Origin of the sequence: Pontibacter lucknowensis (assembly GCF_900156415.1) — a bacterium.
GTDB lineage: Bacteria > Bacteroidota > Bacteroidia > Cytophagales > Hymenobacteraceae > Pontibacter > Pontibacter lucknowensis.
This window is the reverse complement of the sequence record NZ_FTNM01000001.1, coordinates 1,152,866-1,210,536: the sequence shown is the minus strand read 5'-3', so window position 1 is coordinate 1,210,536 and position 57,671 is coordinate 1,152,866. Positions and strand designations below refer to the sequence as shown.

The following is a 57,671-nucleotide window of genomic DNA, read 5'->3' as shown; positions in this document are numbered from 1 at the left end:
CTATACCTGCCGAAGTAGAAGAGCTTACTTTGGCAGACCAGGCCAACGACTTCCTGCTTACCACACTCCGCACTATCTGGGGTTGCGACCTGAAAGTGATGCGCGACAGGTATGGCTACGACCTGCAGTCACAACACCAGCTATACCTGCAGCAGCTTCACAATAAAGGCCTGGCCTGGATCGAAGCGGATGTGCTATACCTAACTGATCAGGGCAAGCTGCTTGCCGACCAGATCACCCTGGACCTGATGGTGGAATAGCTTTCGCTTTTATTTCAGATTTATTCGTAGATTTGGTATCAGGCGGATATAGCCCCGCACCCCACCACCATGCAGCTACTGGAAACACTTTACTTGAATGACATCAGCCGGATTGCAACAGACCGCCAACACGGTATTCTGGCCAATACCTGGCTACGCCCTGTGGAGCACAGCGAGATGCTTGAGACAGCGGAAAGGATAAGCCAGCTGCTGCAGGAGTCTAACATTGATAAGTTGCTCCTGAATGCCATGGCCATCGGCAAGTTACTGCCCTACACCAAAGAGTGGCTGTCTACAACTTACTACAAGTCGCTTTCGGACCTGGGCCTGAAAAAACTGGCCCGTGTGCTGCCCGAAAATGTGTTTAACAGACTTTCGTTTGAAGCTGTTGTTACAAGAGCTGAAGCCTTGGGCTGCGTGAATTTTGAAGTCAAAAACTTTACCAGCGACGAAGCTGCCTTGCGGTGGCTTCGGGATTAAAAGCCTCAGTTCCATGGAAGCCTCCATCACTTACCGCGACCAGCCCTATACCTTCGACCCGATACAGCCGCTCGACATTTCGATGCCCCTGCACAACGGTCAGCTACAACCCGAGTGCTTTTGGGCTGAGCCGGTGGCTTTTGATGTGATCCGGGTCGGGGATTTTGTGGGAAGCGTAGCAGAAGGGGGCAGCACCAATTACAAGCGCATACATGTGACACCACACGGCAACGGCACTCACACCGAGTGCTACGGTCACATATCGGCTGATGAAAACGCCACTATTCACAACTGCCTGAAACGTTTCCTGTTTGTAGCACAGCTTATAACCGTACAGCCACAGAAGCAGGAAAACGGTGATGAAGTGGTAATGCTGGAGGATGTGAAGGAGAAGCTGCAAGGTATAAAATGCGAAGCGCTCATCATCCGCACCCTGCCCAACACAGACGAGAAGCTCACCCGCCATTACTCCGGCACCAATCCACCCTACCTGGAGCACACCATCGGGCAATACCTGGCTGAGAAAGGTATACAGCACTTGCTCCTCGACCTGCCCTCCGTAGACCGTGAGCTGGACGAAGGCAAACTGCTTTGCCACCATGCTTTCTGGCAGTACCCAAAGAATACCCGTTGTGGCGCCACCATCACGGAGCTGATCTATGTACCGAATCAGGTAGACGATGGGCTATACCTGCTCAATCTTCAAATTGCTAGCCTGCAACTCGATGCCAGCCCCAGCAAACCAGTGCTGTACAAGCTGTCACCCGTCTTTCCAACTTTGTAATAACTCACATTTTGTGTCAGCTCTCGTGAGCGCCTGAAACTTGTTTCATAGCCGGCTAGACGCTCACGGTCTGGGAGACACTGTGAGGTCGGGTATACCTATAAAAAAAAGCTGGCGCCAAAAGCCCCAGCCTTAAGGTTAGGTTTAGTTTAGTTGAGGATTCTTTAAAATAAGGCTTCAGCGACTTTCCGCACCGACTCTGACTTACCCATAGAGTAGTAGTGCAGACAAGGCACACCAAATTCCATCAGCTCTTTCGATTGCTGTATTGCCCACTCCACACCCACCTGTGCGGCAGCCTTGTTGTCCGGACAGACCTCGATGGCATCCGCTAGTGCGCAAGGAATTTCGATGTGAAACAGGCTCGGCAATAGTGTCAGCTGCGTCTTGGTAGTCATCGGTTTCAGACCCGGAATGATCGGCACGTTTATACCTTCTTCACGGCAGCGCTTCACAAAGTCGAAGTATTTCTGGTTATCGAAGAACATTTGCGTTACAATGTACTCTGCCCCCAGCTCCACTTTCTTTTTAAGCCATCGCAAATCTGACGTTATGTTAGGCGCCTCGAAGTGCTTTTCCGGATAGCCCGCCACACCGATGCAGAAATCAGTGCCATTGTGGTATGCCTGCTCATCATCCAGGTAACAGCCCTTGTTCATGTTCACGACCTGCCCAATCAGCTCTGTTGCATAGGTATGACCATCCGGCTCAGGCACAAAGCGCTGCTCGCTCTTCACGCAGTCGCCACGCAATACCAGCACATTGTCTATACCTAAAAAGTGCAGGTCGATCAGGGCATTTTCTGTTTCCTCTTTACTGAAGCCACCGCAGATCAGGTGCGGCACCGTATCTACCTTATAGTGGTTCTGGATGGCCGCACAAATACCTACCGTGCCCGGTCGCTTGCGCGTGCTGCGCTTCTCTAACAGCCCATTTTCCCGCTGCTTGTACACGTACTCTTCGCGGTGGTAGGTTACGTCGATAAAGGGTGGCTTAAACTCCATTAGCGGATCGATGTGGCTGAATAGGGTTTTCATGTTCTCGCCCTTGAGTGGCGGCAAGATTTCAAAGGTGAACAGCGTCTTGCCATTGGCGTTCTGGAAGTGCTCGGTTACTTTCAAGGTATAGTTGGTGGTTAAATTGCTTTATTCAAAAAATGCTGGCTGACTAGACTGCCTGTTGCGCCATGACCTTTGGTTCGTAGTTCAGGTTTGGCGAGAGCCAGCGCTCCAGCTCCTCTTTGGCCATTCCTTTGCGCTGGGCAAGATCAGCTACCTGGTCTTCGCCTATCTTGCCAAGGCCAAAGTAGCGGGAATCCGGATGAGAGAAGTAAAGTCCGCTCACGGACGATGCCGGATGCATGGCCAGGTTCTCCGTCAGGATTACACCCGTTTCTTCTGCCTTGAGTAAGTTGAACAACGTGATCTTTTCAGTATGGTCTGGACAGCCGGGGTAGCCTGGGGCAGGGCGTATACCTTTGTATTGCTCCTTGATCAGGCCCTCATTGTCCAGCTGCTCGTCCGGTGCGTAACCCCAGAGCTCTTTTCGTACCTGCTCGTGCATGTGCTCAGCAAAAGCCTCAGCCAGACGGTCAGCCAGCGCCTTGACCATAATAGATTTATAATCGTCGTGCTCGGCCTCGTACTGTTCCAACAGCTTCTCGATGCCAAAACCCGCTGACACCACAAAGCCACCGATGTAGTCTGCTATACCTGTTTCTTTCGGTGCCAGGAAATCGGAGAAAGCAAGGTTCGGCACATTAGCTCCTTTCTTACCCTGTTGGCGCAAGGTATGAAACTCTGTGAGCACGTTTTCACGTGAATCATCGGTGTATACCTCGATGGTATCATCCGCCACCACGTTGGCCGGGTAGAAACCTACCACGGCACGAGCCTCGAGCAATTGCTTTTCTACGATCTCCTGCAGTATGGCCTGTGCATCAGCAAACAGCTTGGTGGCTTCCGCTCCCAATTCCGGGTCGTTCAGTATTTTCGGGTACTGCCGCTTGAGCTCCCAGGTATGGAAGAAAGGCGTCCAGTCGATGTACGGTATGATCTCCTGCAGGGGGTAATTGGTGTATACCTTGTTGCCGGTAAAGCTCGGCGTGGTTACTTCTGTCGAACCCCAGTCTACCTGGTACTTGTTGGCGCGGGCCTCTTCTATGCTGGCAAAAGCGCGGTCTTTGGTGCGGCTCAGGTGGTCTTCGCGCAGCTTCTCGTACTCGGCCTTGATCCCGGCAATGTAGCTGTCGCGGTTGCTGCCCAACAGATTACTCACCACCGTCACGCTGCGGGAGGCGTCGTGCACATGCACCACGGGGCCGCTGTACTGCGGCGCAATTTTCACGGCGGTGTGTACCCGTGAGGTAGTCGCGCCACCGATCAGCAACGGAATTTTCATGCCACGTCGCTCCATCTCCTGCGCCACGTATACCATTTCGTCCAGAGACGGGGTGATCAGGCCGCTCAGGCCCAGCACGTCTACCTGCTGCGCTTCGGCTTCGGCCAGGATCTTGTCCAGCTGCACCATCACGCCCAGGTCTATCACTTCGTAGTTGTTGCAGGCCAGCACCACACCCACAATGTTTTTGCCGATGTCGTGTACGTCACCTTTCACGGTGGCCATCAATATCTTGCCCTGAGCGGAGGAGGAAGAACCCGCTTTCTCAGCTTCCATGAACGGCAACAGGTAGGCAACGGACTTCTTCATCACGCGGGCGCTCTTCACGACCTGTGGCAGGAACATCTTACCAGCTCCGAACAGGTCACCCACTACCTGCATACCTGCCATTAGCGGCCCTTCAATTACGTCCAAGGTTTTAGTGGCTTTCTGTCGTGCCTCTTCGGTATCTTCTTCTATATAATCGACGATGCCTTTTACCAGCGCATGCTTCAGACGTTCCTCTACCGGAGCCTCACGCCAGGCATTGTCAGCGGCAGTAGCTGTTTTGCCCTTGCCCTTGATGGTCTCGGCATAGTTCACGAGCTTCTCAGTAGCGTCTGGGTGTTGGTTGAAAATCACATCTTCGATCAGGTTGCGGAGCTCTAGCGGCACCTCTTCGTAAATCCCCAGCATACCCGCATTCACGATGCCCATATCCATACCTGCCTGCACGGCGTGGTATAGGAATATTGTATGCATGGCCTCACGCACCAAATCGTTACCCCTGAAAGAGAAGGACAAATTGCTCACGCCGCCGCTAACCTGCGCATGCGGCAGATTGGCCTTGATCCACTTCACCGCCTCGATGTAGTCGACGGCGTAGTTGTTATGCTCCTCTATACCTGTGGCAATGGCCAGTATGTTCGGGTCGAAAATGATGTCCTGTGGCGGGAAGCCTACTTCGTCAACCAAGATGCGGTAGGAGCGCTCACAGATCTCGATGCGACGAGGCAAGGTGTCAGCCTGCCCCTGTTCGTCAAAGGCCATCACAACTACAGCCGCACCATACTGGCGTACTTTGCGGGCCAGTTTCTTAAAGGCTTCTTCGCCTTCCTTCAGTGAGATGGAGTTCACAATGGATTTGCCCTGCACGCATTTCAAGCCGGCTTCAATCACACTCCACTTGGAAGAGTCAATCATAATGGGCAGCTTGGCGATATCGGGCTCAGAGGCGATCAGGTGGAGGAAGTCCGTCATGGCCTGCTCCGAGTCGAGCATGCCTTCGTCCATGTTCACGTCTATGATCTGAGCACCGCCTTCTACCTGCTGTCGGGCAACGGAAAGGGCCTCTTCAAACTTGCCATCGACGATGAGGCGGGAGAATTTCTTGGAGCCGGTGACGTTTGTGCGCTCGCCGACATTCACAAAAAGGGTATCGGAGGTGATGGTGAGGGGCTCGAGGCCGCTGTAGCGTGGAAGGGGAACTACGGGAGTGGGAGTGTGCGGTTTATACCTGCGTACCAGGTCTGCGATTACTTTGGTGTGTACTGGCGTCGTGCCACAACAACCACCCAACACATTCACTAAGCCTTCCTTCAGATACTCCTCCACAATGGCTCCCATCTGCTGGGCTGTTTCGTCGTAGCCGCCAAAGGCATTCGGCAGACCGGCATTCGGGTAAGCGCTGATGTAACAGTTGGAAATGCGCGACAGCTCCTGTATGTGCGTCTTCAACTGACGGGCGCCCAAGGCACAGTTAAAGCCCACACTCAGGATCGGCGCATGCGAGATCGAATTCCAGAAAGCCTCTACCGTCTGCCCTGACAAGGTACGGCCGCTGGCGTCGGTGATCGTGCCGGACACCATGATTGGCAGTTCTTTGCCACCATCGTTCACGTGCTGCTGTATGGCAAAGAGGGCTGCTTTACAGTTAAGGGTATCAAACACGGTTTCCACTAACAGCAAATCAGCTCCGCCATCTACCAGGCCACGCACCTGTTCGTAATAAGCCTCCACCAACTGGTCGAAGGTGATGGCTCGAAAGCCTGGGTTGTTTACATCGGGGGATAGAGAAGCCGTGCGGTTCGTCGGGCCGATGGCACCTGCCACGAAGCGTTTATGGGTAGGATCGTTGGCCTCGGCTTCGTCCGCTGCTTCACGTGCGATCCTTGCCGACTCGTAGTTGAGTTCATACACGATATGCTCCAGCTTGTAATCCGCCATAGCGATAGTAGTACCGCTGAAGGTATTGGTTTCGATGATATCGGCGCCGGCCTCTAGGTACTCGGTATGAATCGCCTTGATGATATCCGGACGCGTGATGGAGAGTAGGTCGTTGTTGCCTTTCAGGTCGGACGGATGATCTTTGAAACGCTCGCCACGGAAATCGGCTTCGGAGAGCTGGTAGCGCTGGATCATGGTGCCCATGGCGCCATCGAGCACGAGTACGCGCTCCTGCAGCAAGGTATGGATCGGATGATGTGGTGTGGTCATGTTTGGTGTTCCCCCTCTTGGTTAAGTCTACATACGCGCTTATCAAGAAGGACACCCAAGGAAGGTATACTCTCTTATCTTTTCCCAGCCAAGATATGGCTGAGAAGGGAATTAGCACCAAGCTGGTACAAGGTTGCTAAGACGTCATCGGGCCCTGTCCCTCGGTCTTTCTTGATAAGAATGCTGTAAAGATACACACTTATCCGCAAAAGGCGAATTTTTGTTGCACCTGGATAGGAAGATAACAGGAGGAGTTGTCGAATTTCGGCCTACAGCGGCTTGCAAAAGGTATAAAAACAGAAAGGGACACTAAAAGTGTCCCTTTCCTAAAAGAGTTTAATTGTTTTCACTCTATAACTCTTTATACCTTCTTATACGGGAGCAAAATCTGATTGTTCTTCCCACAGGTAAGTATTTTCGCTAGGGCAAAACAAAAAGGGACCACCTTGCTGGTGGTCCCTTTTTGTTTAAAAGCCCAGGGGCCTTTTGTATCGGTCAGAATTAAGCTTCTGCTTCTACTTTAGGTACTACAGAAACGAATGAACGGTTCTTAACACCTTTCTTGAATTGAACTACACCGTCAACCATAGCGAACAGTGTGTGGTCTTTACCCATACCCACGTTCTTACCTGGGTGGTGTGCAGTACCTCTTTGTCTTACAATGATGTTACCAGCGATGATATCCTGGCCACCGTAAATCTTAACGCCAAGTCGTTTAGAATGCGACTCACGACCGTTGTTAGAACTACCAGCTCCTTTTTTGTGTGCCATTTTGTTTAACTATTTACTCAGGGCGATGAAACACCTGAAAAATTCAACGTTTAATTTCTTCTTACTGCTTATCCAATGCTCTCGATCAGGACCTTCGTGAAGTGCTGGCGGTGACCATTCTTCTTGCGGTATCCTTTTCTTCTCTTCTTTTTGAAAACGATTACTTTATCGCCTTTCACGTTGCCAAGGATCTTTCCAACCACTTTAACACCGCTAACGAAAGGAGCACCTAAAGTAACAGTGCCGTTATCATCAGTAAGAAGAACATTGGTGAACTCCACGGCGTCACCATCATTGCCGGAAAGCTTGTTAGCGTAGATGAACCTTCCGGCCTCTACTTTGGTCTGTTGACCTGCGATTTCTACAATTGCGTACATCAGCTTCAATGTATGATTTAAAAATTTTAAGTCTGCAAAATTAGCAGTCTAAAAATTAATATGCAAATCATTGTTCCTTAATTCCTTCTGTTTTTCCAGGCCTTATGCACAACTATGTGGATAACGATGTTGAAATCCACACTCCGTAATTTTACACCCCTTAAAAACCCCCATAACACACTAGCCTATAAACCCTTACAAGCAACCCTTCCGTTCCACGTTTTCCACAAACTGCAAAACTCTCCATTACTGAACATCATATTTAGGCTGAACGCACGCCCTGATTTTGGATTTTACACTCTCAAGAATACACCCACTGTCTCTTAATCCGGCCATCGCTTGCACTTTGCAGCACTATGCAACGATTTAATATTGAATTATATATATTTTGTCAAACATATATATTAACAAACGCATGTTGATAAGCCTGTTGATTTAAAGTCAAATTTCAGACAATCAAACACTTAACAAAGTGTGCATAAATTGAACAACTTTAGCCCTTCAATTCAAGTTCTTATCACTATATTTGAAGACCTGTTACCTGTTTATCAGGCGGCAGAGAGACGACTTAATAAACAGGTCTGACATCATCAAAGAGCTTTACATTAGCCCAACATGCTGTCATTCTGAATTTTAGATATCATTTAATGTTTACGCGTATGGAGCCAATACTACAAGAAAACCCGAATCGCTTTGTTTTATTCCCAATACAGCACGACGAGGTGTGGCAGATGTATAAGAAGGCAGAAGCCAGCTTCTGGACTGCCGAGGAGATCGACCTGTCGCAGGACCAGAAAGACTGGGAAAACCTGAACGACGGCGAACGCCACTTCATCAGCCACGTACTGGCATTCTTCGCCGCCTCTGATGGCATCGTAAACGAGAACCTCGCCATCAACTTCATGCAGGAGGTACAGTTACCGGAAGCCCGCTGCTTCTATGGCTTCCAGATCATGATGGAGAACATCCACTCCGAGACTTACTCACTCCTTATAGATACTTATATAAAGAAGCAGTCCGAGAAAGACTACCTCTTTAATGCGCTCGAGACTGTGCCTTGCGTGAAGAAAAAAGGTGAGTGGGCGCTTAAGTGGATCAACAGCGAGAAATTCGTGGAAAGACTGATCGCTTTTGCGGCTGTGGAGGGCATCTTCTTCTCCGGCTCTTTCTGCTCTATCTTCTGGCTCAAGAAGCGTGGCCTGATGCCAGGCCTGACTTTCTCAAACGAACTGATCAGCCGCGACGAAGGCCTGCACTGCGATTTCGCCTGCCTGCTTTACTCTATGCTGAACAATAAACTGCCGGAGAGCCGTGTGCACGAGATCATCCGCGATGCGGTTGAAATTGAGCAGGAGTTTGTGACAGATGCGCTGCCAGTGGACCTGATCGGCATGAACGCCAAACTGATGAGCCAGTACATCGAGTTTGTGGCTGACCGCCTGCTCGTCTCACTTGGTTGCAGCAAAATTTATAACGCCACCAATCCATTCGACTTCATGGAAATGATCTCTCTGCAGGGCAAGACCAACTTCTTTGAGAAGCGCGTGGGTGAGTACCAGAAAGCTGGCGTGATGGGCGACAAAGACAAAAACGTTTTTTCGCTCGACGAAGATTTTTAGCAAACAAAATTTGTCGTAAGTTTAGGAGATAAAGGGCGCCGGGCTTTTGTCCGGCCGCTTCCTGAATTACCTTATATCATCCGGATGCAGGTATAGCCAACCGCGCCAGCACTCGCAACACCGGACCTTATACCTGGCAATGATCGCCAGACGGAGCATCCGCCTCCGAATTTGTGAAAGCAATTGGCTTTAGCTGTTAAACTATAGTATTTCAACGGATTACGTCTATATACACGTATTTCCTTATGAAAATATTAGCATGTATCAAACCGCTGCATTGGTAGCGGCTCTCTTATACCTATACCTTATAATTAACCCGGGCTTTTGACTCCCGCTAAATGTATACGCTATGTTAGTAGTTAAACGAGACGGCAGACGCGAATCCGTCAAATTCGACAAAATTACCGCACGCATCGAGAAGCTGTGCTATGGTCTGAACATGGACTATGTGTCGCCGATTGAGGTGGCCAAAAAAGTAATTGACGGCATTTACGACGGCGTAAGCACCATAGAGTTGGACAACCTGGCGGCAGAAACAGCTGCTTCGCTCACGACCAAGCACCCGGACTACGCGGTGCTGGCGGCACGTGTGGCGATCTCCAGCCTGCACAAGGTGACGAGCAAGTCGTTCTCCAACACCATGAAGCGCCTCTATACCTACGAGGACCCGAAAACGGGTGAGAACGCGTCACTGCTGGCCAAGGATGTGTACGAGATTATCCGCAAGCACGCCGCTACGCTGGACTCGACCATCATCTACGACCGGGATTACAACTACGATTATTTTGGATACAAAACGCTGGAGCGCTCATACCTGCTTCGCCTGGATGGCAAGATCGTGGAGCGCCCACAGCATATGTTGATGCGTGTGGCCGTGGGTATCCATAAGGAGGACATCGAATCTGCCATCGAGACTTATAATCTCATGTCTGAGAAGTGGTTTACGCACGCCACACCAACATTATTCAATGCCGGCACGCCAAAGCCGCAGCTATCTTCGTGCTTCCTGCTCACCATGCAGGACGATAGCATACCTGGCATCTACGACACCCTGAAGCAATGCGCCCAGATCTCGCAGAGCGCCGGAGGTATTGGCCTGAGCATCCACAATGTGCGTGCGACAGGCTCTTACATCAAAGGCACGAACGGCACCTCTAACGGTATCATCCCGATGCTTAAGGTGTTCAACGACACGGCCCGCTACGTGGACCAGGGTGGTGGCAAGCGCAAAGGTGCTTTCGCGATTTACCTGGAGCCATGGCATGCCGACATCTTCGAGTTCCTGGACCTGAAGAAGAACCACGGCAAGGAAGAAAACCGTGCCCGTGACCTGTTCTACGCCCTCTGGACGCCAGACTTGTTCATGAAGCGTGTGGAGCAAAACGGCGACTGGAGCCTGTTCTGCCCGAACGAAGCACCTGGACTGGGTGATAGCTGGGGCCAGGACTTTGAGCGTCTGTACGAGAAGTACGAGCGTGAAGGCCGTGCCCGCAAAACAGTGAAGGCACAAGACCTGTGGTTTGCCGTGCTGGAGTCTCAGATTGAGACAGGTACGCCTTACATGCTTTATAAGGATGCTGCCAACAGCAAGAGCAATCAGCAAAACCTGGGTACGATCAAGAGCTCCAATCTCTGCACTGAGATCATGGAGTACACCAGCCAGGACGAGGTAGCGGTATGTAACCTGGCATCGCTTGCATTGCCACGCTATATCAAAGAAGAAGGCGGTCATAAGACGTTCGACCATCAGAAATTGTTCGACGTGACGTACCATGTGACGAAGAACCTGAACAAGGTGATCGATATCAACTACTACCCGGTGCCTGAGGCCCGCAACTCCAACATGCGCCACCGTCCGATCGGATTGGGCGTGCAAGGCTTAGCGGACACTTTCATTGCGTTGCGTATGCCGTTTGAGAGTGACGAAGCCCGTGGCCTGAACAAGGACATCTTTGAGACCATTTACTTTGCTGCCATGACGGCTTCTAAGGACCTGGCAAAGAAAGACGGTGCTTACGAAACGTTCAAAGGATCACCTCTGTCAGAGGGCAAATTCCAGTTCGATATGTGGGGTGTAACACCAGACAGCGGTCGTTGGGATTGGGAAGAGCTGCGTCAGGAAGTAGTGAAGCACGGCGTGCGTAACTCCCTGCTGGTAGCGCCAATGCCTACTGCCTCAACAGCACAGATCCTGGGCAATAACGAGTCGTTTGAGCCTTATACCTCTAACATCTATGTGCGCCGCGTGCTTTCAGGTGAGTTCATGGTTGTGAACAAGCACCTGCTGAAAGACCTGATCAGCCTGGGTCTGTGGAATGACAGGATGAAGAATGCCATCATCGCAGCTAACGGCTCGGTGCAGGACATCCCGAGCATCCCACAAAACATCAAAGACCTATATAAGACAGTATGGGAGATCAGCCAGCGTACGGTAATTGATATGAGTGCCGACCGTGGTGCCTACATCTGCCAGAGCCAGTCGCTGAACCTGCACGTGATGAACGTGAACTTCGGCAAGCTGACCTCGATGCACTTCCACGCTTGGAAGAAAGGCCTGAAGACAGGTATGTACTACCTGCGCACAAAAGCTGCTGTAGATGCCATCAAGTTCACGGTAGAGAAACAAGCCGCCGAAACACTGGAGCCAGTCTACAACAGCCAGGACCAGAATCGCAGCGACATGAGCTGCTCCCTGGATAACCCAGACGCTTGCGAAGCTTGCGGATCGTAAATAACTGAAGAAGGAGGGCTTATTGTCCTCCTTCTTTTTTAATATTCAACTTTTACCAAAGGAATGCTAAGGATGGAGCAAAAAAAGCCCACTAAGTTGCAGCTTAGTGGGTTCTAGTTGAGAAGGTCTCTGCTAGTAATGTCTCACCTAATTCATTTCAAACATGAAGAAGGAGTCATTAAAAGACCATCCTGATTATGTTGAAGTGTTTACACGTTTCATTACCATAAAAGGTAAGAGAGTCTACAAGAAGGACGGTGGCGTGTTTCACTTCTACGCTAAGCGTAGATAACTTCAGCATCTTAAGAAAGGGGCTGCTCTGGTAGGGCAGCCTTTTCTTTTGCTTAAAGTACGTAAAGCTGCTTCAAAAAAGACAGCAATCCTTTCGATAAATTTATCCACAATAGCTTTAGAGCTTCTAAAGGCTAATAGTAAACTCGAATACCCCAACATAAAATAATCTGCTTCAGTACAAGCTTTTATACCTGAAAAGCTGGATAGGCTATACCTTACCATACTGAAGACATACCTGTGAGCAAACAATCTGATCAAAACAACCAAAACCAACGCTACTTAAGCCGTCGCAGTTTCCTAAGCAAGTCTGTGCTGTTAGGGGCAGCAGCCGGTGTGGCAGGCTATACCGGCGCCTTTGCCGATGCAATATCAGCACCCCTGCAGAAGCAAGATCAAAGCCTTCCGCCCCAAGGCCACTACCTCATCAAGAATGCCTATGTCCTCACCATGGACGCGAAACTGGGAGATCTTCCCCAAGGCGATGTGCTGGTGCAGAACGGCGAGATAAAACAGGTAGGGCAGCAGCTAAGCGCAAACGGCGCAGAAGTGATACAGGGAGAAGGCATGATCGTGATGCCGGGTCTGGTGGAAACACACTGGCACCTCTGGACCTCCCTGCTGCGCAGTATGGCCGGTGACCGGGAGGGCAGGGGATATTTTGACATCACTCGCACGGTGGGTCAGCACTACACCCCGGAGAGCATATATGCCGCTACACGTTTGGGGATCGCAGAGGCCATTCATTCAGGTATAAGTACTTTGCACGATTGGAGCCACAATGCCCGCGGCCCAGCCTTTGCGGAGGCTAGCCTGCAAGCCCTGCGCGAAGCAGGTATACGGGGACGCTACTCACTGGGTGTGCCGGCTGGGAAAGGCGGCCTAGTCGACCTGCAGTTGTTAGAAAGGTTGAAACAGGATTGGCCCAGGCTTGCCAGCGATATCTTACACCTTGGCTTAGCCTGGCCAGGTATAAATGACAGAAAGGAACAAGGTATAAGAGAGCTAAAGCTTGCTCAGCAGCTAGGTATACCTGTGTCTGTGCATGCCAGTAAAGCAGGCGTGATCAGCGGACTTATGCAGGAGGACTTACTCGTCAAAGGGATGCAGCTCATCCACTGCAAAGACGCCACCCTAAGCGAAATACAAGGTATAGCAAAGGCCGGTGCGGTCGCCAGTTTGTCGCCCTTCTCGGAGTTACGCATTGGGTACGGCATACCTCCCGTAAAAGAGCTGCTGGATGCTGGCGTTACTATCGGCATCTCAACGGACACTACTACGCTTACAGGAAATGCTGACTTGTTTGCGGTACTCAAGATACTTCTGAACCTGGCCAATGCGCTTAACAGAAGTGAGTTTGCTCTCAGTGCTAAACGCACGTTGGAGATCGGCACAATCGAAGGAGCCCGTTCTCTTGGGTTTTCAGATCATATAGGCTCCCTTACCCCGGGTAAGCGTGCAGACCTGATCATGCTCTCCACCAATGCCTTGAATATGGGCTATGTTACGGAATCGTATCAGCTGATCGTAGAGGCTGCGCAGCCAGCTAATGTGCACACCGTCATGGTTGATGGGAGAATCCTGAAAAGGAACTATACCCTTACTCACTTGAACAAGGATAAAATTTTGGCAGAAGCCAAGAATGAGTTCGAAAAGATAATGAAGAAGAGCGGCTGGTAAGAATACCTTATCTTAAATGAATCAGTTGGTGTTGTGGGGCAATAGATTTGGGGGTCTCCAGCAACCACTGCATCGCATCGTGCTCGTTTTCAAAGTCTTTGAGTTCTAAAGGCTGATCGAACGTATATCCTCTGTTAATCATCGTATCTACCGCCTCCCGGTTATGCTCAAATTTGGAAGGTATACGGGCAAGTCGCTTCAATGAGCTTTTAGCCATTTGCGGCACATGCACCTCCAGGCTCCATTTCAGGTCTGCAGGCGAAATAACACCCATCAGCCGATCATCAGCCAACCACCTTGTCAAAGAAAAACGGTTGATCATGTCATGGCAAAGCAGATAAGCCTCTCTAAGCTCGGCACCTTGTAAATGACCGCGCCATTCGGCTTTGCCTAGCTTTTGATCTTTGTCATACGAAAGCTTAACAAAGCTATTTTGAAAGTAGAGTTGCATCAAGAGAATTTCCTCTCAGGTAAAATTGTAAATAAGTTTTTGGAGTAGCTTAAGGATAAAGACGGTTGTGTGGCAAGGCCTGGTTAAAACTAAGCCTGGGCTTGCACAGGTAGTGGTTCCTGTAGCCAAACCATTGCAGCTTCCACTCTTTCAAAATCCCTAAATGCCATGTCTCCCAAATTATCAGCCCGTTTGATGATCTGCTCGACAGCCATCCTATTGAATAAATCCTCTGAAACGACTGATGCATTACGACGCAGTGTTCCGGCAGCAAGCCTGGGCATGACATACTCCACAAACCAGTCCTGATCAGCCTGCCGGATAGCCCTTAACTTGCGGTTATCACCAAGCCAACGCAGAAGCTTATGCTCCTCCATCAAATCAAGACAAATTTCCACTGCCTTCCTAAACTCCGAACTACTCAAAAACCCATTCCAGACAGCCATACCAAGCTGCTTGTCCAAATCATAAGAGATGGTTACGACGTCGTTCTGAAAGTAGGTAATCATCATAAGGCTATCCCTGCAACTACTTTGGGGTGCAAATATACTTTGTAACCGTATACGAGCAATACTTAAAATTGCACTTTTACATTACAAAAAAATTTAAGGAGCCCATTGATTCCGTCATCATAAATATAGCCAGCTTTGCTCAAAAATTAATGGCACAACTACTAATTTATTTAAATAAAAGCGCTGGATTCCTGTCCTACAACAGAAACCCAGCGCTTTATCAGTGTATCTATCAGCAACTATTGACGTTGCATATTCTGTCCGTTGTCAGTGCGCGTCGCCACCATTATAGCCACGCGACGGTTTTTCTGCCTCCCTTCAGGAGTCTCGTTTGTAGCAATCGGTCTTTGCTGACCAACAGCCTCAATTGACATGCGGGAGACATTGATATCTGTGTTATTTTGCAGCCAGTCTTTTACAGCATTCGCACGGTCTTCGGCGAGCTGCTTGTTATAGGATGCGCTTGCAGTAGAGTCGGTATGGCCGACTATGCGGATAGGACCGCGTGTACTCATATCGTTGATTGACTCGGCAATACTGCGCAGCTTATCCTCTGCTCCATCACGGAGTGTGGCTTTGTCCAAGTCGAAGAGTACCTTATCTTCCATGGTATAGATAGTATAGCCTGGGTTGCTTCGCACTTCCACATCACGGTCTTGCACGCGTCGGTCAGTTACAACTGGAGCATTGTAGTCTACACTGGACCAGAAGCTTTCGTCTACGCTAATGATTTCGGCACCATCAGCCTCTACAACACCAGGTAAGTCTCCATACATGACAGCTGTGTCTGCCGAGGCAATCTCCTGCACGTCCTCTGCAGTATCTACTCTTTTATCTGTTTCACTGCAGGCAGCAAAAGAGGCTGCAGCTATTAAGCATGCAAATGTTATTACTTTTCTCATATCTCTCATTGTGTTTAGTCCTATTAAATCCTACGGCGTTAAACCTGATTCGTTTAATATGGAGACACAAGCCACTTGAGCTGCCGGATACTTCATACATAAAAGAAGGGGGCTAGCCTGTGTGGCTAGCCCCCTTCTTTTATGTATGTTGGTTACTGATTAACGCTTCATGAAACGGATTACTTCTTTCTGTGCACCTGTCGTCACTGTAACGAAGTATATGCCATTCTGCAGGTGCTGCACTGGCAACACCACTTGACGCTCCGAAGGATTCTGAATCGCCAGCAGTTGTTTTCCGGTCATATCAGCCACCGAGATCATCACTTGCTCGTCAGATGCTGCTACTCTTACTGTAACTTCATGCGAGGCCAGCGTTGGGTATACAGAAGAAGAGGCAACAGCGGCATTGTTAACAGCAACAACTTTAGAGTATTCAAATGCTCCGTCTAAGTCAACTTGCTTCAGGCGATAATAGTTGATTCCGGCAGCCGCTCTTGTATCAAGGTAGCTATAGTTTTGCACAAGGGACGTGGTGCCGACCTTACTTCCAACGAAGGCTATCTTTCTGAAATTTTTGCCGTTCGCTGATACTTCAACTTCAAAGCCTTTGTTGTCTAGCTCGGATGCCGTTTTCCAGCTAAGCTGTACACCATCCTTTGTTGACTGGGCCTTGAAAGAAACCAGTTCGACAGGAAGGGAAACAATTTCCTGAGAAGTTACAAAGAGGGTTGATTCATCATAGCACACAGAGCTGATCGGAGTGATTGTAACCTGAAAGTATGTATCTCCGGCAGGCATGGATGCAATAGCAAGTGAAGCTGGTGAGGCAGCAGGGGCATCAGTAGTCCCCAGATCAGTTACTACTCTTGTTACAGTATTCACCGATTGCCATTTTATGCTAACCGCATGTCCTCTGTCAAATAAGTCAGAGTTTACTTTGATCATACCAGGCTTACCCGCTTCATAACTCTGCTTAACGAATTCTGTGTTTGCAAACTCTTTTTGATTAATAGTTGCCGTTACTGGCACACGTGAACTTTCACAGCCATCTGCATTTACAGCACTCACATAAAAAGTGGTTGTATTGGTCAAACTGATAGTATAACTAGCTGCAGATGATAATGAAGTTCCTCCCGTTTGAGTGCCATACCATCTATATCCGCCTCCAACAGGGGCTCCGGTTGCGGTTAATGTTACAGAACCACTACCACAGCGGCTAACAGAAGCAGCGCCAGGACTGGCAATGGTGCCACAGGTTCTGGTAATTGATATTGCATCAATATAAAGGTATTCGTTATTAGCATTATTGCTTTCATTCTGAATACTGCTTACGTAGAAAGCAATATATTCTGTTCGTCTCCTATTGACAGTAAATGTTACTGTATAATTTGTAAAGGCCGTATTCGCACTAGCTTTGATGACGTCCACTGGAGAGATATTTGGAATATTTGTTCCGTTTTCACTACCAGCTGTACCAGCATCAGCGCCTCTCAAAAACTTTATCTGTGCATCTTGCTCTGTGGCTCTAGCTCTTAGAGTAATGGTATAAACTGTACCTGGATTAAAAGTAATAGGAGTATTGACAGTAATATGACCCGAATACCCTCTTACATCTTTCCCACCATTATTACCCCTAATGGCAAGAGTGTTGTTCGTAATTTGGGCTGGAGCACTTGTGCTAAAAGCTTTAGTGAACGCAAAGTTTAATCTATCCAGATCAGTTGGAGCAGTAAAACTGTTACGATATACATCAACCTGCGCTTGAGCAGATCCTACTAGTACAAAAAGGGCAAAAATTACTGTGTAAATGTGTTTCATGGCTTATCTCTTATACCGCTATATATGAAAGAAGCATGCCAGCCTGCCATAACACCATTTTATTTCACTAAAATGCAACACTTCATGGAAACCGAACCCGCCTAACTACACTACAAAAAGCTGTTAATCAAGAATTTGAAATAAACCCGGTAATACTAAAATTTGCACAAGTACAACTACATTATAGCGCTATACCAAGAATTAAATCAATATATTTCCCCTCTTGGGAAACATTGCACCAATATGGGAAGCCTTCCCATGCTTACACTCTCTTAATATTGTATCAAATTTCAGGGCTCATAATGCTATCCATTTTCCAGCTATTATCTGAACAACCTATATACTATCTATACAAAAGGTCATTCTGGCATAGCTTAGGCATTTTTAGCCTAGTTTAACGGCCAATTTGGCGGTGTTCTCCCTTGGCATTTGTTTTGCATCATTATTCATTGAAAAACTAGAGGAGAAAGAGATGAAGATTATAAAAGATAAAGAGTTTTTAAAATCAATTGCACACCAGATTGACTTACTGAACACAGTAGGCGGCGGTGTGAGCGAAACATATACTGAGGTTAAGAAGAAAAAGAAAAGCGCCGTCATTCATGTATGGGCAGCTGGCGTCAACCCGGAGTCATTCAGGATAGTGCTACACCAAAATCAACTTACTATATTCTCTGTTTTGCAGAGCCAGGAAGACCCACAGATGGCGGTACCCATGTTTAACCGCATCTTTATGCTGCCACCGCAGGTAGATCAGGGCCGGATTGAGGCAATCTATAAAAATGGGGAGTTGCGGGTGAAGCTGCCCTATCATGACGCTGCGTTGCATCCGCGCCAAATTGATATCCAGCAGTTGTAATAAACATTACCGGCGTGGATGTTCTTTGCGCCACCCCACTACGGCAGTGATGCCCCACACAGCATAAAAGGGAGTAAAAACTGAGGCCAGGTATGGATCTATGGCTATTGAGACGGTCAACTGGGCTATAAACGTGAGAACAGCTCCCCAAAAGGCAATTCTGTAATACTTATTCCATTTACTCATGATAATAAGGTGTTAATAAAAATACCCGGCTTCAGGGCCGGGTATTCATTAATCTGAACGCTTCCGCGCGCGATATCTTTTTTTCCAGTATCAGCGGTGGATCGTCTTCTTTCGATATTACTAACGTATAGTTGTTGTTGTTATCCTGATAATAGATGAGCGTCGTCAGATCTTCATAGCCTATGCTAAAGATCTTTCGTGTCTTATCACCATAGTTAAAATAGTGATTGTCTAATTTAACATTCTTTAATAACCTCATATCCCTACATTCATCTGGTATTTTAACGGGTTGTGCCGCTAAAATTGTTTCACATTATTGCTGATGTGCAACCATATTCTTTTTATCTTACCATAAATTGCACTAATCAGACACACTTGCACAATACTTGTAGCAACTAAATCTATATATGTGTCTGATAATAAAAAGCAAACAACATGCCAGGCCTGATATATATTTCACTAACAATATAACCTATGCGTGCTCAGTACATCAAATTAAGTATACGAGCAATTCTAAAAATAAACCTGTGTAGCAAGGATATTAGCATCCAGTCACTATATTTAAGGTATGCCAGGTGGCTTATACCCGCAATAGCATAATTCACTTTATAACACCCTAAGGGCGCTACTATCAGAGCTGTTTTTCTTACAAAATGATCCTGCAACATGGCTGAGCAAAAAAGCAACAGGCTTTATGGTTTGTTTTTCTTTATTGTGTTCGAGGTATTGGTCTTTTATTTGCTGAGCAATCTGGTGTCGGGTATGGGTATAGATAACCAGTATCAGGCAGAGAACACCATCGTGCCCAATTGGGTAAAAGCGGTTACTTTTATACTCTTGTATATATTATGCGTACTGATAGCCGTTGTATTCGTGAGCAATGTTGTGCCCAGCAAGCACAGGGGCCAGCTGATGAGCTGGGTATACCTGGCACTGGCAGGCATGCTCGTCATGCTCGCGCTTATCTTCTAAGTCTAAGCCTATTTTAAGTTTTAGCTGAAATCACCCACACATGAACAAGACAATATTTGCACTTTTTGTCTGCCTGCTGTTTAGCTTTGGTTTGCAAGCGCAGGAGTACTCTCAGGAAAATTACCAGCCACAACGCCAGAAAGGTCGCCATTTTCTGCAGCTCCGCAACGGCCAGGTGGTGTATGGCAACAGGGTCCAGTACAAGTCTCCTCTCTTCAAGCAGGATTTCTTCCTGGTTGACGACACGCTGAAGTATGCCCCGGAGCTGGTAGATGTATACCAGAATAACGACGGATACTTTGCCAGAGTAGCTGCCGGCAATCGCTTTGATGCCTTCGCCAAGCGCATCATGGAAGGGCCGCGTATCTCTAAGTTCTTCACGACTACAATTGATTACGCAGCCATGGGGTATCACCCATATGGGTACGGTATGCCTCGGACTAGTCGCCGCCGCATTTATTTCTTCTCCAAAGACAATGGACCGCTGATGACTTTCAACCAGCAAAATCTGGAGCAAGCGCTTGCCGACAACTCTTCCAGTATGCTGCTAATTCAGCGTCATAAGCGTGAAAAGACGATCTCGACTGTGATGGGCATAGCGGGCGCGGGTCTGCTTACCTATGGTTTGCTTTCTTCTTCCCAAAGTTCTACCAATCCAAACTCTGTTAATGTATCGCCGGCTGTGTATGCCGGAGCCGGCCTCATAGCCGTACCACTGGTTATTCAGCTTTTCCGAAAAGACAAGCTGACACAAGCCGTTGATGTGTATAACTACCAGGTAAGACAGTAACACAGCACATGCCTGATCTGCTCCTGCTACATGGCGCCCTGGGGGCTGCCAGTACCCTGCAGCCCTTACAGCAACTGCTAAAGTCAGACTTTACAGTGCACACACTGAATTTTCAGGGGCATGGAGGTAATACCCTGCCTGATAAACCGTTTCGGATTGAGCAGTTTGCAGAGGATGTGCTCCGTTACCTTGACCAGCATCAGCTACAGCGTGTAGATATATTTGGGTATAGCATGGGCGGCTATGTAGCGCTGTACCTGGCGCTTCAACACCCCGATAGGGTAGGGAGCATCTTCACGTTAGCCACCAAATTTGCCTGGAGCCCGGATACGGCGGCCAAAGAAGTGAAGATGCTGCAACCTGATAAAGTGCAGGAGAAGGTCCCGGCTTTCGCCGCTATACTTGCCGCGCGTCACCAGCCTACGGACTGGCAGGAAGTTATGCGCTACACAGCGGATATGATGTTACACTTAGGCAACGATCCACTGCTCACCGAGGAAACCCTTTCGCGCATACAGCTGCCTGTCCGCGTCAGTGTTGGCGACCGAGACAACATGGTCAGTCTGCAGGAAACGACCTGGGCATACCAGCAGCTGCCAAACGCCAGTCTGCAGGTGTTTCCTCACACACATCACCCGCTGGAGAGGGTCGACCTAAATCAGCTGCAGCACCAGATACGACAATTCTTTGGCAAACCCATCGTTTAAGGCTATATTAGGCATTAACAATACCTATTGCGAGTACTTATGCGATTAAAACACATCTCTGGCACCTTACTGATAGCAGCTTTATTGACAACCAGTGCCTGCACCACCTCTAAGCCCGCGCCAGGCCAGCGTGGCTATACCGAAGCAGGAAAAGCCTCTTACTACAGCAATAAGCTGCACGGCCGCAAGATGGCCAATGGTGAAGCTTATAACCGCAGAAAGCTGACAGCCGCGCACCGCACTCTTCCATTTGGCACTAAAGTGAAAGTCACCAATCTGCAGACAAACAAATCAGTAAAGGTGAGTATAACAGACCGGGGACCTTTTGTAAAAGGACGCGTGATTGATCTGAGCGAGGCCGCAGCCAAACGGCTTGACTACATCAGTGCAGGTATAGTGCCTGTAGAAGTGAAGGTTGTAAAGCCTGCTCCTGTACGCTAACACATGACTTGCTTACATTTACCACCTTTGAGATAGCCCTTACCCTGATCTTCCTAAAAACCTACAAATATTCCAACTAAACATTTGGAATACTGTATTTTAAATTATAATTTTGAGCATGCTTAAAAAGTGGAAATCCCTTTCAGTGACAACTGGTTTAGCAACATTACTGTTGCTGGGTGTAACTGCTACGCCTAATGCCGCTAACCTGAGCAATGGCAATTCCACCGCTGAAGCTACCACTGTTGTTGCGCCTAACGCCAACGGCCCGGTTGCTAATAACGCCACAGAACCTGCCGCTCCTAAAAAGCAGAAATCGGTTCTGGATGCTGATGCACTCGATAGCCCTTTTTCTTTTTTCAAAGATCTTACTAGTTCAGATGAAGACGAATCGTCTGATGTAACTGTGAAGTCGAGCACGGTCATACTGGCTTTGAAGGCACTTGCTGCTACACTGCTCTCCACTATTATGTAATTTCCCTTTACTCGCTTTATGAAAGACGCAAGGCTGACTTAGATCAGCCTTTTTTGTTTTTGGCCAATTGCCTACCTGCTATACCTAAAGTTGCACATCACATCAGCATGGATCAGATAGAAGGGAAAGCTCAAACTTCCACGCCTATCTTATAACAAGTCGGTGAGAAGCGCCAGCCCTAACCCGAAAAGGGTTGCCAGCAGCTTGTTCCGGTTAAAGCGGTGATCAGGGCTTGTCTCAAAGAGAATAGTAGTGGAGATATGCAGGAAGTTGCCAGCTACCAAACCTGTAAGCGCAGTGAAGACTGCCTCACCTCCTATGTTGTCCTTTATAATGTAGTTGCTTACCAGTATACCTAGCGGAGAGCCTACGGCAAAGATAAGCAGCCACAAAAAGGCCTTACGGAAAGAGCCAATACGCGACATCAGCACCGACATCAGCGCAAAGGCCGCCGGCACGTGGTGTATAGCTATACCTAGCAGTACGGCGTAAAAGTTCTCGCCCGTGTGATGGTGCCCCACATGGCGTTCGCCCCCCTCCACCAGTATGCTTCCTTCCAGAAAAGAATGTATGAATAGTGAGCCTAGCAGCAGAAAGGGCATCGAACCTACATGCCCATGACTGTGATGATTGGTATGCATGTGCCCATGCTCCACCCCGTGCGAAAACAGCTCCAGCACCAATTGCAGAAAGAAGCCGGCCAGCACCCAATACCCTACGCGATGGGGATTAGGGTTACCCAGCAGCACATCAGGTAGCAGGTGAACGATTGTGATCGTGAACAGGTATGCGCCGCTAAAAGCCAGCGCCATCTTTAGCCAGCGACTGTTATCTGGCGGAAACACCTTGACGAGGAAGCTCGAGAGCACCACCGTGAAGAAGAGCACAAGTATAGCTATGATCATACCGCGTTATTTTTTTAGCACGAAAATGATTCGCTCGCTTTTTTCCGGATCAAATGGATGCAGCTTGTAGTCACCAAATACCTCACCCAAACGCAACTTGGCAATGCTGAAGTACTCCATGAAGTTCTCTTGCCGTAATGCGCGCACACGCTCCTCAAAGCAGTAATTCCGTCCTTTATCCTCAAACCGGATGGTTTTTACTATGAAATCGTGCTCCACCTTGCGACTGATATCAAATAGAATTCCCTGCACCTCCTTTTGCTCATGGGCGACCAAACGCTCAATGGTGCGGTCGGTGTTCATGAAGTCGATCACCAGTTTACCACCGTGCTTCAGGTTAGCCGCCGCCGCCTTTAAGGCTACCACGTTTTCTGTCTCACTCTCGAAATAGCCAAAGCTGGTGAACAGGTTCAGTACAAAATCGAAGGCCTCAGGCTTGTATATCTCCCGCATGTCATGCACATCAAAGTGCAGGCGCTCATTCTCATACTGCCGGGCATAGGCGATGCTTTTCTCAGACAGGTCTATACCGGTCACATCGTAGCCTAGCTGGTTGAGATAAAGTGAGTGGCGGCCTTTGCCACAGGCAAGGTCCAGTATTTTGTGCTGTGGTTTGGGGTGCAGGTAGGCCAGCAAGTTGTCCATGAACAGCCGGGCATCGCGGTCATCGCGGTTGCTGTAAAGGATGTGATAGTAAGGGGAGTCAAACCAAGTGCTGAACCACTCTTCCTGTTGGGCCATAGGAGCAATGAAAATGCAATAAGGGTGCAAATATACCTTTTATTTTCGGAACATGGGTATACGCAGCCAAGCAGGCCGGGTATAGCCATTGTCTAAGTTAAATCAAAGGCATAAAAAAACCTGCCGCCGCTGCTTATTGTCAGCGACGGCAGGCCTTAGCCTCTCTGCACAGAACTATCGCTTCGTAGCTCCGGCAGGAGAGTTCACTTCTTCTGTTTCACGGATGCTGTCGCCTGGCTGAATGGTGTTTCCGCCCAGATCTCTGTCAGGCATGATGTTTTCACCTCCGTGTGTATCAGTATGCACAGTATGATCCTCACCGCCCATGTCGGACACATTATAGGTGCTGCGAGTGCCAGGCTGTACATAGTCTACAGAGGCTTTACCGCTTGGTCTGTTATCTTTTGGCGTGTCGCATGAAATCATCGCCAGGCCACAAACTGCTGAAAATACTGCAAGTACGTTCTTATTCATCTCTATTTTTAGGTTATAAGTCTTTATTATAAAGCACTACTACACAATGCAGTAGCAAATCTATTCTTACGGTAGGTATACAGGCGTAGGTTCTGTAGCAACTAAGCGATCAACTCCTTACGGCGCAGCATCGACTCCAGCAACTTGATGTCGTTCAGGTTATTGAAGATGCGGAAAGGCAGCATCACAAACACCGGCGCCTGGAATGTCTTAGCCAGCCAGCCTTTCCAGCCGCCTGGCAGCTGGGCCTCGGTTGGTGGCTTGAGCCACATTACGTACGACTCGCCTTTGCGCTCCACCGAGCCAATCATATCCCAGGTCAGGGTCATACCCTCGCGCTCGTTGCGCTTCAGGATGATCTGGCGGGAGTCGATCTCGTAGCTCAATTTCTCAAAAAGCGGATTGCCCTGCTCCATTTGCGTTACACCCATCACCTGAGCGGAACGAAGCAGCACAAAAATAAGGGTAACCAGAATAGCACCCGCTACCCACCACCATGAGAAGCTAAACACAGCCGGCAGCAGGAAAAGCACCAGCGGAATAAGCGCCATCCACCAATCTTTGCGCCATACCTTCGCAAGGGCTATACCTGTGAAAGTATTTTTCTCCAGTTGGTACTTTTTGGTGCGAATGGCATTCGGAGCAGCACTTGACTGCATCCGGTAACGTTGATTTTGTTGCATAAAAAAATAAAAAATAAGCGCCCGCTCCCCACGGAGCAGGTATAAATTCAATTAATAAGCCTTCAGGCTGAGGTCCATACTTTTGATAGAGTGCGTTAAAGCGCCTACCGATATAAAGTCGACACCGCACTTGGCCACCTCCGCAATAGTCGCTTCTGTGATACCGCCTGATGCTTCTGTTTCAAAGCGGCCGCTGATCAGGGCTACGGCTTGCTTCATCATCTCCGGCGTCATGTTGTCGAGCATGATACGGTGGATGCCGCCTGTCTCGAGTGCCTCTTTCACCTCGTCCAGGTTCCGGGTTTCTACTTCAATGCGCAGGTCCTTGCCTTTCGCCTTCAGGTAACGCTGCGTCGCTTCGATTGCTTCGCGTATACCGCCGGCATAGTCCACGTGGTTGTCTTTCAGGATGATCATATCGAACAGCCCGAAGCGGTGGTTCACGCCGCCACCGATCAGCACCGCCCATTTTTCCATGATGCGGAAGTTAGGTGTGGTTTTGCGGGTGTCCAGCAGCTTCGCCTTCGTGCCGGCTATCAGCGAATTCAGGTAATGGGTATAGGTCGCGATGCCGCTCATGCGCTGCATGCAGTTCAACACCAGTCGCTCGGCCGTGAGGATGGACTGTGCCTTGCCTTTCACGGTCAGGGCTACGTCGCCAAACTTCACTTCGGCACCGTCCTGCAGCAGTACTTCTACCTGCAGCTCCGGGTCTACTTGCTTAAAGATGTAACCAGCCAGCTCCACGCCAGCCAGTATGCCGTCACCCTTTACCAGTAGTCTTGCCTGGTTCTGGGCATCGTTCGGAATAGAAGCCAGCGACGAGTGGTCGCCATCGCCTATATCCTCGGCCAGGGCCCTGGATATAAACTCGGCTATGCTTTGTTCTGTCAGGTATGATGCTTTCACGGTGCAAAAATAAAAAAAGGCCCGGTATATATCCCGAGCCTTGCTAAAAATCTCACTATTATCTGCTTAATCTTTTATGAAATCGACAGAATGGATCAGGAACTTGCCTCCTGCGTCCTTCACACGGATCAAAACGGTGTAAGAACCGTTGCGATGCGTATAGGTGCCGATCACATAGCGCTTGTCTTTCCGAACAGACTCACTCGGCGTCGGGAAGTTGTAAGCAAAGCCTGTAGGCGGGTTTTTGCTGAAAAAGTTCTTCATCACAAACTCCGCCTGCGTCTTGCTGTAGTCAGTGGCTTTCTCATCTGCAAACGACAAACTTACCTTGCTGTCGAAGTGCCTGGCCAAATCTTTAGCCGATCCTGCACGCATGGCAGCCTCCACTCCGTCAAACACATCCTTCTGGGCCATAGCCTGTCCGGATGCAAATAAGGAAGTGACAAAAGCTAAGAAAAGTACTACAGCAATATTTTTAAAGTTTTTCATAAGGTGTGTAAGTAATCTCGTCCTCGTATCAGCTAAAACTATGCCAACAAAAGTCGTAAGCAAGGTCCCAAATTTATTAGGAATAATCAATATTTACCGATGTAACGGGATTAATATATCTGCCGTTACAGACGCATATCCGGCGTAGCTTTTATTCACCAGGGTCTACAGCTGCCGCGCTGTTCTCTGCAGTCCTAAGCAGGACATGACTTCCGGCATCAGCTACAATTTAAGCATTTATGGTGAGGCTTCCCATTACCAACGCATAAATCAGCTACATAAGCCATAAGGCACCACAGATTATCTTATATTTGCACTATGGATAAAAAGGTAATGCTCATGATTCTGGATGGTTGGGGAATCGCCACCAATCCAGAGGTTTCAGCTATTCATAAGGCGCATACGCCCTTCTACGATCATATCATTCAGACCTACCAGCACACGACGCTGCAAGCTTCTGGTGAGGCGGTAGGGCTTCCGGAGGGGCAGATGGGCAACTCAGAGGTAGGCCACATGAACCTGGGCGCTGGTCGTGTGGTGTACCAGGATCTGGTGCGTATCAATAAATCCATCGCAGAGCATAAACTGGCTGCCATGCCGGCACTTGCTGGCGCTTATACCTTTGCCAAGGAAAACAAGAAGGACGTACACCTGATCGGGCTGCTATCAGACGGTGGCGTGCACTCTCATATAAAGCACCTTAAGGCGCTCTGCACAACCGCCTTCGACTATGGCCTGGACAAGGTATACATCCATGCCTTTATGGATGGCCGCGACACAGATCCCAAAGGGGGCGTGAAGTATATCAACGACCTGGAGCAGCACCTCGAAAACACGACCGGCACCATCTCCTCTGTGATCGGACGCTATTACGCCATGGACCGCGACAACCGCTGGGAGCGCGTGAAACTGGCTTACGACCTGCTGGTGCATGGCAAGGGTACACCTTCGCAAAACCTCATCAAATCGGTACTGGATTCTTACAATGCAGGCGTTACAGATGAGTTTATTCAGCCTATCGTAAAAGTAAATGATGAACAGCAGCCAATCGCCACCATCAAAGACGGCGATGTGGTGATCTGCTTTAACTTCCGCACTGACCGTGGCCGGGAGATCACGCAGGCACTTACACAGCAGGACTTCCCTGAGCAAAACATGCACAAGCTCAACCTGCAGTACATCACCATGACCAATTACGACGAAACCTTTGTGGGCGTGGATGCCATATTTGAGAAGGACAACCTGAACAATACCCTCGGCGAAGTGGTGGCCAAAGCTGGCCGCAAGCAGATTCGCATTGCCGAGACTGAAAAGTACCCTCACGTGACCTTCTTCTTCTCCGGTGGTCGCGAGCTACCATTTGATGGCGAAAAGCGTCTGTTGTGCCCATCACCAAAGGTAGCCACCTATGACCTCCAGCCTGAGATGAGCGCCTACGAGATCCGTGATGCGATAATGCCGGAGCTCCAGCAAAAAACAGCCGACTTTATTTGTCTCAACTTCGCCAACCCGGACATGGTGGGCCATACCGGTGTATTCGATGCCGCTGTGAAAGCCTGTGAAACAGTAGACCGTTGCGCCGAGGCGGTGATCAATGCGGCTCTGGAAAGCGACTACGACGTGATTGTGATAGCGGACCACGGTAATGCTGATTTCATGATCAACCCGGATGGCACACCGAACACGGCCCACACTACTAACCTGGTACCTTGCGTACTGGTGAGCAATGACTACAATGGTACCTTAAGGCCAGGGAAACTGGGCGATATCGCCCCGACTATACTGGACCTGATGGGTATAGCGCAGCCAGCAGAAATGACCGGCGAATCACTTCTTCAGAAAGCGCAGTAAGTTGAGCAGCTATCGCATCATCGGACTATTTGCCCTGCTGTGGGGTGTCACGGCTTGCGAACGCCCTACGCCGCCACTTGCAGAGGGGAAAGAGCCTGCCTATGACCTGACAGGTTACCTGCAAGAGCAGACGGCCCGCCTGCAACAGGAACAGCCGCCTGTGCTGAAGTCGGTTATCACTAAAGGGCAGCCGACTGAAACCGCTCAGATGGAGGAGATGGACTGGGAAAAGGAATTAGCCATTTTTCAGGAGGTAGATCTGAGCCGACCTGCCCTGCGCGATTTTTATAAAGAGGAGCGCCATACCTTGCCCAATGGCAGCACAGTGAGCATTTTCACAAAAGATGCCGAAGCAGCTGCCCCTGTAGAACGCCTCCAGCTTACGGTGTCGCCGTTCCAGAAGCTGGAACGTCTCGAAGCGGTGGTGCTGGAAGAAAATCTGCTGTTTTACTCTAAAAGAAACATCAGCCTGACTGCAGAACCAGGATCTGGTAATTTGTCTGGCTATCGGGTAGAGGGTGTGCAGAAGCTTATTTTCGGAGATTCGCTTCGCTATCGTGTTGATGCCAATCTGTAAGCAAGTCTGAACAAGCAATCTCTTGTTGTCCTGATTTCCTTTTTAAGGGCTAAATTGCGTATTTTGCTCTACTAAGCCGCTCAAGCTATGTACTTTATCTGCGCTTGTGCTCTTCGATGCCTGTTTGATCTGTGTGTATGCGTGTCTGTACCCTAGCACTATTTCTGACCTTTGCCTTTGTTCGTTTCGCTTTTGCGCAAACAACAGAACAAGGCCGTGGCTGCAGCACAGAGGCATACCTGGAGGTTTTAAAACGACAGGACCCTGGCTTTGAGGAGCGGAGTTTAAGAACGCAGCAGGCCGTACAGCAGCTCATGCGCCAACGACCCGCCGGACAGGCCATGCAGCAGGCTACCATTACCATACCGGTAGTGTTCCATGTAGTCTATAAAACCGGCAGCGAAAACATCAGCGATACACAGGTGCTTTCGCAACTTGCCGTCCTGAACGAGGACTTTCGCCGTCTCAATGCGGACACTACCAATACTCCCGATTACTTTCGATCTTTCGCCGCTGACACCCGCATCGAATTTTGCCTGGCCATGGTAGATCCGAATGGCAATCCGACATCAGGAATCACCCGCACCCTAACTAACAAAGAGAGCTTCAGCTATTTCTCGGATCAGATTAAGTCCACGGCAAACGGTGGCCTCGATGCCTGGGATACAAAACAGTATCTGAACATCTGGATAGGCAACCTGGGCACCAGCAGCATAGGATACGCTTCCTCACCCAGCGCCTTACCCGATCGCGATGGAGTGGTGCTGCACTATCGTACAGTGGGAGCAGCTCCATTTAACAACAGCCTGTGGGCTTATAACCGGGGACGCACCGCTACGCACGAAGTGGGTCACTGGCTGGGCCTGAAGCACATCTGGGGGAATGGCATGACCTGCAACGACACCGATGATATAGATGACACCCCCAATCAGCTCACGCAGACGGATGGCTGCCCGGACGGAATAGAGGTATCGTGCGACAACGGCCCTTATGGCAATATGTGGCAAAACTACATGGATTACTCTGATGATGCCTGCATGAGCCTTTTCACCAAAGGCCAAGCCGCTTACATGCAAGGTATACTGCAGTCAGCCCGCGGGTATATGTTTGAGTCAACAGCCTGCACTGGTGAGTTGCGCTCCCGCTTCAGCACCGCCCAGCCTCAAGATACCCTGCTGGCTCCCGGCGATCAGGTTCAGTTCCTGGGTTCATTTGCTGGCTTCAAGCCTACACAGTGGCTATGGGAGTTTGAGGGCGGCACGCCTGCCTCTTCCACAGCGCAGAACCCCACCGTCAGGTATAACCGGCCGGGCAGGTACCGCGTCACCCTCACCACCTCCAATGAGAAATCGAGCCACACCCTTTCCAAAGAGGAGTATATCTACGTAACAGCAGAGAATGTGAAGGTATACCCGAACCCGGCAAGTGGCTATATCATACTAGAGCAGGCAGCCCGCCAGCAAATTCAGGTGGTCGAGCTAATGAACCGTCACGGGCAGGTGCTATTGCGCGAACAGGTAGAAGAGAGAGTGATCAGACTGGATGTGCAGCACCTGCCAGCCGGTATGTATCTCCTGCGCACGACCAGCACCAATGGTATCGCTGTTACGAAAGTGAGTATTGTGAAGTAACGGTGTCTATACCTTAGTAGCCTTCGCCCTGCAGGGTAACCACTACTGTGCGCTTAGAAGCATGGTTGCGATGCTCGCACAGGTATACGCCTTGCCAGGTTCCCATATTAAACTCCCCATCTGAGATCGGCACCGTAACAGAACTACCCAGCAAGGCAGCCTTCAGGTGCGCTGGCATATCGTCAGGGCCTTCCATGGTATGACGGTAATAGGGAGCATTTTCAGGTACTATGTGATTGAAGTGGCTTTCAAAATCCTGCCGCACGGTAGGGTCCGCATCTTCATTGATGCAAAGGCTGGCAGAGGTATGCTTGATGAAGATATGCGCCAGCCCAACTCTGTAGTTCTCCAGCTCAGGCAGTTGTGCTGTAAGCAGGTCGGTGATCAGGTGAAAACCACGTTTTACGGCTGGCAAGCGTATCTCTTTCTGAAACCACATGTTTTTTTGAGTTAGTGAATGAGTGATGGAGTGAATGAGTGATTGGTTTTTATGGATGACTTCTAATTGAGTCGATTGTTATGGTTCATACGTGAATACACCATTCGGGTAAACGAAGATATAAAGTGCCTGCTTCCTTAACCATTGCACCATTAATCAAATTCACTCAATCAACAACCCGCTCAAAGGCACCTATATCGGGTTTACTTACGCTACGCTCTATACCTTTGAGGTCCTTGCTTATACCTGGCAGAGGCAGCGCAGCGCTGCTGGCAGGGGAGAGGGTGTCAAGCCTGAAATCCTGCTTGCGTACGTCTTTGAACTTAGGATCGATGTTGAGCAGGTTCCCGTTGATATTGAGTGTGTTTCTGTAAGCCTCCGTGCGCAGTATGTTGTGTGCTACCTCTGCGGATATATCACCCTCCAGCAACACCTCGTTTGCGTAGCTGGAGCCGTCGCTGTAGACGATACTGTTGACCAGCTTTAACTGAGTGGGTTGATTACGGATATCGGTTCCAGGTATAAAGTCAGCGATCACGAAGGCCGGTGTCTCACGCTGCATCTGGTTCTGATAATTAACGATGGTCGAGTACAGCACTTCGTAGTTGCCACCACCCAGGCCCCCAAAACTATACTGCCCACAGTTCTGGATCAGCGTATTCACCACCTTCACATCTGAAGTGAAAGCCACAATGCCGTCCAGGAATGCATACTGTATAGCACAACCTTCCACCAAAGTGCCCCCCTTACCGGGATTGCCGATCCGGAGGCCGCGAATCGTGTTGCGGATGTCTGCATAGCGGATGGTGTTGTTCTGGCTGCCAGTGAGAATGCGTATACCTTCCCACTGACCAGGCGCATTGACATAGGCTGGCTCGCGTCGTATACCTGAAAATGTAACCCGCTCCTCCGGCGTGCCCTCCACCTGCAGCGTCCCGTTGATCAACAACACCGCTTTGTTAGTAGCAAATATGCGTGCCCCTTTCTCAATGGTCAGTGTTGCTCCTTCGCGCAAGAGTACTGTGTCGAGCAGCACGTGCGGTTTGCCTGCCGTCCAGGTGGTACTGCCGATCGCCCCTTTCTGATGAAACACAGCGTCCTGCCCATAGGCTACCAGTTTCACGTTCTGTTGGTTTCCGTTTGTATGAAACAGAATAGAGTCGGCTACCAGGAAGGGCTGGTTCTGATCTGCCGGGTTGATGTTCACGCGCACCAGTATATAGAGGCTGTCCTGCCCGCGCAGCTCCAGGTTATTAGCAATGGGGGTTTGCTGTCCGTTGATGATCAGTTTGTAAGGAGATGTATTACCCCCCCCCAGGCTGATACTGCTGATGCGAACGGCATTCTTTTGGGGGTTGTATACCTTGAGGCGCCTCGTGACGCTGCCTTGCGTGACAAACACGGTATCAAACAGCACCGTATCTGCCGAAAAGCGCAGCATCGCATCCGGGTCGTTGGTCACGACCTCCTCTTTCGGCTCGCAGCCCACCATCGAGAGCAGAAATAGGAGGGGCAGTATAGCGAGCAGGTATTTCAAGGGGAGGTTGTTAAATTGCTGAATGGTTAAATGGTTGTTATCTATCTGAACGAGCAGTCAGAATTGAAATTTCATCTCTGCTTTTCCAAAGCTGCATAGGTATACAGCTAAAGTAAATGAAGGATTCAGCTATTAGCAAGTTAGGGATAAAATAAAAAAGGAATGCAGCGCAGCTTTCGGCTGCACCACATTCCTAAATATATCTCACATAATCGGATTACTCAGCAGTAGCACCTTCTTTCAGACGCTCGGAGTTCTCTGCTATACGCAGCTCTTCCACGAAATCTTCAATACCGCCGTCCATTACGTTAGGCAGATTGTACACGGTGTACCCGATACGGTGATCCGTTACACGGCCCTGTGGGTAGTTGTATGTACGGATCTTGTCGGAGCGATCGCCGCTTCCTACCATGCTCTTACGCTGAGCACCTTCGGCCTCCAGTTTCTTAGCCAATTCCTGCTCGTAAATACGGGAGCGCAGTACAGCAAGGGCTTTGTCAAAATTCTTGAGCTGCGACTTCTGATCCTGGCACTGAGCCACCAAACCGGTTGGTAAGTGCGTCAGACGAACGGCTGAATAAGTCGTGTTTACTGACTGACCACCCGGGCCTGAAGAACAGAACAAGTCCTTGCGAATGTCATTCATGTCGAGCTCGATGTCAAACTCCTCTACCTCTGGCAGTACTACCACAGAGGCAACCGAGGTATGGATACGACCCTGCGTTTCGGTGGCAGGCACACGCTGCACACGGTGCACACCCGACTCAAACTTGAGCTTGCCGTACACGTCCTCGCCGGACATACCCACTATAATTTCTTTGTAGCCGCCCGATGTACCTTCTGTGGCATCGATCAGTTCGGTGCGCCAGCCCATCTTCTCAGCAAAGCGGGTATACATGCGGTACAGGTCACCAGCGAAGATAGAAGCCTCATCGCCACCGGCACCAGCACGAATCTCCATGATAATGTCTTTGCTGTCATTCGGATCCTTTGGTATGAGTAACTCTTTCAGCAACTCTTCCATCTGCTCACGCTGTGGCAGCAGCTCGTCCAGTTCCTCCTTGGCCATCTCACGGAACTCCTCGTCTTTCTCCGTCGCGATCACCTGCTTGGCGCTGTCGATGTTGCTCAGGATGTTGAGGTACTTCTTATACTCTACTACTATCTTGTCAAGGTCTTTATACTCTTTATTCAGCGCTTTGAATTTCTTCATGTCGCTGGCCACATCAGGCTGGATAAGCAGCTGGCTCACCTCCTCAAACCGGTGATTAATGGCTTCTAATTTATCTAACATCGTTCTGTTATGGTTTTATAGCTGCAAAGATACTAAATTGGCGTTGAAGTAATAAAACATAAGTATCAAGCAATGGGTTTATCTCTAGCTTATCTTAATACAAATTTGCTCTGAAAGATGTTCAACAGCCGCTCTTTGTCTGCCATCATAACCCTAAGTATAGTCCTGTTAGTTTCAAGCTGCGATGTGAAAGTAAAACCCATAGAGGGAGGAAAGGAAATCGCACAGGAACTGGAGCGCCATAAGATCAAGCGCCTCACCCAACAGGATATCCTCAATGCCGCCCTGAAACATGGCGATTCTGTTGTGGTGGTAGCCCAACGCCTGCACGTCCAACGCATGGCCGGGCACCTTGCGCAGGGCGGTGTGGAGGCCGCTATACCTTACTGCCAACCTGAGAACTACGAGGAAGTAGAAGCACTGCAGCACAAGTTTGGCGCCATCTCGCGCCGCTTCAGAGAGCAGCCTCGTAACCCCCAAAACCAAGCTAAAGGGGCCACAGCCCAGATGCTGGCCAGGTATAGCAGCGGACAGGAGCGTGCATCAAAGGTTGAGGCGCTGACTAAGGACGAGATCCGCTATACCTCCCCGATCTACCTGCGCGACGAGAGCTGCCTCAGCTGCCATGGCACGGTGGGTCAGGATGTAAGCGAAACCGATTATGCTCTGATCAAAGAAAAATACCCACAGGACCAGGCCATTGGTTACAGGAGAGGTGATCTGATGGGTATGTGGGAGCTTACATTCGACAAAATGGACCTGGTGGCTTACCTCAACGACCAGCCCAAGAAAAGCCGCCGTCCCCGCTAAACAATCCTTCTGTGTTGCTGTTTTAGCCCGGACAACCGTGTAATGGTGACAAACATCACTGCATCTTTGGTCTGAAACATTTAACTTTGCACCTAGTATGATTAGGCAATACCTGATCTGATGTTTAATCTTATAAAAAGAATAACATGGCTGTAATAGTAGCAACCGATAACGATTTCAATAACGTACTCAACTCAAACCAAAACGTGGTAGTGAAATACTACGCGGACTGGTGCGGCAGCTGCCGTTTGTTTGCGCCTAAGTTCAAGCGCATGTCTGACGAAGAAGTTTTTGCCAACGTGGCCTTCGTGGACGTTAACGCTGAAACAAGTCCTGAGGCCCGCAAACTGGCTGGCGTGACCAACCTGCCTTTCTTTGCCGTATTCAGGAGTGGCAAACTGGTAGATACAGTGGCTGCCAGCAAAGAAGAAGCTGTACGTGATCTGATCAACAAACTGACTGTTTAAGAAATGAAGATACCCGCAATCAAGAAACTGGTAGAAACTGAGTCGCTGGAAAACCTGACGGCCGCCGAAGAGGCCCTGATGGAGGAGCAGCCGCTTGCCATTGAAGTAGAAGGAGATGACGAAGGCGAACAGCTGACACACGTGATAGCTGCTGCCTGGATCCTGAACTACATGAACGACAACGGCGTGGATTTCAAAACCGCCCTCCGTGAATACACAAAGAAGGTGCGCGTTTCTATCAGTTAATCTTATAACTGATAATCTCTAAAAGCATCAGGCCCCGAAGCGTATCGTTTCGGGGCCTGATGCTTTTTATAGTATGCTTTCAGTCTACATGCTATTCTTTGCGAAATATGATTCTGCCAGTTTTCCTCCCAGGTCGGTGCAAATGCCACGCACATAGTACAGGTAGATGCTGCGGAACACTTCTGCCAAATCATACTTTTCAGGCGGAAATGATACCGGGTTTATCATCATGAAGAATTGCTCCAGAATGATCTTTGTAACCAATTGCAGGTTAATGTCTTTGCGGAAGTAACCCTGCAATATGCCCCTGTTCAGGATCTCAGCGTTTACATGCTGGTTATTCTCGATCACATTCTGCATGCTCAACTGCCAGGCTTCCGGATATCTTTGCAGATCTGCGATATAAATGGGGTTCACCTGTTTGATGGTCCTGATACCATCCTGCAGGAGCAGCATAATTTCCTCTACAGGGTTCGTAGCCTTGGAGAGCATTTCCATCTGCCTCCTGTTTTCTACCTCCATATCGTACAGGATCACCTGCTTCACCATATTCTCACGGCTCGAGAAAAGCTCCTGAAAAGTTGACTGACGGATGTCAAGTTTCCTGATCAGGTCTGCATCTGAGTTCGCATCTATGCCTTCCCGCTTAAAGATCTGCAGGAGTTCACCTAATATGGTTTCTAAAAAAGTCATGGAGTAGGGTAGATCATCAAGCTTATGCATGGAGTAGGTATATACTCATTACGCAGTTAGATGCTTGATGTATATATTAACTTGCATTTTAAAGCTTGCAAATGTAACATAATGCAAGGCGCCTTACAAGCTATTCACTAATCTGTTACGAGGAGGCCTACAGCAAGGTCCAAATACTGATGAAGAACACCGCCTGTACCAGGTAAACGTAAGGCGCCAGCCGGTTATGCTTGTAGATAGGGGCTTTTTGGAAATACAGCTGAAACAGGAAAGACAGCCCCAGCCACCCTGTGTAATTAGACCATGGAATATGCCCTCCATGCCAGTCCCAGAAGTCAAAAGCCACAGCCACCGGCTCCAGAAAGAAGTCGAGCCCAACCATAAGCAGTGCAGCCAGCGCAGCTTTGGCAAGCCAGTGCAGCTGCACCATATTAACCAAATGCCCCGAAGTGTAAACGAGCATTAGCCAGTTAAGCCCGATCAATAGCGGCACGTCCAGCACTTTTATACCCAAAGACTCACCATAGGCATAGTCCCCAAACAGCAAGCCGGTGTGTATACCTAGCACCTCCGCAAAGAAGCCAGCCGCCATGATTGCAACCGCGAAGAGTATAAAGGCTACATTCCAGCGTCTGTGAAAAGAAAAAAGCAGGAAGTTAGTCAGCAGCAGGTTCATAGGTGTGAGCCGCTGAAACTTTTCGGGTTCGCCACTAAACATCAGCCCCCAGAAGCCTACTGCATGAAAAATAGCCAACACACCTAAAGCTATGCTAAAAGCATAGGGTTTGAGCCGTTCTTGCAAAGGTATAGCCGGTTGGTATGTTTGAGTGGTATCAGGCATGCTGTTTAGATTTGTTAGCTGGTGTTACGACAGGCAAAAGACTTCCTACTATACGGGCAGAAAGCAGGCAGAGTGGTATACCTCCCCCAGGATGCACACTGCCCCCGCAGAAGTAAAGCCCCTTGAGTTTAGAGCTGAAGTTCGGGTGCCGCAGAAATGCCGCCATGCGGTTGTTGGAGCTGCTGCCATAAAGTGCCCCCGCATACGATGAAGTCTGCTGCTCAATCAGCAATGGGTCCAGCACCTGTTCGCAGGCGATCAGTTTGCTTAGGTCAGTTTGCAGCATACGGCTGAGCTTATCTGTCACGGACTGGCGGGTGGTGCTGATGAGCTGCTCCCAGTTCTGCCCCTGGTGGTGCGGCACGTTCACCATCACAAACCAGTTCTCGCAGCCGGCAGGCGCATCGCTCTTTTCCATTTTGGAGGTGATGTTCACATACACGGTCGGGTCTGGGCTGATGGACTTGTGCCGGAAGATGTGCTCGAACTCCTTTTTGTAGTCCTGGCTGAATAAGATGTTGTGCAGGTGCAGCTCCGGAAACTCACGGGCTATACCCCAGTAGTAGATCAATGCAGAGCTGGAGCGCGGCTGCTGCAGGGTCTGCTCCGGCGCCGGCTGGTCGGGCAGCAAGCGGCGGTAGGTCGGCACTACATCCATGTTGCTCACCACCACCTCAGCGTTATACCTGCCGGAGCTGGTTTCTATACCTGTTGCTTTGCCATTTTGGGTAATGATCCGCTCCACCCGTTCGTTATACCTGAAGGCCACGCCCAGCTCCTCGGCCAGCTTCACCAGACTGGCGGCAATGCTGTAAATGCCACCTTTGGGGTAGAAAGCGCCTATGTTATGCTCCAGATGCGGGATCAGATTGAGTGTACCCGGTGCCTGGTAAGGGTCGGAGCCGTTATAGGTGGCAAAGCGGTCGAGCAATTGCACAAAACGCGGGTCCTTGAACAGCCTGGTATTGGCATCGTGCATGGTCGTAGTCAGCCCCAGGTCCGACAGGCAACCCAAGGCTTTAAGCACATCAGCGCTCAGGTAAGTATCAAGCCGGTGCAGGGATTTGTGCAGAAAGGTATCAGCCGTGCCCTTGTAAAGCCGGGCACTTTTGGCCAGAACATCCCGTACATCCTGCGCCTTTACCCCCAGCTGCTGCTCCGCCTCAACGGCAAAGGTCTCAGCATCGGCATAGGCCTTCAATTGACTGCCATCGGGCCAAAAGTAGTGCGTGATCGGGTCGAGGCGGGTATAGGTAAAGTAATCGGATGGATTGCGACCCGCCAGGGTAAAGAGTTCGTCGACGAGGTGCGGCAGCGTGAACAGCGAAGGACCGGCATCAAAGCGGTAGCCCTGCAGGTCGAACTGGTGCATCTTGCCCCCAAACGAAGCATTGGCCTCAAACACAGTCACGTCATAGCCTTTCACCGCCAGCCTGATAGCCGTGGCGATGCCTCCTATACCTGAACCGATAATGGTCGCCTTTGTCATACCCTAATTTAAGCAGATTATTTCTTCTCTGCACTTAACTGAAAGGGTATAGCAAAGGTTTTAAAGATTTGGCTCTTTACTACAGGCTGATTCCGTGTTATACCTATACCTAATGAGCTTATCTATACCTGAGGCTTCAGCTAAACTATACCTGCCTGAATAGCCTTCTGTAAACCGGCCCGCGCATTCCAAAGGCAGCTAGCATCAGCGGATACAGTAGTAAGTCGAGTACTTTATACCCTGTGCTATAGTCGATGATGTCGTGGATAAAAGCGCCGCTGCCCTGCTTCGTAATTAAATGTTTGTGTCGCCAGTTTCGCAGGGGAGGGGGCACTTCCTGACCTTCGTCCACAAACCAGGCAGCTGTGTCCGTTATTTTCCGCTCCGTAATCAGGCTGGTCCAGCGGAAGGCTTTTATACCTGTCTGCAGCTCCACCTCCACCACGTCACCTGGGGCACTGCCATCAAACCGCAATAGTTTCAGCCGCGGGTAGGGTGGAGCCAACTCCCGGAACAGCTGCTCGTCAAAAGCATTAAAAACGCTCAGAAAGTCTTGCTGTACTATCGTCTTCAGGTGGAGGCGCATTTGTTTGATTGCTAAATTACTGATGGTTAAATTGTTGGTCCTCATTTGCACCTGTCGCCGCTCCAATGAGCGGGGGAAAATAGTAGCTTGTGGCTTTTAAACAGGTATAGCCAGCTTAATTAGCACTTGCCGAGCCAGGGGTGATTGGCAAAAGTCGGTGAAAACGTGGGCCTTCCCTCTATACCTGCGAGCCGGGCTATACCTATACCTAAGAACTACCTCTAATAACCAAACAATAACCATAAGGTTATACCTACTATATTACTGTGAGCACAAAAGAAAAGCCGCAACACTCAACATGCTGCGGCTTCGGTATAATCTCTCGCTATCGAACCAACAATTAGCAATTACCAATTCAGCAATTCATCCTTAACTCAACAGGTTGTCGATATCCTCTTTCGTCAAGCTCTTGATGATGTTTTCGTCCGTGCTGATCAGGTCGGTTACGAGTTGGATCTTCCGGTTCTGCAGCGCCAGGATCTTTTCCTCCACGGTATCTTTGGTGATGAACTTGTAAGTAAACACCTTGTTCTGCTGCCCGATGCGATGGGCACGGTCAACTGCCTGCGCCTCTACAGCCGGGTTCCACCATGGGTCCAGAATGAACACATAGTCGGCAGCGGTCAGGTTGAGGCCCACGCCACCGGCTTTCAGAGAGATCAGGAACACCTGTATGCTTGGATCATTCTGGAAGAGCTCTACCTGCTGCTGGCGGTTTTTGGTATTACCGTCCAGGTATGCGTAAGTAATCTCCTTTTCATTCAGCACCTGCCGTATTATTTCCAGGTGCTTCACGAATTGGCTGAAGATAAGCACTTTGTGCCCCTTGGCTACTATGCTCTTGGTCATGCGCATCACCTCTTTCAACTTACCCGACTCGCCTTCATAGGCCGGGTCAGTCATGGAAGGGTGATTGGCAATCTGGCGGAGCTTCATCAGACCCTGCAAGAGCATAAATTGTGTATTGCCCGGCCCGTTTTCCTCCAGGCTCGTCAGGATCTTGTTGCGGTAATATGACTTTGTTTCTTCGTAGGCATGCTCCTGCTCCTCCGTCATTTTACAGAAAGTGGTGTGCTCAATCTTCGGCGGCAGCTCACGAGCCACCTGCGATTTGTGTCTGCGCAGGATAAAAGGTTTGATCAAGGCATGCAGTCGGCGTGTCTTGTGCTCGTCCTTCTCCTTTTCGATCGGCTTCAGAAACTCGTTTCGGAAGAAGTGCTGATTGCCCAGTAGGCCCGGATTAATAAACGACATCTGCGACCACAGGTCCATTGTGCTGTTCTCGACTGGTGTACCCGTCAAAATCAGGCGGTGACGCGACTTGAGCGAACGAACTGCTTTTGAAGTGTTGGAGTCAGGGTTTTTGATAGCCTGCGACTCGTCCAGTATGATGTAGTCGAAGTAGTAGGTCTTGAGCAGCTCCGTGTCGAGGCGTACTATGCCGTAGGAGGTCAGCACCAGGTCATAGTCCTTGAACTGCTCCACATTTTTGTCGCGGTAAGTGCCTGTGTAAGTCAGGATGCGCAACTCCGGGGTGAACTTCTGCGCCTCGTTCAGCCAATTGTAAATCAGTGAAGTTGGCATCACCAATAGGGAGGCCGATTCGGCGCCGTTCTCTTTGCGGTGCTGCAGCATAGCCAAGGTCTGCACGGTCTTACCCAAGCCCATGTCATCAGCCAGGCAGCCACCAAACTTGTAATCCTTCACAAAGTGAAGCCAGTTGTACCCTGCTTTCTGATAAGGACGCAGCTCACCCAGGAAGCCAGCTGGCAGAGGCTTGTCTTCTATTTCGTCAAACTCACGCAGCTTCTCCAACTTGCGTGTCATCGTTACCTGCGCCAGATTACCGTTCTGCAGATCGTTCACCAGTGCCATGTGGTGCTTTCGCAGCGTAAGCTGGTGCTCGCCTTCCGAAAAGGCAAACAGCTCGATATACTGCGTAAACCACTCTTCAGGTATAATGGCCACCTGCCCGTTTGGCAACAGGTACTCGTTGTTGCGGGTCAGGATATGGTTTTTAAGCTTGATAAAAGGAATTTCGAATTCGCCGAAACGCACTGTGCCGTAGATGTCGAACCAGTCGTTGTTTTCGGTTATACCTACATTTACAGAGATCTCACCTATAAAATAGTTCTTACCGCTTTTCTCAGACTGCTCCACCGTAAACCCTAGTTCCTCCAGCGCCTGCAGGTTGTTGTTGAGCCATGAGAAAGCAGCGCCTTTATCCAACACAGCCTGCCCGTTCTTCACTTCCAGCTCACGATTGGCAAGTTCTTTCACGTACTGCTTTTCGTGCACTGCATCACGTATCAGCTTATGGAAAATGTAGGAATCCTCCGTTTTTTCCATGCTCACACTGATGCGCTTGGCATCCTGGGCTTCTACCATGTGATCGCCATACCTGAACGACAGGTTAAACAGGATTTTGTCGGCCGCGGCAGCCTTATCCACTTTGCTCGCCTCACTTCCTCCGTTGCCCAGCAGCGCAGACACCTCAGCCGACTTGATCTCGGAGAAGTTCAGATGAGGCTTAGGCCGATACTTCTGCGGTTTGATCTCAAAACCGTTTGGTTTCACGTCAAAGGACTCCACCAGGGAGGTCACAAACTTGCGGTAGTAGTTCTCCTCTACCGATCGCGGAATCAGAATAAACTTCTTATTGAGGAAAGGCTGCAGCTTTTTGCCATCAATGCCATTCTCAAAACTATAAACTACCTCATCCAGCATCAGCCAAGCAGGCTCGTAGCAGATCAGGGCAGCATTGCGATACTGGAAGTTCAGCTTTTCGCCTTTGTATTTAATGGTAGGGTAGTAGTGGGTGTTGTCCTCGTTTCGGTGTAAGTGAAAGCGCACAGTCGCCTTGTCAGCCGCCACCTGAATCTCCTTCCAGGCGGGGTCACCGTCCTTGCCCATGATGAACGTGCGCCTGTCCTCGAGCATTTCCAGAATTTTGCCCATGCGCACCTGTATGTAATGGCTGATCGCCTCCTGCATGTTTCTATCGCCCTTTTCCGGGTCATATACCTTCAGGAAGAAATCAGCAGGGGATAGCTTCTTGGGAGAAAATTTCTTCAGTACAGCGTCCTGCTGGATCTGATCGATCAGGGCAATTAGCTTGAAATCTTTGTCATCGAGACGGGAAGCAAATTCATCGGCATTTTTGGCAGAAATATTCTGGTGCTGTAAAGTCAGCTGCCCCTTGGTATTGATCTGCACCACAAAAGATTCGAACAGGTATCCCAGGTATTCGTGTTCAAACAACGAATAGATTACCTGAAACGGCTGTGTGGTGTATACTTTCATACAGGTACAATTTTAGGACTTCAAATTTACTCCCAAAACTCCTGATTTCCTACCTTACACTCTTGAAATTACCGCCGCGAATCAAACTATTTTTATATTTTCAGTATATAATTATCCGCTCAGGCACATTAAAGACTTTTAATCTCAATATATAGAGCATATCATATATTCTATAGAACCTTAAAGCCCCTCGTCAAATTTAAGCTCGCTTCTAATTACTTCTGATTTATTTGTTCTCACCAGGCTAATCGCATCATCCTGAGCCAGGAAAATATTTTCCTCTGTCCACTCCCAAGTAGCATTCATCGGCAAGTTCACACCACTTGCACTAAACCATACATTGATCGTATCGCCTTGTGTGGTCAGGTATATTTCGTCAAAAGTTTGCTGGCTTGAAGCGGTAAAAGGTATGCGGGGACAGGAAGCCAATTGTATCAGCACTTCCTGATCATTCCGGAACCAGTGCTGCAGAAAGCCCAGGTGCTCGATGGAGCACTGGTAGCCCAACTTCAACGCAGAAAGGGTCTTACATTTCAGGTTGCTGAATTCCGGGTTCGCTTTGCCGTCCCAGTCACACTCACTGCCGATAAAGGTGGTAACATAGCCCAGCGCTGCCCGCTCGGCATCAGTCAGCTCCTCGGCCAGCTTCTGATCAATAGTGATGATGCTAATAGAGTCATGCAGGCTGGCATCGTACGCCTGCTCACGCCACAAAAAAGGGACTTTGCTTCGGGTTACGGCATGGGCCCCTGTTTCGGTCAGCGCTATACCTGCTGCAGCTCCCTCTGTCGAAGTATCGGTTTCGGTTGAAGAACAGCCAAACAGGAGGGCTAAAGAAAACGGCAGAAGAGCTCTCAAGGCAAGTAGCATAAAGCGTGAAGAAGGGCGGAGGCTATACCTTACAGATTGTCCCGCACAGACATGGCTGCAGCTTTGCGAGCCGGACGTATAGACACCAGCATGGTGATGATTACGATGGCGGCACCTGTCAGCACAAAGTCCATCAACTTAAGCTTAACAGGGTAGGAGTCAACCACCGAAGTGGCCATGCCCATCGAAACAATGCCGAAAGTCTGCTGCAGGTTGGCAATCAGCATCCCCAACGACAGGCCATAGGACGCCCCGATAAAAGCCACCAAAGCACCTTCAATCAAAAATATGTTGCGTATCTGCTCCTTTGTGGCACCCATGGAAGCAAGCACAGCGATATCCTTCTTCTTATCAATGACAAGCATGGAGAGGGAGAAGAAGATGTTGAGTGAGGCTATAAGCAGAATAAAGGCAAAGGTGATGAACACGAAAAGCTTCTCGACCTTTACCGCTCGCAACAGACTGGTGTGCTGCTCGTCGCTGTTCTGGACCAAAAAGCTTTCGCCCAGTACTTTTTGCAAAGAGCGTTTCACTGTTTCGATGCGGTAGCCATCCTCTACCTTGATCTCAATGGCGGTACGCCGCCGGCCGTATTCCATGAGCTCCTCCGCAAACTGTATAGGCACAAACACATAGGCGTCGTCGTACTGCCGCTCGATGGCAAACACGCCGCCCGGGGTTATTTGTAGCGATTTAAAGGCTCCTTCGGGATTGAGTGGGTTAAATTTGGTATTGCGCGGATAGAGGAACTGCATGTACGTGAACTGACTGCTCGTCCTGATAGAGAGCTGGTACTGAACGCCCCGGCCTACCAGGGCGTAGTAGTTGTCGTTAGCATACAGGTTGTAGTCACCCTCCACCACGGAAGAGCCTATGCGGTTCTGCTCAAAGAAGTTTTCACTTACACCCTTGACCTTCACCACCATTTGGCGGTCATTGTAGCGCAGCAGCGCATTGTCCTCTATCACCTCAGTCACCAGCGCTACACCAGGGGTACGGCGTATGCGGTTCATGAACTCGGTATCCGTCTCGAATGACTTGCCCTCTGCCGCCGATATCTTCAAATTAGGGTCAAAGCTGGTATAGATCGTACGAATAAGGTCTTCGAGGCCGTTGAACACCGACAGCACAATGATAAGCGCCGCCGTACCCACTGCCACCCCGATCATGGCAATGTTGGAGATAATGCTGATGATGTTCCTCTTCTTCTTAGAGAAAAAATAACGCTTCGCTATGAGATAAGGGACGTTCATTTAGCAGTTTTGGGTGCTTGGGCTAAAGGTTATTGTTGCTTGTTCTTTCAATGAATTATCTGGCCGCCAAAGGCTTCTTAAAAGACTTAATTTAAAACCACCTGATACATGCTATACCTGCCTAAGAAGAAGATTACTCCCGAATCGCATTACAGCCTCTTGGGCAATTTAATCATTTTGCGGAATCAACAATTTAACAATCAACAAATAACCGTTTTAATTTATTTCCAGGCTTTCACGATCAGGCCTGTGCCTGAGGCGTGCTTGCCGTTTACATCAAACCAGTTCAGCACGAGGCTTATCGGGAAGGTAATCAGGTAGTAAAATGGCAGCAGGATAAAAAAGGCTTTAGAAGTATTAAGCATCAGGAGCGGGTACTTCATCGATAGTCGCCACGAGATCTGCCCTGGCTTGCCATAGGAGTAGCGCGCTTCTACTTTGCTGAAGCCTGCTGAAAAGAGCTTATCCTGAATTTCCCGAATGTTATAGCCATCGCGCACGTGCTCCTCTATAAACGACGTTTCATCATCGCCATGTACATCCGAGCCGCCTTGGTCAGACGGAGTGGAGATAACCAGCATACCGCCTGGCACCAGTGACGCCTGAAAGTTGCGAAATACTTCCACATCCTCCAGAATATGCTCCATTACGTCTACTGAAAGAATCAGGTCGTAGGTGTTCTCTTCGCGGTATTTTACCAGATCGCCTATACGGAACAGCACGTTCTGCCGCCCGATCGCCCTGAAAAAGCGGTTACTGTCAGATATCTGCTCCTCTTTTACGTCGACGGCCAGTATACTCCATTTGCTGCTCTGACTCGATAGCCAGTAGGTATACTGTCCAAAGCCAGAGCCTGCATCCAGTATGTGTTGCTCTTCGGTTTTACGGTTTGCGGCCCACTCACGCAATTCCTTGTGTACGTGCCAGGCACGCAGCAGGAGCAGGTCCAGCATGTTATAAAATATGCGGCGCAGGAATGGGGTCTTGTTGAACACATCGCCCAGCACGCGCTTAATCGGATCGTACTGCATAAGGGTGTTGCTGATTCTTAGCGGGTATAGGTATCGTCCTCCTCGTCTTCCTCGGGAGCAGGTGGTATGTCCAGGCCGGAAAACAACTTGTCGATCTTAGCGGCATACTCAGCAGTATCGTCCAGGAAGAACACGAGCTCAGGTATAACACGCACTTGCTTCTTGATGCGTTGGGCTAGCAGATGACGAATGGTTTTGGTATTGACCCGCAGTTCCTGCAGGAGCATTTCATTGCCGTCTTTGGCGTTCATCACGCTCAGGTATACACGCGCTAGACCTAGGTCAGGCGACATACGCACAACGCTTACCGATATATAGGCTCCGCCGAACAAGTGTGGCACTTCCCGTTGGAATATCTCTGCCAACTCCCTCTGAATAAGGCGCGAAAACTTCTGTTGTCTTTTACTTTCCATATTGAAGATGCAAATATCATATTAATTTCGCATTTTTACCCCAATTGTGCCGTACTCATTTCGGCTCAGGCTGGTGTATAGTTCTTTCTAACTCCGTCTTCCTTTGATTAGTTACTTCCGAAGCATACTGCCTTCCCGCTTATTTTTGCTGGTCTTACTGTTCCTGGCTATCCGGTTGCCTCTCATCTTTTTGGGTATACCTGCTACTGCATCCGAGCTGCTGTACATGCTGGTAGGCGAACGCATGGGGGATGGCTTTGCCATGTACCGCGATATCTACGACACCACAGCACCGCTTTCTGCCTTTGTGTATTGGACCATCGATGTGATAGCAGGGCGCTCCTACCTGAGTTACAGACTCACGGCGACATTCCTGCTCCTCTTTCAGGCGGTTATGCTTAACCTGACACTCAACCGGCACCAGGTATACGCAGGCAAAGGCTACATACCTGCTTTGCTATACCTGCTTATGGGTAGCCTTACCTTTGAGTTTGACATGCTAACGCCACTGCTCATCGGCAATACCTTTGTCATTCTGTCGCTCCCTTATATTATTACCATCTCGAGAGAGGGCTTTGAAAACAACCGCCTGTTTGTAGGAGGATTTATGGTGGGTCTTGCAGCGCTGAGTTATTTGCCTTTAGCGCTTTTTCTGCTGGTGGCGGCCTTTGGAGTTGTACTTTTTGCTTCCAACACCTTCCGCAGCTTTCTGTTAATGCTTTGTGGCTTTGCCTTTCCTTATGCCGTGCTGGTGACCTATTACCTTTACACCAATACTGCGTCTTATTTTGCAGAGATGCACTTGCTGCAACCCTGGCAGTTCGGCATCAACCCGCTGGTTCCGCCGGCTCACCTGGCGCTGGCACTGGCGCTGCCTGCAGGGCTTTTACTGCTTTCGCTGATCAGCACGACCTCACTGCCTCAGCGTCTGGTGTTCCAGGGCAAGTTTCAGCAACTCATGACGGTATGGCTCGTGGTGAGTATTGTGGTGTTGATCACCCGCAACGAGCTATCTGTAGGCTCCTTCGTAATCATACTGCCGCCTATCGCCTATTTCGGCGAATTCCTGTTCACAAGCCGCATGAAGAAATGGATACTAAACCTAATGTTTTTTATCCTATTAGGTGGGGTATTGCTTATTCGTTATCGACAGCCACTGGGTTTAGCTTCTTTTGTGAAGATCGATGACTCGCAGTTATTGCTGCCGAAGGGCGGTGCGAGCGGAACGGTTAGGGGTAGCTCTGTTTTAGTGCTGGGTGATGACCTGAGCTATTATGAGCACAATAAACTGGCTACGCCATATTTGAACTGGCAGTTATCACAACGCCACTTTGGCCGACTCGACGAGTACCAGGCTGTGTATGACCTCTATCAGAACTTCCGCCTGGAAAGCCCTGAGTACATCGTAGACCAGGCCGGGCTTATGCCGCAGCTAAAACACAAACTGCCGTCCGTTTTCGAAGGTTATGAACCTACGCAAACAGCGGCAGTTTATAGAAAAGCTCGTTAAGCTGCTACACCTGATTTAGCAAACTGGAATTTTATCTACGCGATTTTGGTGGCGTCCACCTTCAAATTCTGTCTCCAGGAATACGCGTGTCATATCCGCTGCTACCTCCTGTGACACAAAGCGGGCAGGTATGCAAAGGATGTTGGCATTATTATGCTCACGGGACAGCTTAGCCAGCTCTGTCTGCCAGCAAAGTGCCGCTCTGATCTCCTGGTACTTATTGGCTGTCATGGCCACCCCGTTTCCGCTTCCGCAGATCAGGATACCAAAGTCGGCTTCCTTGTTCACCACAGCTTTCGCCAGTGGATGCACATGATCCGGATAGTCCACTGAAGCATCTGAACCAGGACCAAAGTCTGTCACGTCGTGGCCTGCCGCCTCCAACTGCTGTTTCAGCAGGCTCTTGTATGTAAAGCCGGCGTGGTCTCCGCCGATTGCTATTTTATATCCCATAGTTTTAAGCGTTATTTTCGTTCAGTCTTTTCAAATCGCGCTGAATAATTCCCCTTGATACACTAATACTTACTTCATACAGAATGATCAGCGGAAAGGATATCAACAGCTGACTAATCACATCCGGAGGTGTGATTACCGCAGATACAATCAGGATCACGATAATGGCGTGTCGGCGATACAGCTTCATTATTTCCGGTGAGAGAAGCCCCGCCTTTGTGAAAAAGTACACAATGACCGGCAACTCAAACATAAAGGCACAGGCCAGGCAAAGCGTGGTTAGTGTCGAGATGTAGGAGGACAAGTCAAACTCATTGACGATAGAAGGATCCACCTGATAGCCGGCCAGGAAGTTGATCGAGATGGGAGCTACCACATAATAGCCAAAGAGCAAGCCCATCGCAAACAGTACCGATACCCAGAACACCGCCCCACGTGAGTTTTGCTGTTCCTGCGGGTATAGGCCAGGCTTCACGAAGCGCCAAATCTCCCAAAAAGCATACGGAAAGGCCAAGGCTAAGCCTAGTACCAGCGATACCATGATGTGCATGGAGAACTGGCCGCTCATTTGCCGGCTTTGTATCGTAAAGCCCAAGTCTTCTATACAGAATGCGCTCGATCCAAAATATTGGCTGACCTTACACATCATCTGGTAGCTTAGAAAGTCGGTACGTGACGGAGCTAAGATGATATCGTGAAACACAAAGCCTTTGGCTAGAAAGGCCGCTGTAGCAAACACCAGGATGGAGGCTACTGACCTTATAATGTGCCACCGCAACTCCTCCAAATGGTCCACAAAGGACATCTCCTGCTGCTGTTCCGCTCCCTCGAGGTGTGGTTGGTCCATTAATGATGGCTTATAAATAAATTTTTAGGATAGAATTAGTAAGCAAAAAGTGGATAGTCTTTCATCCAGCTGTTCACTTCTTTGCGCACAGCCTCAATTTTGCTTTCGTTATCGTTATTGGTAAGCACATCGTCCATAAACTCGACGATGCGAGCCATATCGGCTTCTTTAAGACCACGTGTTGTTATAGCGGCTGTACCTACGCGCATACCGGAGGTCACAAAAGGTGACTTATCGTCGAATGGCACCATGTTCTTGTTGATGGTGATGTCAGCCTTTACAAGCGTGTTTTCTGCCAGCTTGCCAGTTATACCTTTCGAACGCAGGTCGATCAGCATCATGTGGTTGTCTGTGCCACCAGAGATGATGTTATAGCCACGCTCTACAAAAGCAGTCGCCATCGCCTGCGCATTCTGCTGCACTTGCTTGATGTAACCCATATAGTCGTCTGACAAGGCCTCGTAGTAAGCAACAGCCTTCGCTGCGATCACGTGCTCCAGCGGGCCGCCTTGTGTTCCCGGGAATACGGCACCGTCCAGCAAAGATGACATCATGCGGGTTTCTCCTTTAGGAGTCTTCAGGCCAAACGGATTTTCAAAGTCTTTGCCCATCATGATCATACCACCTCTTGGGCCACGCAGTGTTTTGTGCGTGGTCGTAGTGATGATATGGCAGTGCTCAAATGGGTTGTTCAGTAGCCCCTTAGCAATCAAGCCGGAAGGGTGGGAGATATCGGCCAGTAATAGTGCGCCTACCTCATCAGCGGCGGCACGCAGTTTTTTATAATCCCAGTCGCGGCTGTAAGCAGAAGCACCACAGATGATCAGCTTCGGCTTCTCACGACGGGCTGTTTCCACTACTTTGTCAAAATCAATCAGACCAGTCTCCTGCTCCACGCCATAGAAGCTTGGCTGGTACAGTTTACCAGAGAAGTTAACAGGCGAGCCATGTGTCAGGTGACCACCGTGAGACAGGTCGAAACCCAGGATCTTGTCACCTGGCTGCAATACTGCGAGCATCACAGCTGAGTTGGCCTGCGCTCCTGAGTGTGGTTGCACGTTTACCCAGGTTGCTCCAAAAAGCTCCTTCGCACGATCGATCGCCAGCTGCTCCGACTGATCCACAATTTCGCAACCACCATAGTAACGCTTGCCCGGCAGGCCTTCGGCGTACTTGTTGGTCATCACACTGCCCATCGCCTCCATCACCTGATCCGAAACGAAGTTCTCGGACGCGATCAGTTCGATGCCGTGGGTCTGGCGTGCTTTCTCTTTAGCAATCAGGTCAAATATAGCTGTGTCTTTCTGCATGGCTGCTTTGTTTTTATAATCCTTCAAAATTAAAGCTTGCACCTGAATAAACCAATGTTTCAAAAGTTTATCTACGATGCTGCTCAGGTTACTGGATTTAGAGGCTTTAAATTTATTTAGGCTTTAGGCAGCTCCATATGCTTCGATCAGTTTCCTTATAAAGCAAGAAGGCCCGCCAAATTGGCGGGCCTTCTTTATGATGGTGATGCTCGGATTACTGCTTCATCAGTTTCACCTGCTCCGTCTTACCGTTAAACTCTGTCATCAGGATATAGATGCCTGTTGGCAGGTTGTAGTTCAGGTTCAGAAGGATCGTGTTCTCACCTTCTTCGATGTCGTAGCTAAGGTTCTGAACGGCTGAACCATTCATGTTCACGATACGCACATTCAACTTACCTGCTCTGTCGGCATTGTATACCAGCTTAGAGTCAGCGTTGATTGGGTTCGGATACACTCTTGGGCCAACTGCCAGGTTCACTCCGTTAGAAGATACGGCTACTACTTTGCTGTATTCAAATGTACCATCCAGGTCCACCTGCTTCAGTCTGTAGTAACGTGTTCCGTTGAAGTTGCCTTTGTGGTTGAACTGGTAGTCCTGACGAAGCGCAGTCGTATTTACTTTGCTCTTCACTTTGCCTACCGCCTTAAATTCACCTTTCAGGTCGTCTGTCATCTGTACTTCGAAGTAGTCGTTGTCTAATTCAGAAGCTGTTGCCCATGTCAGTTGAACGCCGTTACCTTCTTTTCTAGCGTTGAAGGCGATGAGTTCTACTGGTAGTGGTGTTACGGAGTTACCTTCCAGCGCCAGTAATGCTTCCGTCGCACCAAGTGGCGCTCTATGGTACATTTCCGCGTAATGATAATCACTTACGTTAGTCATGAAGCGTATCCACAGAGTTTTCGGCTCGATAGTACCATCAGAGTTAACATTTAATGAAGTTTCAAAACCTTTTACAAAAGAGCCTTCCATATTTGTTTCAGAAACCTCGAATAACGTTACATCTCCAGGATTGGCTCCTTTTGGCCTAATGTTAACTGTCATCGATGTTTCTCCAACCATTAAACCTTCAGCTGTGATAGTGTAAGGTTTAGCTGCTGATTGCACATTCGGCTTCTCCATGAAAACAAGTGCATTAGGAGTAACCGTGATCTTAGGCTGTATGATGTTAACATCCATAGCGCTTTCTGTGTCCACCATTTGTCCTTCTACTTCAGATCGGATTGTTACTATATCAGTAGTAGCTCTTCTTGGCACCGTTACTTTAAGGTTGTTAGCATCAACTTCTTCGTAGCCTGTTGCTTCTGCGCCTTTAAAGGTGATCGTACCAATATTACCTAACCTGTAGCCTTTGATTGTAATTACCTCATTAATACGGGCTGGAGCATCTGTCGTAACAGGATTTCCGTCTGCATGTGCGAAACCGACAATTAGTGGGCTTGTTATTTCAAAATCGCTAGTAATTACCTGGCCTGCTTTGTTCACTACCCTTAGTGGGCCTGTAATTGAATTTGCAGGTATCTTAAAGGTAATAAGAGTCGCATCAAACAAGTCATAGCTATCTACAGTCGCTTTAATCCATGTATTGTTATGGCCTGTAAAGTAAACCTGCACCTTACCATTATCCGTTGTGTTGACATCAGCAAGGTTTTCACCTGTCATAGTTACAGTAGCCCCGTACATACGAGAGTCTGCTGTTACTTCGGTTACAACAGGCATTTTAACAACTCTGAAGTCTGTAGTGCTTTCTCCTGTTGGGTTGGCTGTATTCAGGTTGGTAACTGTAATTCTGCCATTGTTAGCTCCTACCGGTACTTTTACTTTGATCTCGCTGTTTGAGGCATTTGGCTCAAAAGCTAGCGCTAAAACTTCCTTATCATCATTTAAGTCAGCTGCATCGCCTTTGAAAGTCACTTTTACTGCCTCGTCAAAGAAACTACCATTGATCGTCACGAGTGCTCCTTCTACATCAGCTGCAGGAGTAAAGCTAGTGATCACTGGCTGCCCGATAACTGTAAAGTCTGTGCTTTGAGCCGAGCCATTAGCAGATGTAACCATTATTGGTCCTGTTTTCGCATCATTAGGGATTTCAACAACTAATTTACCATCTTCCGCCCCGTCTTTAATTATAGCAGGGTTTTCAGCTCCTGTGAATCTTACAACTGGATATTTCTCACCTATAGCATTTCCTGTCCAATATTTAGTAAAGTTCGCTCCGTTGATTGTAACAGTTCTTACTGGGTTTTGAGCTGTGTAGTCTCTGGTTTTTACTATAGTACTAATTATTGGCTTCAGAATAGTAAAGTTAGCTAGTCCTGTACCACTATTGGTTTCAATGATTAGGGCAGCCTCTCCGTTCGTTAGAGCACCCTTTGCAACAGGAGCAATGAAAGTAAAAGTACCAGCTGTTTCAGCCTCTGTTATGGATTCGGTTACTATCTCTTCCCCGTTGTATGTAATGCTCTTCACACCAATTAGGTTGTCAGCAGTTACCGTAATTAGCTGATTTGTGTAGGCTGGATTAGGGTTGATTGCAATATTAGCAGGAGCCATTACTGAGAATTGTACTCCTGGGCTTATACCACTCAATGATCTTACCACTATTGGGCCGCTGCTTGCAGTGGTTGGTAGCAGGAAAGAAATCTGTGTATCATTAAAGCTCTCAAGGGCCATTGCTACACCGCTCAGAGTTACTACCGGAGCAGCATCGTCATAACCATGGGTAGCTTCATTATAGTATTTAGTGAAGTTTGTACCTGTCAATGTTACTTTGGTTCTTCCGGCATAACCTTGGTTGTCAGTTTTACCGTCAATCGTTGCGATGCTTCTTATAACCGGTTCAATTACATTATACACTCCTTCACTAGTACCATCACCTGCTGGCGTTGTTAAAGTGATGGTTCCCTTATTTGCATCAAACGGAGCCTTTACTTTAACAATTTGGAAACCTGTATCCCCATCTTCCACTACATCACTAGGATCTACTGTAATAGCTTTGTTATTACCATTGAAAGTCACTTTGCTTAAGTTTCTCAGGTACATGCCCCTAATTGTTACTTCTTCGTTCGCATAGCTTGAGTCAGGGGTGAAGCTAATCTGCTCTGGCTTCAATACTGTGAAAACATTTTCGCTTTTACCAGGGCCACCAGCTGCTGCAATGCTAATTGGGCCTGTAGTGGCATTAGTCGGCACCACAATGTTGAACTGCTTCAGAGGATTCTCTTCTGTAGCTTCTGGTGCATTAGTTATTACTAGCCCCTCAATGTTAGCTACTGCTGCGTTAAATTTCACCTCTGTGATATTGTCGAAGTTCAAACCGACGATGGTTACTTCATCACCACCCAAACCTTGTTCAGGAGTAAACGAAACAATTACCGGCGCCTGTACTACCTCGTACTCACTCGCTGTCGTTACTGAGAATTCTTCTGGGAAGTTTACAGTAATAACACCTGTAATAGCACCATTAGGCACAGTGGCTGTTAAAGTCCTGCCATCTGTAGCAGCCTCAAACGCAGCTTCTACCTGACCTGTAGTTCCTACAAAAGTTACCGAGGTAGCACCATTCAGCAGATAACCACTAATGATAACGCTATCGTCCGCTTTGCCTTTTTTCTCTGCAAAGTCAGTTATCTCAGGTTTTGTAATTACTTCGAAGGGTTCGGCGCTGGTATCAGAACCTGCGATATTAGTTACCATTACAGGTCCGCTTACGGCACCATTTGGTATGGTTACTTTAATTTCAGTATCTGATACTACAGTAAAGGTAGGTGCAGTAACGTTGTCACTGATTACTTCTTCGTCATCACCCACTACATCAGCTTCGCCCAGGAAAACTATATTGTTTACGCCTGTAAAGTTTTCTCCTTTGATCGTGATTTCTGTACCAGCAACTTCTCTTTCAGGTGTGAAAGCATTCTCTGTCGCGATGATTGGTGTATGAATAACTACGAAATCATCTTTGTAGGTATCAGATTTGTCATCCACTGATACTGTGATTTTAGAAGTTACGGCACCAGCTGGCACACGCACTTCAATTTCAGTATCAGACTTAACAGTAAAGCCTTCTTGCCCTTCATCTTCTCCTTCTCCTACAATAGCTGGATGCACTTCAGCATCACCGAAAGCGACTATAGTAGCTCCATCAAAGTTGTATCCTCTAATAGTTACCAAATCCCCAACTTTACCTGACTCAGGGGTGAAGGATGTGATAACCGGAGCAATGATTACTTTGAACTCAGGAGTGTTTACACTGCTGACAACGTTTTCAATCTTGATCTCGCCTGTCTCAGCTCCCACAGGAACTGTCACATTGATTTCAGTATCAGAAACAAATTCAAAATAAGCTACAACACCAGTTGAGACAGGAGTTTCTTCATCACCTTCCGAAGGTGCTTCATCTTCATCCGATCCAGTAGCTTCTCCTGAGTCTTCATCGCTTTCAGGAGCAGATGCAGGCGTACCCAAGAATGTTACTTTGTTTACACCTGTGAAATATTTGCCTCTGATGTTAACTACTCTTCCAACAGGTCCTTCTTCTGGAGTCATGCTGCTGTACTCTGGCGCTTGCACAATTACAAAGTTATCTTTGCTTTCAGCAGTACCTCCCATCTCAGTTGTTACAAACACTTTTGCTGTTATGGCACCTGCAGGCACTGTTACGCTAATTTTAGTGCCTGCATCCAATACTTCAAACCCACCAAGGTTTTGCTCTGTTTTAGGATCCACGGCTATTTCGCCAAACTTCACTTCAGTAGTGTTTTCGAAATATTCTCCTCTGATTGTAATCACATCACCAGCTATACCGTACGTTGGCACTAGCAGTGTAATGATTGGCGCAGGCACAAATGTGAAAATATCATCGCTTGTTACCGTTTTATTATCCGCTGTTATTAGCATTATAGGACCAGTAACGGCATTAGCAGGTGCTTTTACGACCAACTCTGTGTCACTTTCAAAAGGAACTACCACACCATTTTTGTCATCTTCTGTTCCCTCAGCACCCAAGAATTTCACTGCAATTACGCTAGACAGGTTTTTACCATAGATCGTAATTTCAGTATTTGCCCCGCCAAGAATTGGCATGAATTCACGCATTGTACCAGCACCATCTACATCCCTTGCTATAAAGGCTGGCGCATTAACATCAAAGTCATTTATGCTTACATCTGTACCACCAGGGCTAACAATAGTTATTTTACCTTTGCTAGCACCTAGAGGCACGTTTACCTTTATCAAGTCTGGATTACCAGGTATAATCTCGGTTGGCACAGCAGCTATTCCATTAAATAGTACTCGTGTAACGCCTTTGAAGTAAATACCTCTTAGCGTAATCTCTTCACCGATATCGCCTTTTATGGGCGTGAACTGATTTGCAGCACCTGACGCAAACCTAGGTCCAAGCACAATAAAGTTGTCAGTACTTGTGGCTATACCTGCTGGCGTTTCTACAATGATCTTTCTATCATTAACAGCTCCTTCAGGAACTGTGGTTGTAATGGATGTACCATCAGAGTTTACAGTAAACCCTGGTACTTGTGTTGGTTCGCCATTTACGTCTTGTGTAACGGTCGGCACATCTACTCCTCCGATGTTTACTCTAAGAGCATCATTAAACAGTAAACCAGTTATTGTTACTGTATGGCCTGGTGCACCTTGTGTAGGAGTGAAGCTAGTGATTTCTGGCTCTTGTGTTATAGCTAGTGCATCGAATAGCACATAAGTACCTGAAATTTCGGTCAACTCAAACTTAACTTGCGTAGCATTTCCTGGCAGGATGTTGCTAACTCTATCTACTTTCGTGTAAGACGGCGTCGTTTCTACAAGAGTTTTATAAGATGGAGTTTCTTCACCTTCATTCTGGCTTAGGTAGCTTACTCTGAAGTTAGCGGTGTAAGCACTTGTAGTGGCAGTGGCTTTTACACTATAGCTTAGCCTATACTTTGTCTGCAGTTCAGAATCAATATTTTCAAGATCGATCACAATAGATGCATTGGTTGACCTGTACTGAGCAGATCCTCCACTCGAACTTGGACTCAGGTTTGCTCCATCAGCACTTAAACCGCTGATGGTCCATCCTGTACCTGTGTAGTTTCGCCAAGGGCCATCATGATTAACTGGTAGAGCAGCCTGCGCCACTACAGTGGAGACCAGACCCAGCATAATCACGCACTGCAAGAGCAGAGAACGTATAAGCCGGCCTAAAGGGGGGGAGTAGATTTGTGCCATAGCTAAAAGTTAAGAGTTAATAAATTTTTGTGCAGTTTTAATGCTAAGTTAATTATCACAAAATAAGATAATTTATCTTTCACTTTTGCAATATTAATCCCTGTTTTTTTGTCTGATTTTAACTCTCTTCTTTTATATAGCGTTTTTAGTGCATTCAAGGCTATTTTTTAAAAAGTACCTTGATTAAGTTATTTGGAAACTTTTCAAGTTTATTTTTTTCAAATGGCATTAAAAAAGGTTATTTATTGACTATATTATGTTTGCATTAAAATATTATATATAGGTTTTCGGTATTATTTCATTTCTCTCCTGAATACAATCTGTCTTTTTTATAACATTGTAAAGCTGTGCAATTAACTACGTTTTTAGACAGCAGATATTTGTTTAAATATATCATATACCGATTTAATTACATTACTTTATTTTGTGCGTTTGCCAGATTCAAAACCGCATAATAGCGCAGGAAATTTAACTTGCATGGGTTGCAACATAATTAAACTTGCTTTAACCTAAAGTAGGTAACATTCATAAAGAACTCTTTACAAAAAATCTAAAGTATAACACAGACCCCCATCATATTAAAGATCACATATAGTTGATATAGAGAGCTATGCAGTATAGTATAAGTAAATAATTAGTCTCAATTGCTCATGATAAAACACTAGAATAGGTCAATATATATGTCTTTAAAATTGCCTGTAAATAAAAACAGAAAAGGGCTGCAGTTCCCTGCAGCCCTTTTCTGTTTTCTGAGAGTTTATCTGACTCTAACGCTTCATAAGTTTAAATGTATGCTTTGTGTCATTGTCGAGTATATAAAGCACATACATCCCTTTAGTAGTAACACTACGCATATCTACTGTGATGGAGTTGCCGGAGGTTTCCTCGGTACGCTGCTGTAGCACCTTACCCATTGCATCCATTAACATTACCTGCACGTTACGAGCTTCTGTACCATTGAGAGTCACAACTACTGCATCATCGAATGGATTAGGGTAGGCCGAAGCTGTGCCATTACCTGTGTTCAAAGCAACTGCTCTGATTGGCGAGTAAGAAGTGGTGCCGTCTAAGTCAACCTGCTTCAGTCTATAGTAACGTGTGCCTATCACCGCTTTTGTATCTAGGAAGTTGTAATCCTGGCGTAAAGCAGTGGTACCTACTTTACTCTCCACAAATCCTATCGCTTCAAAATCTCTAGCATTTCTCGATACCTGCACTTCGAAGCCTTTATTCTCCTGCTCTGAAGCTGTGGCCCAAGTTAAATTAACACCTTTGGTTTGTGCCTGCGCTTTGAAGAACATGAGCTCGACCGGGAGGGGTACAATTGCTTCATTACCAACAAAAAATGTATTTGTCGCACTCAATCCTGTTACGCAATAGTTTTCTGGATTCAACACTTGGATTTCTACTCTAACACCATTTAAATCTCCTGGCATAGATTGGAAAGTAAATGTCCTAGAGGTAGTTGGTGAAGGTGAAGTTGAAATCCATTCAGGCGAATTTGTTCTACGATATGACCAAATCAAAGTGCCAATCAAATTGTCATCAATATTTGATGCAAATCCATAAGTCTCAGGCTGACCTACTACTGGATTAACAGGTTCAACAAGATTTCCCGTTGCCACATTATTATTAGAAGCCTCAACTGTAAGTTCCGATGTATAGCTGTTACAAGAATTCGATACAGTTACTCTAAGTGTACCTCTATAAGCTTCATTTGGGGAAGTAATACTTACTTGATTTGTATTAGCATTAGCTATAGATGGAGCTGGCGAGTTAACGAAACCATCAGCGGGAACTATTGACCAAGTATAT

Annotated in this window: 51 protein-coding genes and 1 riboswitch (2 of these 52 running past the window's edge); of the genes, 19 read left to right on the top strand and 32 right to left on the bottom strand. The window is 48.4% G+C overall.

Annotated features, from left to right (window positions below; genetic code table 11):
• From hemW to BW972_RS05410, 3 genes are all read left to right on the top strand, one after another.
• On the top strand, positions 1–260 hold the 3' end of the coding sequence (gene hemW, locus BW972_RS05420) for a radical SAM family heme chaperone HemW (RefSeq protein ID WP_076421367.1). It extends 868 nt beyond the left edge of the window; the window shows 260 of its 1,128 coding nt (coding positions 869–1,128); its start codon lies off the left edge, out of view; its stop codon occupies positions 258–260.
• Positions 261–329: 69 nt separating this feature from the next.
• Entirely contained in the window at positions 330–740 is a 411-nt protein-coding gene (locus BW972_RS05415; protein ID WP_007655133.1) for a hypothetical protein, read from the top strand.
• A gap of 13 nt (positions 741–753) precedes the next feature.
• On the top strand, positions 754–1,524 hold the full coding sequence (locus BW972_RS05410) for a cyclase family protein (protein WP_076421366.1): 771 nt from the start codon (positions 754–756) through the stop codon (positions 1,522–1,524).
• Between the two features lie 164 nt (positions 1,525–1,688).
• On the opposite strand, the gene metF is transcribed toward BW972_RS05410, so the two are convergent.
• The 4 genes from metF to rplU all read right to left on the bottom strand — a co-directional run bounded on the left by metF (position 1,689) and on the right by rplU (position 7,547).
• Positions 1,689–2,645, bottom strand: a complete 957-nt coding sequence (gene metF / locus BW972_RS05405; protein ID WP_076421365.1) for a methylenetetrahydrofolate reductase [NAD(P)H] — start codon at positions 2,643–2,645, stop codon at positions 1,689–1,691.
• Positions 2,646–2,691: 46 nt separating this feature from the next.
• Positions 2,692–6,399 (bottom strand): methionine synthase, encoded by a 3,708-nt coding sequence (gene metH, locus BW972_RS05400; RefSeq protein ID WP_076421364.1) that lies wholly within the window; start codon positions 6,397–6,399, stop codon positions 2,692–2,694.
• Between the two features lie 71 nt (positions 6,400–6,470).
• Positions 6,471–6,580, bottom strand: a riboswitch (SAM riboswitch).
• Positions 6,581–6,900: 320 nt separating this feature from the next.
• Positions 6,901–7,170 carry a 50S ribosomal protein L27 gene (rpmA, locus tag BW972_RS05395; protein ID WP_076421363.1) on the bottom strand — a complete coding sequence of 90 codons (270 nt, stop codon included), beginning with the start codon at positions 7,168–7,170 and terminating at the stop codon, positions 6,901–6,903.
• Positions 7,171–7,238: 68 nt separating this feature from the next.
• A complete protein-coding gene (gene rplU, locus BW972_RS05390) occupies positions 7,239–7,547 on the bottom strand; it encodes a 50S ribosomal protein L21 (RefSeq protein ID WP_007657183.1) in 309 nt (102 codons plus the stop codon).
• Between the two features lie 659 nt (positions 7,548–8,206).
• On the opposite strand from rplU, the gene BW972_RS05385 reads away from it, so the two are divergent.
• The 3 genes from BW972_RS05385 (at position 8,207) to BW972_RS05375 (ending at position 13,868) form a co-directional block, all read left to right on the top strand.
• Positions 8,207–9,166, top strand: a complete 960-nt coding sequence (locus BW972_RS05385; protein ID WP_076668228.1) for a ribonucleoside-diphosphate reductase small subunit — start codon at positions 8,207–8,209, stop codon at positions 9,164–9,166.
• Positions 9,167–9,515: 349 nt separating this feature from the next.
• The gene (locus BW972_RS05380) at positions 9,516–11,897 is read left to right on the top strand and encodes a ribonucleoside-diphosphate reductase subunit alpha (protein WP_040574233.1); all 2,382 of its coding nucleotides are present in this window, start codon (positions 9,516–9,518) and stop codon (positions 11,895–11,897) included.
• A gap of 531 nt (positions 11,898–12,428) precedes the next feature.
• The gene (locus BW972_RS05375; RefSeq protein ID WP_083674077.1) at positions 12,429–13,868 is read left to right on the top strand and encodes an amidohydrolase family protein; all 1,440 of its coding nucleotides are present in this window, start codon (positions 12,429–12,431) and stop codon (positions 13,866–13,868) included.
• A 7-nt stretch (positions 13,869–13,875) separates the two neighbouring features.
• On the opposite strand, the gene BW972_RS05370 is transcribed toward BW972_RS05375, so the two are convergent.
• From BW972_RS05370 to BW972_RS19620, 4 genes are all read right to left on the bottom strand, one after another.
• On the bottom strand, positions 13,876–14,319 hold the full coding sequence (locus BW972_RS05370) for a hypothetical protein (protein ID WP_076421362.1): 444 nt from the start codon (positions 14,317–14,319) through the stop codon (positions 13,876–13,878).
• 89 nt (positions 14,320–14,408) lie between these two features.
• Entirely contained in the window at positions 14,409–14,831 is a 423-nt protein-coding gene (locus tag BW972_RS05365) for a hypothetical protein (protein WP_076421361.1), read from the bottom strand.
• A 239-nt stretch (positions 14,832–15,070) separates the two neighbouring features.
• Positions 15,071–15,733 (bottom strand): OmpA family protein, encoded by a 663-nt coding sequence (locus tag BW972_RS05360; protein WP_159439846.1) that lies wholly within the window; start codon positions 15,731–15,733, stop codon positions 15,071–15,073.
• A 159-nt stretch (positions 15,734–15,892) separates the two neighbouring features.
• Positions 15,893–17,551 carry an Ig-like domain-containing protein gene (locus BW972_RS19620; protein ID WP_081490491.1) on the bottom strand — a complete coding sequence of 553 codons (1,659 nt, stop codon included), beginning with the start codon at positions 17,549–17,551 and terminating at the stop codon, positions 15,893–15,895.
• Between the two features lie 412 nt (positions 17,552–17,963).
• Here BW972_RS19620 and BW972_RS05350 point away from each other — a divergent pair, with 412 nt between their 5' ends.
• On the top strand, positions 17,964–18,410 hold the full coding sequence (locus tag BW972_RS05350) for an Hsp20/alpha crystallin family protein (RefSeq protein ID WP_234986311.1): 447 nt from the start codon (positions 17,964–17,966) through the stop codon (positions 18,408–18,410).
• A 6-nt stretch (positions 18,411–18,416) separates the two neighbouring features.
• On the opposite strand, the gene BW972_RS19710 is transcribed toward BW972_RS05350, so the two are convergent.
• Positions 18,417–18,596, bottom strand: a complete 180-nt coding sequence (locus BW972_RS19710; RefSeq protein ID WP_143731866.1) for a hypothetical protein — start codon at positions 18,594–18,596, stop codon at positions 18,417–18,419.
• A gap of 666 nt (positions 18,597–19,262) precedes the next feature.
• Here BW972_RS19710 and BW972_RS05335 point away from each other — a divergent pair.
• The 5 genes from BW972_RS05335 to BW972_RS05315 all read left to right on the top strand — a co-directional run bounded on the left by BW972_RS05335 (position 19,263) and on the right by BW972_RS05315 (position 21,981).
• Positions 19,263–19,568 (top strand): hypothetical protein, encoded by a 306-nt coding sequence (locus BW972_RS05335; protein WP_007657194.1) that lies wholly within the window; start codon positions 19,263–19,265, stop codon positions 19,566–19,568.
• Between the two features lie 40 nt (positions 19,569–19,608).
• Positions 19,609–20,358, top strand: a complete 750-nt coding sequence (locus BW972_RS05330) for a hypothetical protein (RefSeq protein ID WP_007657195.1) — start codon at positions 19,609–19,611, stop codon at positions 20,356–20,358.
• Between the two features lie 8 nt (positions 20,359–20,366).
• Positions 20,367–21,065 (top strand): alpha/beta fold hydrolase, encoded by a 699-nt coding sequence (locus BW972_RS05325; protein WP_007657196.1) that lies wholly within the window; start codon positions 20,367–20,369, stop codon positions 21,063–21,065.
• A gap of 39 nt (positions 21,066–21,104) precedes the next feature.
• Positions 21,105–21,506, top strand: a complete 402-nt coding sequence (locus BW972_RS05320) for a septal ring lytic transglycosylase RlpA family protein (RefSeq protein ID WP_007657197.1) — start codon at positions 21,105–21,107, stop codon at positions 21,504–21,506.
• A gap of 118 nt (positions 21,507–21,624) precedes the next feature.
• The gene (locus BW972_RS05315; protein WP_143731864.1) at positions 21,625–21,981 is read left to right on the top strand and encodes a hypothetical protein; all 357 of its coding nucleotides are present in this window, start codon (positions 21,625–21,627) and stop codon (positions 21,979–21,981) included.
• Between the two features lie 149 nt (positions 21,982–22,130).
• Here BW972_RS05315 and BW972_RS05310 read toward each other — a convergent pair whose 3' ends face one another.
• The 6 genes from BW972_RS05310 to BW972_RS05285 all read right to left on the bottom strand — a co-directional run bounded on the left by BW972_RS05310 (position 22,131) and on the right by BW972_RS05285 (position 26,182).
• A complete protein-coding gene (locus BW972_RS05310; RefSeq protein WP_007657200.1) occupies positions 22,131–22,886 on the bottom strand; it encodes a ZIP family metal transporter in 756 nt (251 codons plus the stop codon).
• Positions 22,887–22,892: 6 nt separating this feature from the next.
• Positions 22,893–23,627 (bottom strand): SAM-dependent methyltransferase, encoded by a 735-nt coding sequence (locus BW972_RS05305; RefSeq protein ID WP_007657202.1) that lies wholly within the window; start codon positions 23,625–23,627, stop codon positions 22,893–22,895.
• 174 nt (positions 23,628–23,801) lie between these two features.
• The gene (locus tag BW972_RS05300) at positions 23,802–24,101 is read right to left on the bottom strand and encodes a hypothetical protein (protein ID WP_007657206.1); all 300 of its coding nucleotides are present in this window, start codon (positions 24,099–24,101) and stop codon (positions 23,802–23,804) included.
• Positions 24,102–24,202: 101 nt separating this feature from the next.
• Positions 24,203–24,760: a hypothetical protein gene (locus BW972_RS05295; RefSeq protein ID WP_076421357.1), complete on the bottom strand. Its 558-nt coding sequence runs from the start codon at positions 24,758–24,760 to the stop codon at positions 24,203–24,205.
• Positions 24,761–24,835: 75 nt separating this feature from the next.
• A complete protein-coding gene (gene nadC, locus BW972_RS05290) occupies positions 24,836–25,693 on the bottom strand; it encodes a carboxylating nicotinate-nucleotide diphosphorylase (protein WP_076421356.1) in 858 nt (285 codons plus the stop codon).
• 66 nt (positions 25,694–25,759) lie between these two features.
• Positions 25,760–26,182 (bottom strand): DUF4783 domain-containing protein, encoded by a 423-nt coding sequence (locus tag BW972_RS05285; protein ID WP_007657219.1) that lies wholly within the window; start codon positions 26,180–26,182, stop codon positions 25,760–25,762.
• Between the two features lie 318 nt (positions 26,183–26,500).
• On the opposite strand from BW972_RS05285, the gene gpmI reads away from it, so the two are divergent.
• The 3 genes from gpmI to BW972_RS05270 all read left to right on the top strand — a co-directional run bounded on the left by gpmI (position 26,501) and on the right by BW972_RS05270 (position 30,241).
• Positions 26,501–28,033, top strand: coding sequence for a 2,3-bisphosphoglycerate-independent phosphoglycerate mutase (gene gpmI / locus BW972_RS05280; RefSeq protein WP_076421355.1), 1,533 nt, complete (start codon positions 26,501–26,503; stop codon positions 28,031–28,033).
• Between the two features lies 1 nt (position 28,034).
• Positions 28,035–28,610 (top strand): hypothetical protein, encoded by a 576-nt coding sequence (locus BW972_RS05275; RefSeq protein ID WP_076421354.1) that lies wholly within the window; start codon positions 28,035–28,037, stop codon positions 28,608–28,610.
• A gap of 137 nt (positions 28,611–28,747) precedes the next feature.
• Positions 28,748–30,241: a M43 family zinc metalloprotease gene (locus BW972_RS05270; RefSeq protein ID WP_083674076.1), complete on the top strand. Its 1,494-nt coding sequence runs from the start codon at positions 28,748–28,750 to the stop codon at positions 30,239–30,241.
• A 13-nt stretch (positions 30,242–30,254) separates the two neighbouring features.
• Here the strand turns inward: BW972_RS05270 and BW972_RS05265 are convergent, their stop codons facing one another.
• From BW972_RS05265 to prfA, 3 genes are all read right to left on the bottom strand, one after another.
• On the bottom strand, positions 30,255–30,680 hold the full coding sequence (locus BW972_RS05265) for a secondary thiamine-phosphate synthase enzyme YjbQ (protein ID WP_076421353.1): 426 nt from the start codon (positions 30,678–30,680) through the stop codon (positions 30,255–30,257).
• A gap of 166 nt (positions 30,681–30,846) precedes the next feature.
• Positions 30,847–32,217 carry a hypothetical protein gene (locus tag BW972_RS05260; RefSeq protein ID WP_076421352.1) on the bottom strand — a complete coding sequence of 457 codons (1,371 nt, stop codon included), beginning with the start codon at positions 32,215–32,217 and terminating at the stop codon, positions 30,847–30,849.
• A 217-nt stretch (positions 32,218–32,434) separates the two neighbouring features.
• Positions 32,435–33,511 (bottom strand): peptide chain release factor 1, encoded by a 1,077-nt coding sequence (prfA, locus tag BW972_RS05255; protein WP_076421351.1) that lies wholly within the window; start codon positions 33,509–33,511, stop codon positions 32,435–32,437.
• 186 nt (positions 33,512–33,697) lie between these two features.
• Here prfA and BW972_RS05250 point away from each other — a divergent pair, with 186 nt between their 5' ends.
• From BW972_RS05250 to BW972_RS05240, 3 genes are all read left to right on the top strand, one after another.
• Positions 33,698–34,321, top strand: a complete 624-nt coding sequence (locus BW972_RS05250; RefSeq protein ID WP_076421494.1) for a Tll0287-like domain-containing protein — start codon at positions 33,698–33,700, stop codon at positions 34,319–34,321.
• Between the two features lie 146 nt (positions 34,322–34,467).
• Positions 34,468–34,788, top strand: a complete 321-nt coding sequence (locus BW972_RS05245; protein ID WP_076421350.1) for a thioredoxin domain-containing protein — start codon at positions 34,468–34,470, stop codon at positions 34,786–34,788.
• 3 nt (positions 34,789–34,791) lie between these two features.
• The gene (locus BW972_RS05240) at positions 34,792–35,034 is read left to right on the top strand and encodes a DUF6952 family protein (RefSeq protein ID WP_007659864.1); all 243 of its coding nucleotides are present in this window, start codon (positions 34,792–34,794) and stop codon (positions 35,032–35,034) included.
• 84 nt (positions 35,035–35,118) lie between these two features.
• Here the strand turns inward: BW972_RS05240 and BW972_RS05235 are convergent, their stop codons facing one another.
• From BW972_RS05235 to rbfA, 9 genes are all read right to left on the bottom strand, one after another.
• Positions 35,119–35,757, bottom strand: coding sequence for a TetR/AcrR family transcriptional regulator (locus tag BW972_RS05235; protein WP_234986300.1), 639 nt, complete (start codon positions 35,755–35,757; stop codon positions 35,119–35,121).
• A gap of 127 nt (positions 35,758–35,884) precedes the next feature.
• The gene (locus BW972_RS05230) at positions 35,885–36,568 is read right to left on the bottom strand and encodes a carotenoid biosynthesis protein (RefSeq protein WP_076421349.1); all 684 of its coding nucleotides are present in this window, start codon (positions 36,566–36,568) and stop codon (positions 35,885–35,887) included.
• A complete protein-coding gene (gene crtD / locus BW972_RS05225; protein ID WP_076421348.1) occupies positions 36,561–38,057 on the bottom strand; it encodes a 1-hydroxycarotenoid 3,4-desaturase CrtD in 1,497 nt (498 codons plus the stop codon). The genes BW972_RS05230 and crtD overlap by 8 nt, the downstream gene beginning before the upstream one ends.
• A 145-nt stretch (positions 38,058–38,202) precedes the next feature.
• The gene (locus BW972_RS05220; RefSeq protein ID WP_076421347.1) at positions 38,203–38,643 is read right to left on the bottom strand and encodes an SRPBCC family protein; all 441 of its coding nucleotides are present in this window, start codon (positions 38,641–38,643) and stop codon (positions 38,203–38,205) included.
• Positions 38,644–39,012: 369 nt separating this feature from the next.
• Complete coding sequence (locus tag BW972_RS05215) at positions 39,013–41,946, bottom strand: DEAD/DEAH box helicase (protein WP_076421346.1); 2,934 nt, start codon at positions 41,944–41,946, stop codon at positions 39,013–39,015.
• Positions 41,947–42,126: 180 nt separating this feature from the next.
• The gene (locus BW972_RS05210) at positions 42,127–42,804 is read right to left on the bottom strand and encodes a hypothetical protein (RefSeq protein WP_143731862.1); all 678 of its coding nucleotides are present in this window, start codon (positions 42,802–42,804) and stop codon (positions 42,127–42,129) included.
• A gap of 41 nt (positions 42,805–42,845) precedes the next feature.
• Positions 42,846–44,069, bottom strand: coding sequence for an ABC transporter permease (locus tag BW972_RS05205; RefSeq protein ID WP_007652958.1), 1,224 nt, complete (start codon positions 44,067–44,069; stop codon positions 42,846–42,848).
• 221 nt (positions 44,070–44,290) lie between these two features.
• Positions 44,291–45,100 (bottom strand): class I SAM-dependent methyltransferase, encoded by an 810-nt coding sequence (locus BW972_RS05200; RefSeq protein ID WP_076421344.1) that lies wholly within the window; start codon positions 45,098–45,100, stop codon positions 44,291–44,293.
• Between the two features lie 17 nt (positions 45,101–45,117).
• Positions 45,118–45,513 (bottom strand): 30S ribosome-binding factor RbfA, encoded by a 396-nt coding sequence (rbfA, locus tag BW972_RS05195; RefSeq protein WP_007652963.1) that lies wholly within the window; start codon positions 45,511–45,513, stop codon positions 45,118–45,120.
• 145 nt (positions 45,514–45,658) lie between these two features.
• Between rbfA and BW972_RS05190 the strand changes: the two genes are divergently transcribed.
• Positions 45,659–47,023 carry a hypothetical protein gene (locus BW972_RS05190; protein ID WP_143731860.1) on the top strand — a complete coding sequence of 455 codons (1,365 nt, stop codon included), beginning with the start codon at positions 45,659–45,661 and terminating at the stop codon, positions 47,021–47,023.
• A 15-nt stretch (positions 47,024–47,038) separates the two neighbouring features.
• On the opposite strand, the gene rpiB is transcribed toward BW972_RS05190, so the two are convergent.
• The 5 genes from rpiB to BW972_RS20010 all read right to left on the bottom strand — a co-directional run.
• Entirely contained in the window at positions 47,039–47,476 is a 438-nt protein-coding gene (gene rpiB, locus BW972_RS05185; RefSeq protein ID WP_007655043.1) for a ribose 5-phosphate isomerase B, read from the bottom strand.
• A gap of 4 nt (positions 47,477–47,480) precedes the next feature.
• On the bottom strand, positions 47,481–48,323 hold the full coding sequence (gene tatC / locus BW972_RS05180) for a twin-arginine translocase subunit TatC (protein WP_007655045.1): 843 nt from the start codon (positions 48,321–48,323) through the stop codon (positions 47,481–47,483).
• A gap of 35 nt (positions 48,324–48,358) precedes the next feature.
• Positions 48,359–49,633 carry a serine hydroxymethyltransferase gene (gene glyA / locus BW972_RS05175; protein WP_076421492.1) on the bottom strand — a complete coding sequence of 425 codons (1,275 nt, stop codon included), beginning with the start codon at positions 49,631–49,633 and terminating at the stop codon, positions 48,359–48,361.
• 214 nt (positions 49,634–49,847) lie between these two features.
• Positions 49,848–55,856, bottom strand: a complete 6,009-nt coding sequence (locus tag BW972_RS05170) for an IPT/TIG domain-containing protein (protein ID WP_083674075.1) — start codon at positions 55,854–55,856, stop codon at positions 49,848–49,850.
• Positions 55,857–56,623: 767 nt separating this feature from the next.
• A protein-coding gene (locus tag BW972_RS20010; RefSeq protein ID WP_234986299.1) for an Ig-like domain-containing protein crosses the window boundary here: on the bottom strand, positions 56,624–57,671 show its end. 1,478 nt of this gene lie beyond the right edge of the window; the window shows 1,048 of its 2,526 coding nt (coding positions 1,479–2,526); its start codon lies off the right edge, out of view — the gene reads right to left on this strand; its stop codon occupies positions 56,624–56,626.

Bases quoted from the DNA above. Each gene is read 5' to 3' on its own strand.
- BW972_RS05415 (WP_007655133.1), top strand. From the start codon at position 330: ATGCAGCTACTGGAAACACTTTACTTGAATGACATCAGCCGGATTGCA.
- BW972_RS05410 (WP_076421366.1), top strand. From the start codon at position 754: ATGGAAGCCTCCATCACTTACCGCGACCAGCCCTATACCTTCGACCCG.
- metH (WP_076421364.1), bottom strand. From the start codon at position 6,399: ATGACCACACCACATCATCCGATCCATACCTTGCTGCAGGAGCGCGTA.
- rpmA (WP_076421363.1), bottom strand. From the start codon at position 7,170: ATGGCACACAAAAAAGGAGCTGGTAGTTCTAACAACGGTCGTGAGTCG.
- rplU (WP_007657183.1), bottom strand. From the start codon at position 7,547: ATGTACGCAATTGTAGAAATCGCAGGTCAACAGACCAAAGTAGAGGCC.
- BW972_RS05385 (WP_076668228.1), top strand. From the start codon at position 8,207: ATGGAGCCAATACTACAAGAAAACCCGAATCGCTTTGTTTTATTCCCA.
- BW972_RS05380 (WP_040574233.1), top strand. From the start codon at position 9,516: ATGTTAGTAGTTAAACGAGACGGCAGACGCGAATCCGTCAAATTCGAC.
- BW972_RS05370 (WP_076421362.1), bottom strand. From the start codon at position 14,319: ATGCAACTCTACTTTCAAAATAGCTTTGTTAAGCTTTCGTATGACAAA.
- BW972_RS05365 (WP_076421361.1), bottom strand. From the start codon at position 14,831: ATGATGATTACCTACTTTCAGAACGACGTCGTAACCATCTCTTATGAT.
- BW972_RS05360 (WP_159439846.1), bottom strand. From the start codon at position 15,733: ATGAGAAAAGTAATAACATTTGCATGCTTAATAGCTGCAGCCTCTTTT.
- BW972_RS19620 (WP_081490491.1), bottom strand. From the start codon at position 17,551: ATGAAACACATTTACACAGTAATTTTTGCCCTTTTTGTACTAGTAGGA.
- BW972_RS19710 (WP_143731866.1), bottom strand. From the start codon at position 18,596: ATGAGTAAATGGAATAAGTATTACAGAATTGCCTTTTGGGGAGCTGTT.
- BW972_RS05335 (WP_007657194.1), top strand. From the start codon at position 19,263: ATGGCTGAGCAAAAAAGCAACAGGCTTTATGGTTTGTTTTTCTTTATT.
- BW972_RS05330 (WP_007657195.1), top strand. From the start codon at position 19,609: ATGAACAAGACAATATTTGCACTTTTTGTCTGCCTGCTGTTTAGCTTT.
- BW972_RS05325 (WP_007657196.1), top strand. From the start codon at position 20,367: ATGCCTGATCTGCTCCTGCTACATGGCGCCCTGGGGGCTGCCAGTACC.
- BW972_RS05320 (WP_007657197.1), top strand. From the start codon at position 21,105: ATGCGATTAAAACACATCTCTGGCACCTTACTGATAGCAGCTTTATTG.
- BW972_RS05315 (WP_143731864.1), top strand. From the start codon at position 21,625: ATGCTTAAAAAGTGGAAATCCCTTTCAGTGACAACTGGTTTAGCAACA.
- BW972_RS05310 (WP_007657200.1), bottom strand. From the start codon at position 22,886: ATGATCATAGCTATACTTGTGCTCTTCTTCACGGTGGTGCTCTCGAGC.
- BW972_RS05305 (WP_007657202.1), bottom strand. From the start codon at position 23,627: ATGGCCCAACAGGAAGAGTGGTTCAGCACTTGGTTTGACTCCCCTTAC.
- BW972_RS05300 (WP_007657206.1), bottom strand. From the start codon at position 24,101: ATGAATAAGAACGTACTTGCAGTATTTTCAGCAGTTTGTGGCCTGGCG.
- BW972_RS05295 (WP_076421357.1), bottom strand. From the start codon at position 24,760: ATGCAGTCAAGTGCTGCTCCGAATGCCATTCGCACCAAAAAGTACCAA.
- BW972_RS05285 (WP_007657219.1), bottom strand. From the start codon at position 26,182: ATGAAAAACTTTAAAAATATTGCTGTAGTACTTTTCTTAGCTTTTGTC.
- gpmI (WP_076421355.1), top strand. From the start codon at position 26,501: ATGGATAAAAAGGTAATGCTCATGATTCTGGATGGTTGGGGAATCGCC.
- BW972_RS05270 (WP_083674076.1), top strand. From the start codon at position 28,748: ATGCGTGTCTGTACCCTAGCACTATTTCTGACCTTTGCCTTTGTTCGT.
- BW972_RS05265 (WP_076421353.1), bottom strand. From the start codon at position 30,680: ATGTGGTTTCAGAAAGAGATACGCTTGCCAGCCGTAAAACGTGGTTTT.
- prfA (WP_076421351.1), bottom strand. From the start codon at position 33,511: ATGTTAGATAAATTAGAAGCCATTAATCACCGGTTTGAGGAGGTGAGC.
- BW972_RS05245 (WP_076421350.1), top strand. From the start codon at position 34,468: ATGGCTGTAATAGTAGCAACCGATAACGATTTCAATAACGTACTCAAC.
- BW972_RS05240 (WP_007659864.1), top strand. From the start codon at position 34,792: ATGAAGATACCCGCAATCAAGAAACTGGTAGAAACTGAGTCGCTGGAA.
- BW972_RS05235 (WP_234986300.1), bottom strand. From the start codon at position 35,757: ATGCATAAGCTTGATGATCTACCCTACTCCATGACTTTTTTAGAAACC.
- BW972_RS05230 (WP_076421349.1), bottom strand. From the start codon at position 36,568: ATGCCTGATACCACTCAAACATACCAACCGGCTATACCTTTGCAAGAA.
- crtD (WP_076421348.1), bottom strand. From the start codon at position 38,057: ATGACAAAGGCGACCATTATCGGTTCAGGTATAGGAGGCATCGCCACG.
- BW972_RS05220 (WP_076421347.1), bottom strand. From the start codon at position 38,643: ATGCGCCTCCACCTGAAGACGATAGTACAGCAAGACTTTCTGAGCGTT.
- BW972_RS05215 (WP_076421346.1), bottom strand. From the start codon at position 41,946: ATGAAAGTATACACCACACAGCCGTTTCAGGTAATCTATTCGTTGTTT.
- BW972_RS05205 (WP_007652958.1), bottom strand. From the start codon at position 44,069: ATGAACGTCCCTTATCTCATAGCGAAGCGTTATTTTTTCTCTAAGAAG.
- BW972_RS05200 (WP_076421344.1), bottom strand. From the start codon at position 45,100: ATGCAGTACGATCCGATTAAGCGCGTGCTGGGCGATGTGTTCAACAAG.
- rbfA (WP_007652963.1), bottom strand. From the start codon at position 45,513: ATGGAAAGTAAAAGACAACAGAAGTTTTCGCGCCTTATTCAGAGGGAG.
- rpiB (WP_007655043.1), bottom strand. From the start codon at position 47,476: ATGGGATATAAAATAGCAATCGGCGGAGACCACGCCGGCTTTACATAC.
- tatC (WP_007655045.1), bottom strand. From the start codon at position 48,323: ATGGACCAACCACACCTCGAGGGAGCGGAACAGCAGCAGGAGATGTCC.
- glyA (WP_076421492.1), bottom strand. From the start codon at position 49,633: ATGCAGAAAGACACAGCTATATTTGACCTGATTGCTAAAGAGAAAGCA.
- BW972_RS05170 (WP_083674075.1), bottom strand. From the start codon at position 55,856: ATGGCACAAATCTACTCCCCCCCTTTAGGCCGGCTTATACGTTCTCTG.